Source organism: Methylobacterium sp. NFXW15, from assembly GCF_049887755.1.
In the GTDB taxonomy this organism is placed as follows: Bacteria; Pseudomonadota; Alphaproteobacteria; order Rhizobiales; family Beijerinckiaceae; genus Methylobacterium.
In genome coordinates this window covers 563,952-619,790 of record NZ_JAGEKG010000002.1, presented here as the reverse complement: position 1 = coordinate 619,790, position 55,839 = coordinate 563,952, and the positions used below count along the sequence as shown (strand labels likewise).

54 protein-coding genes (2 of these 54 running past the window's edge) are annotated in these 55,839 nt (G+C 66.6%); 27 read left to right on the top strand and 27 right to left on the bottom strand.

From position 1 onward, the window contains the following. The 3 genes from J4O73_RS07270 to J4O73_RS07260 form a co-directional block, all read right to left on the bottom strand. A protein-coding gene (locus J4O73_RS07270; RefSeq protein ID WP_426216011.1) for a multidrug effflux MFS transporter crosses the window boundary here: on the bottom strand, positions 1-987 show its 5' portion. Its footprint begins 168 nt before the window's first position; the window shows 987 of its 1,155 coding nt (coding positions 1-987); it begins with the start codon at positions 985-987; its stop codon lies off the left edge, out of view. A 183-nt stretch (positions 988-1,170) separates the two neighbouring features. Next, a complete protein-coding gene (locus J4O73_RS07265; RefSeq protein WP_426215952.1) occupies positions 1,171-2,460 on the bottom strand; it encodes an MFS transporter in 1,290 nt (429 codons plus the stop codon). 27 nt (positions 2,461-2,487) lie between these two features. Next, a complete protein-coding gene (locus J4O73_RS07260) occupies positions 2,488-2,910 on the bottom strand; it encodes a MarR family winged helix-turn-helix transcriptional regulator (RefSeq protein ID WP_426215950.1) in 423 nt (140 codons plus the stop codon). Between the two features lie 146 nt (positions 2,911-3,056). Between J4O73_RS07260 and J4O73_RS07255 the strand changes: the two genes are divergently transcribed. Together J4O73_RS07255 and J4O73_RS07250 are read left to right on the top strand one after the other, a co-directional pair. Beyond that, positions 3,057-7,901: an NAD-glutamate dehydrogenase gene (locus J4O73_RS07255; RefSeq protein ID WP_426215949.1), complete on the top strand. Its 4,845-nt coding sequence runs from the start codon at positions 3,057-3,059 to the stop codon at positions 7,899-7,901. A 256-nt stretch (positions 7,902-8,157) separates the two neighbouring features. Further along, positions 8,158-9,939, top strand: coding sequence for an outer membrane beta-barrel protein (locus J4O73_RS07250; protein WP_426215947.1), 1,782 nt, complete (start codon positions 8,158-8,160; stop codon positions 9,937-9,939). 11 nt (positions 9,940-9,950) lie between these two features. Here J4O73_RS07250 and J4O73_RS07245 read toward each other — a convergent pair whose 3' ends face one another. Then, positions 9,951-10,403: a nucleoside deaminase gene (locus J4O73_RS07245; RefSeq protein ID WP_426215945.1), complete on the bottom strand. Its 453-nt coding sequence runs from the start codon at positions 10,401-10,403 to the stop codon at positions 9,951-9,953. 122 nt (positions 10,404-10,525) lie between these two features. Here J4O73_RS07245 and J4O73_RS07240 point away from each other — a divergent pair, with 122 nt between their 5' ends. The 4 genes from J4O73_RS07240 to rsmD all read left to right on the top strand — a co-directional run bounded on the left by J4O73_RS07240 (position 10,526) and on the right by rsmD (position 13,682). Continuing rightward, positions 10,526-10,717 carry a CsbD family protein gene (locus J4O73_RS07240; protein WP_426215944.1) on the top strand — a complete coding sequence of 64 codons (192 nt, stop codon included), beginning with the start codon at positions 10,526-10,528 and terminating at the stop codon, positions 10,715-10,717. Between the two features lie 119 nt (positions 10,718-10,836). Next, positions 10,837-11,013 carry a DUF1328 domain-containing protein gene (locus J4O73_RS07235; RefSeq protein ID WP_238249729.1) on the top strand — a complete coding sequence of 59 codons (177 nt, stop codon included), beginning with the start codon at positions 10,837-10,839 and terminating at the stop codon, positions 11,011-11,013. A 101-nt stretch (positions 11,014-11,114) separates the two neighbouring features. Beyond that, positions 11,115-13,115 carry a pseudouridine synthase gene (locus tag J4O73_RS07230; protein WP_426215941.1) on the top strand — a complete coding sequence of 667 codons (2,001 nt, stop codon included), beginning with the start codon at positions 11,115-11,117 and terminating at the stop codon, positions 13,113-13,115. A gap of 9 nt (positions 13,116-13,124) precedes the next feature. Beyond that, positions 13,125-13,682, top strand: coding sequence for a 16S rRNA (guanine(966)-N(2))-methyltransferase RsmD (rsmD, locus tag J4O73_RS07225; RefSeq protein WP_426215940.1), 558 nt, complete (start codon positions 13,125-13,127; stop codon positions 13,680-13,682). A gap of 8 nt (positions 13,683-13,690) precedes the next feature. On the opposite strand, the gene J4O73_RS07220 is transcribed toward rsmD, so the two are convergent. From J4O73_RS07220 to J4O73_RS07190, 7 genes are all read right to left on the bottom strand, one after another. Then, entirely contained in the window at positions 13,691-14,125 is a 435-nt protein-coding gene (locus tag J4O73_RS07220; RefSeq protein WP_426215939.1) for a helix-turn-helix domain-containing protein, read from the bottom strand. A gap of 288 nt (positions 14,126-14,413) precedes the next feature. Next, positions 14,414-14,704 carry a hypothetical protein gene (locus J4O73_RS07215; RefSeq protein WP_426215937.1) on the bottom strand — a complete coding sequence of 97 codons (291 nt, stop codon included), beginning with the start codon at positions 14,702-14,704 and terminating at the stop codon, positions 14,414-14,416. Positions 14,705-14,963: 259 nt separating this feature from the next. Beyond that, complete coding sequence (gene gatB / locus J4O73_RS07210) at positions 14,964-16,436, bottom strand: Asp-tRNA(Asn)/Glu-tRNA(Gln) amidotransferase subunit GatB (RefSeq protein WP_426215935.1); 1,473 nt, start codon at positions 16,434-16,436, stop codon at positions 14,964-14,966. Between the two features lie 184 nt (positions 16,437-16,620). After that, positions 16,621-16,920 carry a hypothetical protein gene (locus J4O73_RS07205; RefSeq protein ID WP_426215934.1) on the bottom strand — a complete coding sequence of 100 codons (300 nt, stop codon included), beginning with the start codon at positions 16,918-16,920 and terminating at the stop codon, positions 16,621-16,623. Next, positions 16,917-18,398 carry an Asp-tRNA(Asn)/Glu-tRNA(Gln) amidotransferase subunit GatA gene (gene gatA / locus J4O73_RS07200; RefSeq protein ID WP_426215932.1) on the bottom strand — a complete coding sequence of 494 codons (1,482 nt, stop codon included), beginning with the start codon at positions 18,396-18,398 and terminating at the stop codon, positions 16,917-16,919. Before gatA ends, J4O73_RS07205 begins: the two co-directional genes overlap by 4 nt. A 61-nt stretch (positions 18,399-18,459) precedes the next feature. Then, positions 18,460-18,747 (bottom strand): Asp-tRNA(Asn)/Glu-tRNA(Gln) amidotransferase subunit GatC, encoded by a 288-nt coding sequence (gene gatC / locus J4O73_RS07195; protein WP_378975092.1) that lies wholly within the window; start codon positions 18,745-18,747, stop codon positions 18,460-18,462. Between the two features lie 85 nt (positions 18,748-18,832). Further along, positions 18,833-19,018, bottom strand: coding sequence for a hypothetical protein (locus tag J4O73_RS07190; RefSeq protein ID WP_426215930.1), 186 nt, complete (start codon positions 19,016-19,018; stop codon positions 18,833-18,835). A gap of 144 nt (positions 19,019-19,162) precedes the next feature. Here J4O73_RS07190 and ruvX point away from each other — a divergent pair, with 144 nt between their 5' ends. Next, complete coding sequence (gene ruvX / locus J4O73_RS07185) at positions 19,163-19,660, top strand: Holliday junction resolvase RuvX (protein WP_426215928.1); 498 nt, start codon at positions 19,163-19,165, stop codon at positions 19,658-19,660. 130 nt (positions 19,661-19,790) lie between these two features. Here the strand turns inward: ruvX and J4O73_RS07180 are convergent, their stop codons facing one another. Continuing rightward, complete coding sequence (locus tag J4O73_RS07180) at positions 19,791-20,540, bottom strand: SDR family oxidoreductase (protein ID WP_426215926.1); 750 nt, start codon at positions 20,538-20,540, stop codon at positions 19,791-19,793. 21 nt (positions 20,541-20,561) lie between these two features. Further along, positions 20,562-21,719, bottom strand: coding sequence for a CaiB/BaiF CoA transferase family protein (locus J4O73_RS07175; protein WP_426215924.1), 1,158 nt, complete (start codon positions 21,717-21,719; stop codon positions 20,562-20,564). A gap of 253 nt (positions 21,720-21,972) precedes the next feature. Between J4O73_RS07175 and J4O73_RS07170 the strand changes: the two genes are divergently transcribed. From J4O73_RS07170 to ureG, 7 genes are all read left to right on the top strand, one after another. Then, positions 21,973-22,449, top strand: a complete 477-nt coding sequence (locus J4O73_RS07170; RefSeq protein WP_426215922.1) for a MucR family transcriptional regulator — start codon at positions 21,973-21,975, stop codon at positions 22,447-22,449. 131 nt (positions 22,450-22,580) lie between these two features. Further along, on the top strand, positions 22,581-22,769 hold the full coding sequence (locus tag J4O73_RS07165; protein WP_426215920.1) for a hypothetical protein: 189 nt from the start codon (positions 22,581-22,583) through the stop codon (positions 22,767-22,769). A 172-nt stretch (positions 22,770-22,941) separates the two neighbouring features. Further along, positions 22,942-23,562: an urease subunit gamma gene (locus J4O73_RS07160; RefSeq protein WP_426215918.1), complete on the top strand. Its 621-nt coding sequence runs from the start codon at positions 22,942-22,944 to the stop codon at positions 23,560-23,562. A gap of 82 nt (positions 23,563-23,644) precedes the next feature. Then, positions 23,645-25,321 (top strand): urease subunit alpha, encoded by a 1,677-nt coding sequence (gene ureC / locus J4O73_RS07155; RefSeq protein ID WP_426216009.1) that lies wholly within the window; start codon positions 23,645-23,647, stop codon positions 25,319-25,321. Positions 25,322-25,327: 6 nt separating this feature from the next. Further along, positions 25,328-25,852 (top strand): urease accessory protein UreE, encoded by a 525-nt coding sequence (locus tag J4O73_RS07150; protein ID WP_426215916.1) that lies wholly within the window; start codon positions 25,328-25,330, stop codon positions 25,850-25,852. After that, positions 25,803-26,528 carry an urease accessory protein UreF gene (locus J4O73_RS07145; protein WP_426215914.1) on the top strand — a complete coding sequence of 242 codons (726 nt, stop codon included), beginning with the start codon at positions 25,803-25,805 and terminating at the stop codon, positions 26,526-26,528. The genes J4O73_RS07150 and J4O73_RS07145 overlap by 50 nt, the downstream gene beginning before the upstream one ends. 10 nt (positions 26,529-26,538) lie before the next feature. Beyond that, a complete protein-coding gene (gene ureG, locus J4O73_RS07140) occupies positions 26,539-27,159 on the top strand; it encodes an urease accessory protein UreG (protein WP_426215912.1) in 621 nt (206 codons plus the stop codon). Here the strand turns inward: ureG and J4O73_RS07135 are convergent, their stop codons facing one another. Further along, on the bottom strand, positions 27,160-27,381 hold the full coding sequence (locus tag J4O73_RS07135; RefSeq protein WP_426215910.1) for a hypothetical protein: 222 nt from the start codon (positions 27,379-27,381) through the stop codon (positions 27,160-27,162). 194 nt (positions 27,382-27,575) lie between these two features. On the opposite strand from J4O73_RS07135, the gene J4O73_RS07130 reads away from it, so the two are divergent. Both J4O73_RS07130 and J4O73_RS07125 read left to right on the top strand, forming a co-directional pair. After that, positions 27,576-27,779, top strand: coding sequence for a DUF3311 domain-containing protein (locus tag J4O73_RS07130; protein ID WP_426215908.1), 204 nt, complete (start codon positions 27,576-27,578; stop codon positions 27,777-27,779). Continuing rightward, positions 27,776-29,239 carry a sodium:solute symporter family protein gene (locus J4O73_RS07125; RefSeq protein ID WP_426215906.1) on the top strand — a complete coding sequence of 488 codons (1,464 nt, stop codon included), beginning with the start codon at positions 27,776-27,778 and terminating at the stop codon, positions 29,237-29,239. Before J4O73_RS07130 ends, J4O73_RS07125 begins: the two co-directional genes overlap by 4 nt. On the opposite strand, the gene J4O73_RS07120 is transcribed toward J4O73_RS07125, so the two are convergent. From J4O73_RS07120 to J4O73_RS07105, 4 genes are read right to left on the bottom strand one after another with little or no spacing between them, the layout of a single operon-like run. Next, positions 29,217-29,987 (bottom strand): ABC transporter permease, encoded by a 771-nt coding sequence (locus J4O73_RS07120; protein WP_426215904.1) that lies wholly within the window; start codon positions 29,985-29,987, stop codon positions 29,217-29,219. The two genes, J4O73_RS07125 and J4O73_RS07120, sit on opposite strands and share 23 nt — an antisense overlap. Then, positions 29,984-30,883, bottom strand: coding sequence for an ABC transporter permease (locus tag J4O73_RS07115; RefSeq protein ID WP_426215902.1), 900 nt, complete (start codon positions 30,881-30,883; stop codon positions 29,984-29,986). Before J4O73_RS07115 ends, J4O73_RS07120 begins: the two co-directional genes overlap by 4 nt. Before the next feature lie 8 nt (positions 30,884-30,891). Then, positions 30,892-31,932, bottom strand: coding sequence for an ABC transporter ATP-binding protein (locus tag J4O73_RS07110; RefSeq protein WP_426215900.1), 1,041 nt, complete (start codon positions 31,930-31,932; stop codon positions 30,892-30,894). A gap of 10 nt (positions 31,933-31,942) precedes the next feature. Next, positions 31,943-32,629 carry a Crp/Fnr family transcriptional regulator gene (locus J4O73_RS07105; RefSeq protein ID WP_426215898.1) on the bottom strand — a complete coding sequence of 229 codons (687 nt, stop codon included), beginning with the start codon at positions 32,627-32,629 and terminating at the stop codon, positions 31,943-31,945. A gap of 214 nt (positions 32,630-32,843) precedes the next feature. Here J4O73_RS07105 and J4O73_RS07100 point away from each other — a divergent pair, with 214 nt between their 5' ends. From J4O73_RS07100 to J4O73_RS07085, 4 genes are all read left to right on the top strand, one after another. After that, positions 32,844-33,749 (top strand): UDP-3-O-acyl-N-acetylglucosamine deacetylase, encoded by a 906-nt coding sequence (locus tag J4O73_RS07100; protein WP_426215896.1) that lies wholly within the window; start codon positions 32,844-32,846, stop codon positions 33,747-33,749. A gap of 58 nt (positions 33,750-33,807) precedes the next feature. Then, a complete protein-coding gene (locus tag J4O73_RS07095; protein WP_426215894.1) occupies positions 33,808-35,679 on the top strand; it encodes an ABC-F family ATP-binding cassette domain-containing protein in 1,872 nt (623 codons plus the stop codon). 58 nt (positions 35,680-35,737) lie between these two features. Continuing rightward, complete coding sequence (locus tag J4O73_RS07090; protein WP_426215892.1) at positions 35,738-36,835, top strand: WcbI family polysaccharide biosynthesis putative acetyltransferase; 1,098 nt, start codon at positions 35,738-35,740, stop codon at positions 36,833-36,835. A gap of 72 nt (positions 36,836-36,907) precedes the next feature. Further along, positions 36,908-37,918, top strand: coding sequence for an alpha/beta fold hydrolase (locus J4O73_RS07085; protein WP_426215890.1), 1,011 nt, complete (start codon positions 36,908-36,910; stop codon positions 37,916-37,918). A gap of 31 nt (positions 37,919-37,949) precedes the next feature. Here the strand turns inward: J4O73_RS07085 and J4O73_RS07080 are convergent, their stop codons facing one another. Continuing rightward, a complete protein-coding gene (locus tag J4O73_RS07080) occupies positions 37,950-38,717 on the bottom strand; it encodes an SDR family oxidoreductase (protein ID WP_426215889.1) in 768 nt (255 codons plus the stop codon). Between the two features lie 29 nt (positions 38,718-38,746). Beyond that, a complete protein-coding gene (locus J4O73_RS07075; protein WP_426215887.1) occupies positions 38,747-39,457 on the bottom strand; it encodes a GntR family transcriptional regulator in 711 nt (236 codons plus the stop codon). 119 nt (positions 39,458-39,576) lie between these two features. On the opposite strand from J4O73_RS07075, the gene J4O73_RS07070 reads away from it, so the two are divergent. From J4O73_RS07070 to J4O73_RS07050, 5 genes are read left to right on the top strand one after another with little or no spacing between them, the layout of a single operon-like run. Beyond that, the gene (locus tag J4O73_RS07070; protein ID WP_426215885.1) at positions 39,577-40,833 is read left to right on the top strand and encodes an ABC transporter substrate-binding protein; all 1,257 of its coding nucleotides are present in this window, start codon (positions 39,577-39,579) and stop codon (positions 40,831-40,833) included. 9 nt (positions 40,834-40,842) lie between these two features. Next, complete coding sequence (locus J4O73_RS07065) at positions 40,843-41,718, top strand: branched-chain amino acid ABC transporter permease (protein ID WP_426215883.1); 876 nt, start codon at positions 40,843-40,845, stop codon at positions 41,716-41,718. Positions 41,719-41,726: 8 nt separating this feature from the next. Next, entirely contained in the window at positions 41,727-44,285 is a 2,559-nt protein-coding gene (locus J4O73_RS07060) for an ATP-binding cassette domain-containing protein (protein WP_426215882.1), read from the top strand. Continuing rightward, positions 44,282-45,205 (top strand): 3-hydroxyacyl-CoA dehydrogenase, encoded by a 924-nt coding sequence (locus tag J4O73_RS07055; RefSeq protein ID WP_426215880.1) that lies wholly within the window; start codon positions 44,282-44,284, stop codon positions 45,203-45,205. Before J4O73_RS07060 ends, J4O73_RS07055 begins: the two co-directional genes overlap by 4 nt. Positions 45,206-45,207: 2 nt before the next feature. Next, a complete protein-coding gene (locus tag J4O73_RS07050; protein ID WP_426215879.1) occupies positions 45,208-46,137 on the top strand; it encodes a 3-keto-5-aminohexanoate cleavage protein in 930 nt (309 codons plus the stop codon). A gap of 21 nt (positions 46,138-46,158) precedes the next feature. On the opposite strand, the gene J4O73_RS07045 is transcribed toward J4O73_RS07050, so the two are convergent. Genes J4O73_RS07045 through J4O73_RS07025 form a run of 5 tightly spaced genes read right to left on the bottom strand, consistent with a single transcriptional unit; the run spans position 46,159 to position 51,712 of the window. Beyond that, a complete protein-coding gene (locus J4O73_RS07045; RefSeq protein ID WP_426215877.1) occupies positions 46,159-46,470 on the bottom strand; it encodes a DUF167 domain-containing protein in 312 nt (103 codons plus the stop codon). 4 nt (positions 46,471-46,474) lie between these two features. Continuing rightward, on the bottom strand, positions 46,475-47,845 hold the full coding sequence (locus J4O73_RS07040) for an FAD-binding oxidoreductase (RefSeq protein ID WP_426215875.1): 1,371 nt from the start codon (positions 47,843-47,845) through the stop codon (positions 46,475-46,477). A 33-nt stretch (positions 47,846-47,878) separates the two neighbouring features. Then, a complete protein-coding gene (locus J4O73_RS07035; RefSeq protein ID WP_426215873.1) occupies positions 47,879-49,072 on the bottom strand; it encodes a fumarylacetoacetate hydrolase family protein in 1,194 nt (397 codons plus the stop codon). A gap of 4 nt (positions 49,073-49,076) precedes the next feature. After that, entirely contained in the window at positions 49,077-50,696 is a 1,620-nt protein-coding gene (locus J4O73_RS07030; protein ID WP_426215871.1) for an acyl-CoA synthetase, read from the bottom strand. Then, positions 50,696-51,712: a TRAP transporter substrate-binding protein gene (locus J4O73_RS07025; RefSeq protein WP_426215869.1), complete on the bottom strand. Its 1,017-nt coding sequence runs from the start codon at positions 51,710-51,712 to the stop codon at positions 50,696-50,698. The genes J4O73_RS07030 and J4O73_RS07025 overlap by 1 nt, the downstream gene beginning before the upstream one ends. Positions 51,713-51,939: 227 nt before the next feature. On the opposite strand from J4O73_RS07025, the gene J4O73_RS07020 reads away from it, so the two are divergent. Together J4O73_RS07020 and J4O73_RS07015 are read left to right on the top strand one after the other, a co-directional pair. Beyond that, positions 51,940-53,574, top strand: coding sequence for a dihydroxyacetone kinase subunit DhaK (locus J4O73_RS07020; RefSeq protein ID WP_426215867.1), 1,635 nt, complete (start codon positions 51,940-51,942; stop codon positions 53,572-53,574). Between the two features lie 9 nt (positions 53,575-53,583). Next, positions 53,584-54,537 carry a D-2-hydroxyacid dehydrogenase family protein gene (locus tag J4O73_RS07015; protein ID WP_426215865.1) on the top strand — a complete coding sequence of 318 codons (954 nt, stop codon included), beginning with the start codon at positions 53,584-53,586 and terminating at the stop codon, positions 54,535-54,537. 6 nt (positions 54,538-54,543) lie between these two features. Here the strand turns inward: J4O73_RS07015 and J4O73_RS07010 are convergent, their stop codons facing one another. Together J4O73_RS07010 and J4O73_RS07005 are read right to left on the bottom strand one after the other, a co-directional pair. Next, on the bottom strand, positions 54,544-55,608 hold the full coding sequence (locus J4O73_RS07010) for an ABC transporter permease (RefSeq protein ID WP_426215863.1): 1,065 nt from the start codon (positions 55,606-55,608) through the stop codon (positions 54,544-54,546). Further along, positions 55,605-55,839 carry the 3' portion of an ABC transporter permease gene (locus J4O73_RS07005; protein ID WP_426215861.1) on the bottom strand. Its footprint extends 689 nt past the window's final position, so 235 of the gene's 924 nt are visible here — the last part of the coding sequence; its start codon lies off the right edge, out of view; the stop codon is at positions 55,605-55,607. Before J4O73_RS07005 ends, J4O73_RS07010 begins: the two co-directional genes overlap by 4 nt.

Below are 55,839 nucleotides of genomic sequence, written 5' to 3'. Positions count from 1 at the left end.
CGAGGCGGTGCCCGCAACCGACCCCAACGGTTCGAGGGCGAGCGCGTTGAAATTCGGCATGGCGAAGCTGATCAGGAACTGGTTCATCGCCAGCACGCCCAGAAACAGCGCCAGAGGCGGATGCCCGCCGAAGGCCAGACCGATCACCACCTGCAACACCCCGACCAGGGTGAAGGCCAACGTTCCCGCTTGCGACAGGCGGCGCATACCGAAGCGGCGAACCGCGCGGGAGTTGATGAGCGTCGCCGCGCCCATCGCCCCAGCCACAACCCCGAAGGCCAAGGGAAAGAGCGGCCCCAGCCGGTATAAGCCGGTATCGAACACCTGCTGCGCCGAGCCGACATAGCCCATGATGCAGCCGGTCAGCAGGCCGAGCGCCGTCGCATAGCCCACGGCGACGCGGGTCGAGAGGGTGAGCCGAACGGCCGAAGCCGTCGCCTTCAGGGACAGCGGGCGCCGGTATTCCGGATGTAGCGTCTCCGGCATCCGCCAGCTGAACCACACCGTCAGGATGAAGGCGAGGATCAGCATCGAGACGAAGACGTAGACCCACGAGCCAAAGGCCAGCATCGCCCCGCCGATGGCCGGGGCGACCATGGGAATGATGAGAAAGACCATCATGATGAGCGACATGACGCTCGCCATCTCGCGCCCGGCGAAACGGTCTCTCACGATGGCGGTCGAGAGCACGCGCCCGCCCGCGGCGCCCATTCCCTGGATCACCCGTGCCGCAAGCAGCCAGCCAAAGCTCGGCGCCAGCATCGCCAGGACACAGCCCGCCACGTAGACGCCGAGGCTCGCGAGCAGCACCGGCCGCCGCCCCAGCGCATCCGAGAGCGGTCCATACACGATCTGCGCCGGACCGAAGCCGAGCATGTAGACATAGACGAGGAGCTGCAGCCGGTTCGGATCGGCCACGGCGAACCGCGTTTCGATGGCCGGAAAGGCCGGAAGCAGGTTGTCGATGGAGATTGCCGTCACCGCCATCATCAACGCGACGATGGCGACGAATTCGGTGAAGCCGGGCCCGTGCCAGGCGCGGCTCGTATCGGCGGCCTTCACGGTCGGAAGGGCATCGGGCAAGACAATACTCGCGGAGCGTGGGGGCCGAGGGCGAACCGAGACGGCCGCCGACCTTGTAACCCCCAACTGCTCCGCGTGAGCCGCAGTTCAGGCTGGCAGCGGACGCATTGCGGCATCGGCCTCCGGGCGCTTTCCAACGAACATCGCCATCATCGCCGCCACGAGGCAGAGGATGCCCGCCGCCACGAAGGCTTCGTAGTAGGTGCCGCTGCCGGTGCGAGCGACGCCTGCGAGCCACGCCGCGGAGGCCGCGCCGATCTGATGCATGGCGGCGATCCAGCCGAACATCAGTGCCGCGTTCTCTTCACCGAATGCCTTGCCTGCAAGGTTCACCGTGGGCGGCACGGTCGCGATCCAGTCGAGCCCGTAGAAAACGGCGAACAGCGACAGGCCGTAGAAGCTCAGATCGAAGGAGTAGGGCAGGAAGATCAGCGAGAGTCCCCGCAGCGAGTAGTACCACGCCAAGAGCTTGCGTGAGTCGAACCGGTCCGTGAGCCAGCCGGAGGCCGTTGTGCCGATGAGATCGCACACACCCATCAGCGCCAGCAGACCGGCGGCAGTGACCTCCGGGATGCCGTGGTCGAAGCAGGCGGGGATCAGGTGAGTGCCGACCAGACCATTGGTCGAAGCGCCACAGATGAAGAACGTACCTCCCAGCAGCCAGAAATCCTTCGAGCGCAGGCCCATGCCCAGGCCGCGCAGGGCGCGCTTGGCCGGGTTCTCGGTCAGAACGGGCTTCGGCTGAATCTGCGTCTCGCCATAACGCGGCAGGCCGAGATCGGATGGGCGGTCCCGTAGGAGAAGGAAGACCAGAGGCAAGAGAACGAGTGTTGCCCCGGCCACCGTGAAGGACACCGTCCGCCAGCCGTAATCGGTCGAGAGTCGCGCGAGGAGCGGCAGAAACACGAGTTGGCCCGTCGCGCTGCTCGCCGTCAGCAAACCGATGACGAGGCCCCGGCGCTCGCCGAACCAGCGCCCGGCCACCGTCGCCCCGAGAACGTTGGCCACCATGCCGGACCCCGACCCGACCACGATCCCCCAGAGCAGCATCATCTGCCACGGCGTCTGCATCATGCTGGTGGCGCTGGTGCCGATGGCGAGGACGATGAGCGCCCCGCAGACAGAGGCGCGCAGGCCGAAGCGCTCGATGATCGCCACCGCGAAGGGGCCGATCATCCCGTAGAGGAAGATGTTGATGGCGATGGCGATGCCGATCGTCGCCGCGCTCCACCCGAACTCCTTCTCCCACGGCACGATCAGCACGCCCGGCGTCGCGCGCACGCCGGCTCCGACCAGCAGGACCACGAAGGTCACCGCTGCGATGACCCAGGCATAATGAAAACGCGGGGCGGGCCGCGTCTGAGCGGAAAGGGGCATCGCTTCGGGTCTCCAGAAACTCTGCGGTTACTCGGCGCTTAAGGCGCTGGCCAGCGCTCGCACCGAGTCGGGATCGACGCGCCGCGCAATCCTGTCTTGCGCGCTCCGCCAATGGGGGATGGCTTCGAGCAGAACCTCGCGCCCGGCATCGGTCAACTCGACCAGGCGGCTCCGCGCGTCCGCCTCGCCCGCGCCGACACGCACGAGGCCGCGCCGCTCCAGGGGATCGAGATTGCGCGCCATGGTGGTGCGCTCCAGCGAGGCCTCTGCGGCGAGGCGCGTCACGGGCAGCGCCCCGCACCGATCGAGAATCTTGAGAATGGCGAATTGCGTCACCCTCAGCCCCGTGGGCTTGAGAGCCTGATCGTACAGCGAGGTGATCGTGCGGGCCGCCCGCCGCAAGGCACCGCACGTGCAGACCTCTCGCTCACTGGCAAACGCTTCGCTCATGAATGCGTGTATATGCACCTATTTACGAACGGACAAGTGGGTGACGGATGCGTGCGTTCGACTCCCCGTCGTCCGGCCACCGTCATCGACTCACGCAAGGGCTCTGCTAACGCTTCGCGGCCAGCCACCCGGTACGGGAGATGCGCATGACCCTCGAGACCGCGACCGCCCTCTCCTCGCGCGAGGAGCGCAGCGCCCGCAGCGGGTTGATCGATGCGGCGGCGAACCTTGTGATGGGCCAGGGCGGTCCCGGCGGTTTCGTACGCGACCTATTCGGCCGTGTCCCGCCGGAGGATTTGACACCCTACTCGCCTGAGGCCTTGGCGGAGATCGCCGGCCGCGCACGAGACTTCCTCGCGACGCCCCGCAGTCCCGGAGATGCAGCGCGGCTGCGAATGTCCGACCTGTCGCTGAAGCGCGAGGGCCGGATGCGCGACCTGACGGTCATCGACATCGTCAACGACAACCGTCCCTTCCTGCTCGATTCGACCCTCGCGGCTCTGACCGCCCAAGGGCTGACCCCGTACCTCGTTGCCCATCCGATCCTCGGCGTCGAGCGCGATGGCGGCGGCGCACTGGTGCGCGTCGTCGGAGAGACCACCGCCGACGCACAGGGCGCACTGGCCCGCGAAAGCCTGTTGCACATTCATCTCGATCGGCTGGAAGGCGAGGCGCGCAAGTTCTTGGAAGCGAACCTCGTCGAGGTTCACCGCGACGTCGCCTATGCCGCCGCCGACCACGACGCGATGCGCGCCCGGCTCGCCGCCCTGGCCGAAAGCGTCGGACGCACGCCCTCCCCGCTCCCTGAGGCCGAGACAGCCGAAGCCCGCGCCTTCCTGAATTGGCTGGGCGACGGTCATTTCACTCTGCTCGGCATGCAGGAGCACGGCATCAAGGGTGAGCAGCACCCACTCGTACCCGGCTCCAGCCTCGGCGTATTGCGAGATCCCGGAACGGCGGTGCTTCGCCGGGGCGGCAGCCTCGTGGATTATACGCCGGAGATCCTGGCGTTCCTCGAAGAGCCGCAGGCGCTCATCATCACCAAGGCCAGCGCCCGGTCCCGCGTCCGCCGCTCGGACCATCTGGATTATGTCGGGGTGAAGCTGTTTTCGCCGGAGGGCCGCCTCTCCGGCGAAATCCGCATCGTCGGCCTGTTCACCGCCGCCGCTTATGCGAGCCCCGCCCGCGAGGTGCCGGTGATCCGCCGCAAGGTGGAAGCGGTCGTGGCCCGTGCGGGGCTCGACCCGACGAGCCATGCCGGCCGCTCCCTTCTCGCCGTTCTGGAGACCTACCCCCGAGACGACCTGTTCCAGATCGACATCGACCGGCTGACCCGCTTCGCGCTGGGCATCGTCGATCTTGCGGATAGGCCGCGCATCCGGGTGCTGTCACGGCCGGATCGGTTCGGGCGCTTCGTCTCGCTGCTCGTCTACGTGCCGAAGGACCGCTACGATTCTCGCATCCGGGCGCGGATCGGCGCCTATCTCGCTGACAGCTATGGCGGGCGGCTCTCCGTCGCGCAGCCGGATTTCCCGGAAGGGCCGCTCGCCCGCACCCACTACATCATCGGCCTGTCCGACGAGGCGTTGCAGGAACGAGACCCGGCGGTGCTCGAAGCCGGGATTGCGGGGATCGTCCGCACCTGGGCAGACGGACTTCGCGCGGCGCTGTCCGACGGCGTATCCGGAGCCCGGGCGCGCAACTTGGCCGCTCGCTACGCCGAAGCATTTTCGGCCGCCTACCGCGAGAACTTCCTACCGGAGACGGCGGTCGCCGATATCGCGATCCTCGAAGCCCTCGGAGAGGACAATCCCCGCGCCGTCTCAATCGGACGACGCGACACCGATCCGCCGGCGCAGATCCGCCTGAAGGTCTTCTCTCGCGGCACGGCCATCGCCCTGTCGGACCGGGTGCCGGGCCTGGAAAACCTCGGCTTCCGGGTGATCAATGAACGGACCTACCGCGTCCAGGTGCCGGGCACGGGTGAGACCGAGCGGGTCTGGCTCCACGACATGCTGATCGAGCGCGCCACGGGGGCTGCGATCGACGTCGCGGCGCTGGAAGTACCGCTGGAGGCGGCGATGCTCGCCATCGCCGACGACCGGGCGGAATCGGACGGCTACAACCGTCTTATCGTCGAGGCCGGTTTGCCCTGGCGAGAGGCGGCACTTCTCAGGGCGCTCGGCCGCTACCTTCGCCAACTGCGCATCCGTTACGGCCAGGATTACATCGCCAGCACCCTGGCCCGGCATGGCGGAATCGCCCGCGAACTGGTGGCCCTGTTCAAGGCCCGGTTCGACCCTGCCGTGACGGAGGATCGCGACGAGGCACAGGCCGAGGGCCGCGCCAGGATCGAGGCGGCTCTGGCCGAGGTCACGAGCCTCGATGACGACCGCATCCTGCGCCGCTTCGTGAACCTGATTGAGGCCGCGATTCGCACCAACTTCTTCCAGCAGGACGAGGCGGGCGCTCCGCGCGGCACGATCAGCTTCAAATTCGCCTGCGCCAAGGTGTCGGGCATGCCCCTGCCCCGGCCTCTTTTCGAGATCTTCGTCTATTCGCCCCGCGTGGAGGGCGTGCATCTGCGCTTCGGCTACGTGGCGCGCGGTGGCCTGCGCTGGTCGGACAGGCCGGAGGATTTTCGCACCGAGATCCTGGGTCTCGTGAAGGCGCAGCAGGTGAAGAACGCCGTCATCGTGCCCGTCGGCGCCAAGGGCGGCTTCTTCCCGAAGCGTCTGCCGCCGGCCTCCGACCGAGCGGCTTGGATGGCCGAGGGCACCGAGAGCTACCGCATCTTCATCCGCACGCTGCTCGAACTCACCGACAACATCGTCGATGGCGAGATCGTGCCGCCGCCCAACACCGTCCGGCAGGATCCCGACGACGCTTATCTCGTCGTCGCGGCCGACAAGGGCACAGCCACCTTCTCCGACATCGCCAACGCCATCTCCATCGAGAAGGGCCATTGGCTCGGCGATGCCTTCGCCTCCGGCGGAAGCCAGGGCTATGATCACAAGGGCATGGGCATCACCGCTCGCGGCGCCTGGGAGGCGGTGAAGCGCCACTTCCGCGAGATGGACATCGACACCCAGTCTGATCCCTTCACCGTCGTCGGTGTAGGCGACATGTCGGGCGACGTGTTCGGCAACGGCATGCTGCTCTCGCGCAGCATCCGCCTCGTCGCGGCCTTCGACCATCGCGACATCTTCCTCGATCCGAACCCGGATGCCGCCCGGAGCTTCCTAGAGAGGGAGCGCCTCTTCTCCCTCGGCCGCTCGTCCTGGGCCGATTACGATCGCTCGCTCATCTCGACCGGCGGCGGGGTGTTCTCGCGCAGCCTGAAGACCATCACGCTCTCGCCTGAGGCCCGTGCCGCCCTCGGCTTCGATCAGGCAGAGGCGACGCCCGCCGAGGTGATGCAGGCGATCCTGAAGGCGCCCGCAGACCTGCTGTGGTTCGGCGGCATCGGCACGTATGTCCGCGCCACCACCGAGACCGATGACGACGCTGGCGACCGGGCCAACGATGCCGTCCGCATCACCGGTTCGGACCTCCGCGCGAAGGTGATCGGCGAGGGCGCGAATCTCGGCCTCACGCAACGAGGGCGCATCGAGGCGGCTCGGGCGGGCGTACGGTTAAACACCGACGCCATCGACAATTCGGCGGGCGTGAACACCTCTGACGTGGAGGTGAACATCAAGATCGCGCTGATGGGCCCGGAACGCGACGGGCGCCTCGCCTACGACGCGCGCAACTCACTTCTCGCCGCCATGACGGAGGAGGTCGGGCATCTCGTTCTGCGCAATAACGAATTGCAGACACTGAGCCTATCGCTGGCCCAAAGGGGCGGGATCGGGGAAACCGGCTTTGCCATGCGGACCATGCAGGCTTTGGAAGCCGAGGGGCGCCTCGACCGTGCGGTCGAATACCTGCCCGACGACGCGACGCTGTCCGAGCGGATGCGACGCGGCGAGGGACTGACTCGCCCGGAATACGCGGTGCTCCTCGCCTACGCGAAGCTGTCGCTCCACGACGCGATCCTCTCGAGCGCCGTGCCGAACGATCCGTATTTCGATCGCGAATTGCAGCGGTACTTCCCGAAGGAACTGCGCGAGCGCTTCCCCGATTCGATCAAGGGCCATCGCCTGCGCCGCGAGATCATCGCGACGGCACTCGCCAACATCATCGTCAACCGCGGCGGCCCCTCGCTGGTGACGCGCCTCGTGGACGGGACCGGTGCCGATGCCGCGACCATCGCCAAGGCCTATGCGGCCACCCGCGATGCCTTTGGTCTGATGGAACTGAACCTCGCCATCGACGGGCTGAGCGGCCGGATCGGCGGGCAGGCTCAACTCGATCTCTATGCCGAAGTTCAGGAGCTTCTGGCTAACCGCATCGTGTGGTTCATCCGCAATGTCGATCTGTCCGGAAGTCTTGCGCCGATCGTCGCCCGCTACCGCGACGGCGTCGCGGCGGTCGAAGCAGCCCTGAAGCAAGTGCTGAGCGAGACGGCTCGGGCCGAGGTGGAGGCACGGGAGACCGAACTGACCGGTCGCGGCATGGCCCCGGCCCGTGCCCGGCGTCTCGCCAGCCTCTCGGCCCTGGTCTCTGCGCCCGATATCGTGCGCGTCGCGGAGGGGAGCGGGCGTCCGGTGGAAGACATCGCCGCCACGCATTTCGTGCTTGAGCGGGAATTCGGGCTGGACGCTCTCGCCAACGCGGCGCGGACGGCGCCGGTCTCCGACACGTTCGACCGCATCGCCCTGGAGCGCGCCGTCGCGGCCATCGCCTCCGCCCATCGTAAGCTCACCGCCGAGGTGGTCGCCGATATCGGCGCGGGGCCGGAGGCTGTCGCGGCCTGGGTGAAGGCGCGTGGGGCACCCTTGGCCCGGATCCGTGACGCAGTGGAGGGAATCGCTTCCTCGGACCTCACAGTTTCGAAGGCGACGGTTGCCGCCAGCCTGCTTGGCGATCTCGTCCGGGTGGAATGACGATGACGGCGCGTGACTGAAAAAGCGTCCCGCAAGCATCGCACGCGCCTCTGCCCGCTGAACTTTTCGTCTAGACCTGGTCTATCGGCGTCCAAGCCGTTGACCAGCCATTAACCGTAACCTGCTACCCCCAATTAACCTTGATGAAAGGCAGCTTTCAACGCTGCAGGCTTGTCCTACTGCCTATCTCAAGTTGCGTAATGCGGAACGGGGGCGGCAAGTGCGGGGCAAGGCGACCGACGACGATGCCGGAACCATGCGCGCCGTTTGCGGACAGGCTGCCGGTGCCGCCATCGTTCTTGTTCTTGCCGGACTCCCTCAGGTCGCACAGGCGCAGACCCCCCGCTTCGACGCGATCAGCCCTGTCACGGGCGCACCCGACAATCCGGGCTCCGGGCTTGAAGCAGGCCCCAACGGCCTGCCCCAATTGCGCAAGCGTCTCTCCGACGATCCCGCCAGCGACCAGCGTCCCGGCGCCGCACGAGGACTTGGCGGCGAGGCCGGTGGCGGAACGCGCTCGCCCAGCAACGCGAGCCAGACCAGCCTCGTGACCGGCCTTCCGCGCCTCGACGACCGCCTGACCATCTCAGGTCAGCGCACCAGCGGAACCTCGACGGCCGTATTCAACCGCGGGCTCTCGCCGACCCTTCGGTTCCGCGCCGCACCCGCGCGCCGCAACGGCTCGTCCGTGAAGCGGACCACGCAGGAGAGTGTGCAAGCCACCACGCAATCCCCCCAGCTGACGCCCGTGGTACAGGAAGCCGTCGTCGGCGTGCCTCTTCCCTACACGGCGAGCGGATCGCGCCTGCCGCTGCTGGCGACCAACCCTGCCCTCGGCCTGTTGACGCCCGGTTTCATCCTCGGCACCGACCTGTCCCGCCCGATCCCGACCGATCCCGCCTACGCGCCCCTCGGCATCAAGGTCGGCACGTTCACGGTGCTGCCGACCTTCGCGCAGACCATCGGCTACGACTCGAACCCGGATCAGACCACCAAGCAGCTCGCCAAGGGCTCCGTGGCGCTTCGCACCGAGGCGACGGTGGATTTCCGCAGCGATTGGTCGTCCAGTTCGCTCGACGGCTCTCTGCGTGGCGCCTATTTCGAGACACCGCAGAACGAGATGGCGAGCCGCCCGGCGGCGGACGGTGTGGTGAACCTCCGCATCGATGCCAACCGCGACCTGCAAATCAACGCGCAGGGCCGGTTCCTCGTGGACACTCAGCGGACCACGACGCCGAACCTGCAAGCGGCGTCCGCCGTGAGCCGTCCGCTCGTCGCCCTCTACGGCGCAACGCTCGGCGCGACGCAGAATTTCAACCGCCTGTCCGTGACCCTGAGTGGCCTCGTGGACCGCTCGGAGTTCGAGGACGTGCGCCTCACCAATGGCGGCACGATCCGTCAGAGCGATCGCAACCTGAATCAATACACCCTGCGCCTGCGGACGGCCTACGAGATCTCCCCCGATCTCAAGCCTTTCGTGGACGTGATCGGCGACACCCGCGTCTACGATCAGCGTTTCGATTCGTCCGGCGTCCAGCGCGATTCCACCGGTGTCGGCGTGCTGGTGGGGGCTCAGCTAGGGCTCGCCCGACGCGTGACGGGAGAGCTCTCGGCCGGTGTCCAGCATCGCAGCTACATGGATGCGACGCTGCGCGACATCGATGCGCCGCTCGTCAACGCCACCCTGGTGTGGGCAGCCTCGCCCCTCACCACCGTCCGTTTCAACGCCGCCACCGGCGTCACCGAAACGACGATCCCTGGTTCGAGCGGTGTGCTCACCGAAGTGGCGACACTTGAGGTCCAGCACGATCTGCTGCGCAACCTCTCGTTCGTGCTGGGCGGTTCGATCCTGCACAACGAGTACCGCAACAGCCCGATCCGCGATAACGGCTTCTCTCTGACGGCGCGCATGGATTACCGCCTGAACCGGTGGCTCACCCTGCGCGGAACCTACATCTACCAGCAGGTGGACAGCACTTCGTCCTTCGCGAGCTTCCGGGACAACACATTCCTTCTCGGAATGCGCGTGAACCCGTAGGCGTCCGCCGCTCACTCTCGCCGCGCCGCGAAGAAGTCCCGCAACAGATCCGCCGCCTCGGCTTCGCGGAAGCCGCCATAGACATCCGGCGCATGGTGGCAGGTCGGCTGGTTGAACACCCTCGGCCCCTGCTCGACCCCGCCCCCCTTCGGATCGCGTGCGCCGTAATAGACCCGGCGGATGCGGGCGAAGGAGATCGCCCCCGCGCACATCGGGCAGGGTTCCAGCGTCACGTAGAGATCACAGCCCGTCAGCCGCTCGTCATCCAGGGCCTGACACGCCGCGCGGATCGCCAGGATCTCGGCATGGGCTGTCGGATCACGCAGTGTCCGTGGGCGATTGTGCGCGACCGCTACGACGCGGCCCTCCTTCACGATGACGGCACCGACCGGCACCTCACCCTCCTGGGCCGCCCGGCGAGCAGCCTCGAAAGCGAGGTCGAAGGGCGTGGGATCCTCAGCCATCGGCGCGATACTTCACGCAAAAGTCGATCATAGGAGATGTTAACAACCGGAACATTCCTCGATCTTTGCCCGTTGCTAGCTCGACGCGGCTTTGCCGTAACAAGACAGATTGGAGTGACGCCATGAGCAGCACCACCGACAAGATCAAGGGCGCGGCGAACGAGCTGGTCGGCAAGGCCAAGCAGGGTATCGGCGACGCCACGAACAACGACAAGATGAAGGCTGATGGTGCCGCTCAGGAGCTCAAGGGCAAGACCCAGAGCACCGTCGGCGACGCCAAGGACACCGTGAAGTCGGCCACCGACAAGCTTTGATCGATCACCGTCCGAGGTGGCTGGTGTTCCGCTGGAAACGCCAGTCATCCGGGCGGGTTGTCTCAAGTGAAAGCGGCGCCGCTCCGGTGCCGCTTCGCCCCACGGCGTAGGAGTTTCCCATGATCGGTTGGGCCATCACCTTTCTCGTCGTCGCTCTCGTGGCGGCGCTACTGGGCTTCGGCGGAATCGCAGGCACGGCGGTCGAGGCGGCCAAGCTCGTGTTCTTCGTCGCCATTGCCTTGTTCCTGATCTCGGCCGTGTTCGGCGTGATGCGGGGCCGCTCGCCCCGTTTGTAGCCCCTGTTAGGCACTGATCCGGTTGGGCGAATGCGTATCCTCGCCCACCGGATGCCCCGGGCGGTCTCGCCTGAGATCATCGGCTCTGGTATGGGCGGCCGATGACCGACATTCCAAACGACGATAAGCCCGGTGCGGACCGGGACGGTGTGCCCTCGAAAGGGCACGAGCTGACTTGGCAGCCTGCCACCGATGCGGGCAGCGCGAAGGATCTGGCCGAACCCACGCCTGCCAAGGCCAGCCGTTCCAAGAGCCGTCCCGCCTCCTCTGGCGATGCCCCCATGAAGCGCCGTCCAGAGGCACCCGAGCCGAGCACGGTGCCCGAGCCTATTGAAGGCGAGGCTGAGGCTGAAGCAGAACCCGTTTACGCGGGCGAGCGGATCGCCAAAGCGATGGCGCGGGCCGGCGTCTCCTCGCGGCGCGACGCGGAAGCCATGATCCTCGCGGGTCGCGTGAGTGTGAACGGCGAGGTGATCGATTCGCCTGCGCTGAATGTCACCGACGACGACCAGATCCTCATTGATGGCGAGCCGCTTCCGGCCCGTGAGCGCACCCGGCTGTGGATCTTCCACAAGCCGCGCGGCCTCGTCACCACGGCTCGCGATCCGGAAGGTCGCCAGACCGTGTTCGAGGTGTTGCCCGAAGACATGCCCCGCGTGGTCGCCGTCGGCCGCCTCGACATCAACACTGAGGGTTTGCTTCTCCTCACCAACGATGGTGGCCTCGCGAAGGTCATCGCCCACCCCGACACGGGCTGGCTGCGCCGCTACCGCGTGCGCGCTCACGGCGACACCGATCAGGCGCAGCTCGACCGCCTGAAGAAGGGCGTGACCATCGACGGGATGGAATACGGCCCCGTGGAAGCGACCCTCGACCGAGTTCAGGGCGACAACCTCTGGCTGACGCTGGGTCTCCGCGAGGGCAAGAATCGCGAGGTCAAGCGGATCCTCGAGCATCTCGGACTTCAGGTGAACCGCCTGATCCGCATGTCCTTCGGACCGTTCCAGCTCGGCGAGCTTGAAGTCGGGCTCGTGGAAGAAGTGCGGACCCGCGTCCTCAAGGATCAGCTTGGCAAGACGCTGTCCGAGCAGGCCGGTGTCGATTTCGAGAGCCCGGTCCGCGAGCCGATCTCACCGTTCGGCGGTCCGGCTAAACCGGCCCGAACCGACTCCGATCAGGGCAAGCGGCAGGACAGGCGCGCCCCCGCCCGGCCCGCCCCGCAACGCGTGTCGACCGGTGGTACAGGGTCGAACCTCCGCCGCTCGGTGTGGCGTGAAGAGAGCCAGGAGCCTGCCCCTTACAAGCCCGGCCGTCCGCCCCGTCGCGGCGCCGATCCGCGGATCGATCAGGAGCGGGCCGCCGCCGAGCGTGGCCGCGAGCGCGTCGGCGCGATCAAGACCGGCGAACGACGTGTGTTGGTCGAACGCCTCAAGCCCACGGCGGCTGCGCCTCAGCCGGTGGCCGAGGAGCAGCCTCGCCGCCGCTATTCGAAGGCTCCGACGTCGAACGCCGAGGGCCGCCAGGAGGATCGTGGCTTGCAGCGGATGGAGCGCCCCGCCGCGCGTTCGCGCAACCGCGACGATGGCGAGGCCACGAGCTTCCGGGGTAACGGTCCGCGCCGCGAGGGCGGTGCCCCGCCGCGTGGGCGCTCGAACGAGCGCGGTGATTTCGGTGGGCATCGCGGGGGCGAGGGTCGCGGCCAGCGCCAGGAGGGCGGCTTTGGCGGAGGCCAGCGCGGACGCTCCGAGGGTGAAGGCTCGCGCGGTCGCTCGAGCGGTGCGCCGAACAAGTCCTTCGGCGAACGCAAGTTCTCCGGGGAGCGCAAGCCGTTCGGCGAGCAGAAGTCCTTCGGTGACCGGAAGCCGTCTGGTGATCGAAAGCCTTTTGGCGATCGGAAACCCGCCGGTGAGCGGCCCGCCGGCAAGTTCGGCGGCGGTGGCCGTCCCGCCGGGGGCAAGCCGGGCGCCCCGGCTGGTCGCGGCGGCAAGCCCAGCGGCGGTTTCAAGTCGGGCGGTTTCAAGCCAGGTGGTTCGCGCCCGGGGGGCGGTAAGCCCGGCGGGCCGAAGGGCGGCGGGAGCCGTCCGCCGCGCGGCAATCGCTGAGGGCGGCCCGTGCGTATTGTCGGCGGTGAGTGGCGTGGGCGGCGCTTGGCGACGCCCCGAACGGATGCGATCCGTCCGACTTCCGACCGGCTGCGGGAATCCCTCTTCAACGTCCTGACCCACGGCTACGACGATGCCGTGGACGGGGCACGGGTGCTCGATCTCTTCAGCGGCACGGGAGCACTCGGCTTCGAAGCCCTTTCGCGCGGCGCCTCCTATGCGCTCTTGGTCGATGAGGGGGCGGAGGCGCGGAGCGTCATTCGCGCCAACATCGAGGCCTTGGGTGCCGAGGGTATCACGAGGCTGTTCCGCCGCGATGCCACCAAGCTCGGTGAGGCCGGGGCGGCTGGCCGCTTCTCACTGCTGTTTTGTGATCCACCCTACGGACGAGACCTCGCTCCGCTGGCACTCGCGAGCGCGGCGGCGGGCGGCTGGCTGACCGAGGGGGCCCTGGCCGTGGTCGAGGAAGTCGCTTCTGCCGAGATGTCCCTGCCCCCGGGATTTTCCGAGCAGGAAAGGCGGATTTACGGGGAGACCGCCATCGTCATCGCCCGCTATGGGGCATGAAATTCCGGTCAGTGTCCGGGCGCGTTGTCGGTGTCCGGGCCTGGTTCTTCGCCGCTCGTTGCCTTCGAGACGCGGACCATCGCCTTCACCATGGTGAGAATGCTCTTTCGCACCTCTTCATCGGTGATCGACACGTAGGCTCTTAGCACATCGAGCGCACCGTCGCTCTGGAGGAGCATCTCCACCGCATCGTCGTGCGTGGGCTGGGGCGTTTCTTCGAAGAATGTCGAGACAGGCACGTTGAGGCGATCCGCGATGGCCTGAAGACGGCCCGCGCCGATGCGGTTCTTACCCGCCTCGTACTTTTGAACCTGCTGGAAGCTGATCCCAAGAGCTTCGGCCAGTTGCGACTGGCTCAAACCGTTGGCTGTTCGAAGGAGGGCGATACGGCTTCCGATTCCTTGGTCGACCTGTGTTGACTGCTTGGGCTTCGTTTTTCGCATTGATACCGCTCCGCCAGGGATCCGGAGTGCTCAACCCCTGGTCGAGATGCGATTTAAACCGAGACCGCTGGATAAGCTATGCCGCCGCGCCGGAAATGATGCCTGCGATAGTCAAAATTTTGCTCGAACAGGCTACAATGAATGCTGTGCAGGTATTTTTTCTGCATCTTCAGTGTTCGTCAGCGAAAACCCTCTATCAAAAATGCGTGGCAAGCTCTGGGTAGTGTGGGCAGTCGGACGAACATGCTCGAAAACCGAGCAAGTTCGCCCACCGATACGATCCGCCGATCAGTACTGAGTACCGGTAAACCGGCAGATCGTCTTGCAGCGTGGGCCGCCATTACCCTGGTACGATTTCATATGCCCAATCGAGCCCGTCATATCCTGCGTTGGATTTCCGCCGGGCCTCTTCACAACGATATTACATGGATCGCGCGGTGTCTGCTGGTAGCGCGGACATGCTGGGGTATCGCGGCCGGCTAGCAAATCCATCAATGTATCGGATCGCGCATCGGCTCGGGGCGGCATGGTCACGATCAGCGACGCTATTCCGGCAACAATCAGAGCGATCTTGAACATGGATGGTCTCCATCTGTGCAAAACTTGCTTCGTTTGCCGGCAGAATCATCCTTAGCAGCATAGTATTTGAGCAAATGTGCCCATTCGCACATCTTTATGAAATCATTTTAATCCCTGAAATATTAGTTTTTATATTGGGATTATTCCTGAACGCCGCGCGTATCTCTTCAGTATCTAAGCAGCGACACGAAAAAGGCCCTCCCCTTGCGGGGAGGGCCATGCGCTGACGACGAGGTCGAAAGAGGCGGGTATCGGGCGTCTAGTCGATCCCAAGCTTGCTTTTGAGCAGAGCGTTGACGGCGGCGGGGTTCGCCTTGCCGCCGGTCGCCTTCATGGTCTGGCCGACGAACCAGCCGAGCAGCGTCGGCTTTTCCTTGGCCTGCGCGACCTTGTCGGGGTTCTTGGCGATGATCTCGTCCACGGCGGCCTCAATGGCGCCCGTATCCGTGACCTGCTTCATGCCTCGGGCGTCCACAATGGCGCGCGGATCGCCACCCTCGGTCCACACGATCTCGAACAGGTCCTTCGCGATTTTGCCGGAGATGACGCCCTCTCCGATCAGGTCCACGATGACGCCGAGTTGGGCGGCCGAGACCGGAGTCTGTTCGATGCCAAGCCCCTCCTTGTTGAGGCGGCCGAACAGCTCGTTGATCACCCAGTTCGCGGCGGCCTTGCCGTCCCGGCCCTTGGCGACCGCCTCGTAGTAGTCGGCCGAGGCGCGCTCGGCCACCAACACGCCGGCATCGTAGGCCGAGAGCCCGAATTCCTTGACGAAGCGAGCCTTCTTGGCATCCGGCAGTTCCGGCAGGCCCTCTGCCAGGCGGTCCACGAAGGTTTGGTCGAATTCCAGCGGCAGCAGATCCGGGTCCGGGAAGTAGCGGTAATCGTGCGCCTCTTCCTTCGAACGCATCGAGCGCGTCTCGCCCTTGCCGGGATCGAACAGGCGCGTCTCTTGGTCGATCTTACCGCCATCCTCGAGGATCGCGATCTGACGGCGCGCTTCGGTCTCGACCGCCTGCCCGATGAAACGGATCGAGTTGACGTTCTTGATCTCGCAACGCGTGCCGAGCGGATCACCGGGGCGGCGCACCGACACGTTCACGTCGGCGCGGAGGTTGCCCTTGTCCATGTCGCCGTCGCAGGTCCCAAGGTAGCGCAGGATGGTCCGCAGCTTGGTGACGTAAGCCTTGGCTTCGTCGGCCGAACGCAGATCCGGCCTGGACACGATCTCCATCAGAGCCACGCCGGAGCGGTTCAGATCCACGAAGCTGCGTGTCGGGTCCTGATCGTGTAGCGACTTCCCCGCATCCTGTTCCAGATGCAGCCGCTCGATGCCGACGGTGAAGGACGTACCGTCGGGCATGTCCACCAACACCTCGCCCTCACCGACGATGGGGTCCTTGTACTGCGAGATCTGATAGCCCTGCGGCAAATCCGGGTAGAAATAGTTCTTCCGATCGAACACCGAACGCAGGTTGATCTTGGCCTTGAGGCCCAGGCCGGTGCGCACCGCCTGCGCAACACATTCCTGATTGATCACCGGCAGCATGCCCGGCATCGCCGCATCGACCAGCGAGACGTGATCGTTCGGCTCGCCGCCGAAGGCGGTCGAGGCGCCGGAGAACAGTTTCGCTTTACTGGTCACCTGGGCATGGATCTCCATGCCGATCACAACTTCCCAGTCGTGCAGGCCGCCCTTGATCAGCTTCTTGGGGTCAACGGGTGCGTTCATGGTCGGTCCGAATGTGGCTTGCGTTCAAACCCGCACCGTCATCGCGAGCGGAGCGAAGCGATCCAGGGCAGCAGGACCTCTTCGAACGGTGCGTATCCCTGGATTGCGTCGCTCCGCTCGCAAGGACGGCGGTGCGTGAGAGTCCACCGAGCGGATCTTTTCTAGGTGCGCGCCGCGCCAAGAATCAAGCGCGGCGGCCTGCGACCTGGCGGGCGCCGTAGCCGATCATGGCGTAGAGCAGGGCCGCCACGGCGCGGACGCTGAAGAAGGTCGGTCCGTCATGGGTGATCGGCGCGGGCCACGGAATACCCGCCGCCGACACCATCCACGAGAACAGCACGGCAACCGCGAAGGCGACGATCGCCGCGATGAAGCACTTGCCGAACTGATCGGCCTTCCAGCCGAGATAGAGAGCCACTACGATCAGGGCAGGATCGAATGCGGCCCAGATCCAGACCGTCCAGGGATAATAAGGGACGGTCATGCCCACCACGCGGCGGGAAGCTGCGTCCGTCCTGCCGAATCCTCGATCACCTGGGCGGCTGCAAACAGGGTTTCCTCATCGAAGGGGCGGCCGATCAGCTGGAGGCCGAGCGGCAGGCCCTGCGAGTCGAGCCCGGCGGGCACCGCGATGCCCGGCAGTCCCGCCATGTTCACCGTCACGGTGAACACGTCGTTGAGGTACATCTCGACCGGATCGGCATTGGCCTTCTCGCCGATGCCAAAGGCGGCCGAGGGCGTCGCCGGGGTGAGGATGGCATCCACGCCGTCCGCATAGGCGGCCTCGAAGTCGCGCTTGATTAGGGTACGGATCTTTTGGGCGCGAACGTAATAGGCGTCGTAATAGCCCGCCGAAAGCACGTAGGTGCCGATCATGATCCGGCGCTTCACCTCGCGGCCGAAACCGGCGGCGCGGGTGTTCTCGTACATCGAGGCGATGTCCTTGCCCGGCACGCGCAGGCCGTAGCGAACACCATCATAGCGGGCGAGGTTCGAGGACGCCTCGGCAGGGGCAACGATGTAATAGGCCGGCAGCGCGTAGGAGGTGTGCGGCAGTGAGATCTCCTTGATCGTCGCGCCAGCCGCCTTCAGCCACGCCGCGCCCTCGTCCCACAAGCGCTGGATCTCGGCCGGCATGCCATCGACCCGGTACTCCTTCGGGATACCGATGGTCAGGCCCTTCACGCCGCGGCCCACGGAAGCCTCGAAATCCGGCACCGCGAGGTCGGCGCAGGTCGTGTCCCGCGCATCCGCGCCGCTCATGGAGGCAAGCAGGATCGCACAATCCTTCACCGTGCGAGCGATGGGCCCGGCCTGATCGAGAGAGGACGCGAAGGCCACCGTGCCCCATCGCGAGCAGCGGCCATAGGTCGGCTTGATGCCGACCGTGCCGGTGAAGGCTGCGGGCTGGCGGATCGACCCGCCGGTATCGGTCGCCGTGGCGCCGAGGCAGAGACGCGCGGCCACCGCCGCCGCCGAGCCGCCGGAGGAGCCGCCGGGGACGATCTGCGCGTCAGAGTCCTTGCGGCGCCAGGGCGAGATCACGTTGCCGAAGGCGCTGGTCTCGTTGGACGAGCCCATGGCGAATTCATCGAGGTTCAGCTTGCCCAGCATCACCGCGCCGTCGCGCCAGAGATTGGCCGACACGGCGGATTCGTAATGCGGCTCGAACCCTTTGAGGATCTTGGAGCCCGCCGTCGTCTCCACGCCGTGGGTGCAGAACAGGTCCTTGATGCCGAGCGGGATGCCTTCCAGCGGGCGAGCCTCGCCCGCGGCAATCTTGGCATCCGACAAGTCGGCCATGGCGAGCGCCCGGTCCGGCGTCTCGAGGAGGTAGGTGTTGAGCGAACGCGCCTTCGCCATGGCGTCGAGATGCGCCTGGGTCAGTTCGCGGGCCGAAAGGGTCTTCGCCTTCAGGGCGTCCCGCGCCTCGGCGAGGGTGAGTTCGTTGGGGCTGCTCACGCGTCTCAAGTCCCTGCGCGCCGCAAGGGCGCGTGCAAACGGATAACGTCCGGCCGGAGGGTTACTCGACCACCTTGGGAACGAGGAAGTAATGATCCTCCGTCTCGGGCGCGTTAGCGACCACGTCGACGGCGCGACCGCCTTCGGTCACGCCATCCTCGCGCTTCTTCATCGCCATGGGCAGCACCGAGGTCATAGGCTCCACGCCGGAGACATCGACCGTGCCGAGTTGCTCCACGAAGGCGAGGATGTTGTTCAATTCAGCGCCCAGCGGCCCGACTTCCTCGTCGGTGACCGCGATCCGCGCCAGATGTGCGATGCGCCGCACAGTCTTCTCGTCGACCGACATGCCGTCCCGTTCATCCCGGCCGGGGACTCGTTCCCTCGGCGGCCGGGCTATAGCATTGCGTTTCCAAGCCCCGCAACGCGGGGGCTCACGTCACGACGTGGTTTGGCTTCACCGTCTGCTCCACCGCGATGCCCGGCGGCCTGATCGGCTTCAGCACCGATTGCGCGGCGCCGAACACCAGAACCTCGAAGGCCAGAACCAGCATCCAGCCATGGCGGCGGCGACGCGCCCGGCGCGTCTTGTCGTCAGCGATCTTATTGGCACCCGGCACTGCCGTCTCCGCGCGGTCGGTTAACACTTCCTTAACCAACTTAAACGGCGCACGCTCCGCGTACATCCGGCGCGAGCACGGATATGGTTAAGACTGTGGACGGGATGGTGGCGCCGGGGCGCCGGGTCGCGTAGGCCGTGCGCCATGGACAAGCAGACGATCCGCGACTTCGCGGCGGCTTCGCGCGGGGGTACCCGCCTGATCGGCCTCGACCTCGGCACCAAGACGATCGGCCTTGCCCTGTCGGATCTCGGCCGTCAGATCGCCAGCCCGCTGGAGACGATCCGTCGTGTGAAGTTCACGCCCGACGCGATGCGCCTCAAGGCCGTATGCGATGAGCACCGGGTCGGCGGACTTGTGCTCGGCCTGCCGCTCAACATGGACGGCACAGAGGGACCGCGGGTGCAGTCGACCCGCGCCTTCGCACGCAACCTTGCGCCGATCCTGCCTCTGCCGGTGCTGTTCTTCGATGAGCGGCTTTCGACGGCGGTCGTCACCCGCGCGCTGATCGAGGCCGATGCCTCACGCCAGCGCCGGGGCGAACTCGTGGACAAGCTCGCCGCCGCCTACATCCTGCAGGGCTGCCTCGATGTGATGCGCCGCGTCGCCTACGAGGATGGCGACTCGCCCGAGGACGAGTGAGCCGCCGGGCGCTTAAAGCCGTCTTCGACCGAGTCGGGTCACCTGCCTTCGCCCTTGCTTCGCTGCGCTCGCAAGGACGGCCGGGAATCCATCGACGGGGGCATCTCGACTCGGTCGGATACGGATCCAGTCAGGCGGTGCGGCCGCCATCCACGGGCAGATCGATGCCGGTGATGAATTCGGCTTCGTCGGAAGCGAGATAGAGAGCCGCGTTCGCGATGTCCTGGGCTGTCGAGAGGCGCCCGAGGGGAATCGTCGCGATGAACTTCGTGCGGTTCTCCGGCGTGTCCTCCATGCCCATGAAGTCTTCGAGCAGACCGGTCGCGCCCATGACCGGGCACAGCGCGTTCACGCGAATCTTCCATGGCGCGAGTTCGAGGGCGAGCGAGCGAGTGGCGAGGCTCGCAGCACCTTTGGAGGCATTGTACCACGTCAGGCCGGGCCGCGGCCGTATCGCCGCCGTCGAGCTGACATTCAGGATCACGCCGCCACCATTGTCACGCATCACGGGCGCCGCCGAGCGTACGAAGTGGAAAATCGACTTCACGTTCACGCGGAAAACGCGATCGAAATCCTCCTCTGTCACTTCCATCAGCGGCTTATTGCGATGGGTGGTGCCCGCATTGTTCATGAGGATGTGCGGCGCACCGAAACGTTTGCTCGTTTCCTCGATGACGTCCGCCACATCGGCCGCCGAGCCGACATCGGCGGCGAACGCGATGGCCCGGTCCCCAAGGGAGTTCGCGAGCGCTTCGACCGCATCACGGCGGATATCGACCAGAACGACCCGCGCGCCTTCGGCCACAAAGCGTTCCGCGATGCCGGCGCCGAAACCACCCCCCGCGCCTGTCACGATGGCAATCTTGTTCTGAAGCCGCATGCTGTCCTCCCGAATTCGTCGTTAGGAGTTTGCCCGGAACTCGGCGCGGATCCGCTCGCTGTGTTCGCCCACGGCCGGGACCGGACCTAGGGCTCGCACCTCACCATCGATGAGAACGGGCGGAGCCACGATCCGCGCCGTTCCGCCGGGCGTCTCTACCTCGACGCGGGTCAGCGCCGGGTGGGTGGCGAGGTCGGCGAGCGTGTTGACGAAGCCATAGGCCGTGCCGGTACCCTTCAGGCGGGCGGCAGCCTCGTCACGCGTAAGGCGGCCCAGGACTTCGCTAATCCGCGCATCCACGGCGTCCCGGTTGGCGACACGGGCATTGTTCGACTCGTAGCCATCGGCGCGGGCCAGATCCGGCTCTCCGAGCACGCCTACGCAGAAGGCTGCCCATTCACGCTCGTTCTGAATCGAGATCAGGACGAGGCTGCCATCGGCCGTCGCATAGGCGCCGTAGGGGCTGATCGACGGGTGCGCGAGGCCGAGCCGCTGCGGAACGCGGCCGGTGCCCTCGAAATACAGCAGCGGTACGTTCATCCAGTCGGCCGCGCCGCTGAACAAGCTGACCTCGAGGGATGCGCCCTCCCCCGTGATGCCGCGAGCGATCAGCGCCTCCAGCACGGCGGCATGGGCGTCCATCCCGCAAGCCACATCGCAGACCGAAACGCCGACCCGTCCCGGCCCTGCGGGGTGGCCGGTGATCCCGGCGAGCCCGCTCTCGGCCTGAACCAGCAGGTCGTAAGCCTTCATATTCGAATAGGAATGGCCCATCCCGTAGCCGGTGATGTCCACCGTGATCAGTCTCGGATGGCGCGCGCGCAACGCTGCCGACCCGAACCCGGCCCTGGCCGCAGCCCCCGGCGCGAGGTTCTGCACGAAGACATCCGCGCGTTCGAGGATCCGGTGCATCAGGGCGGCATCGGCCGGATCCTTGATGTCGGCGACGAGGCTCTCCTTGCCTCGGTTGAGCCAGACGAAATAGCTCGCGAGGCCGTTCACCGAGGCGTCATAGCCCCGCGCGAAATCACCCTCCGGCCGCTCGATCTTGATGACCCGGGCCCCGGCATCGGCAAGACGCGACGTGCAGTAAGGGGCCGCGACGGCCTGCTCCAGCGCGAGGACGGTTAGCCCTTTCAACGGCAAGGCGCCGGTTCGGCCCGGCCTGTCCGGTCGCATCGCTTCCTCCCTCGAAACGCCTCTGACATGGCGCGGTGCCGGGCCCCTGTCCAACCGGAAGGGCTTGGATGTTTCGGCGGAGATGCCGCTGGGATTCGTGCACAGAGTGAGGTCGATAGATTGTCCCAAACCACGGGTTTAGTTTTTCGGTCGCGTAATGGTGATAGGCAACAAAAACTACACATGCATCTTGAAAACAGCTCGAGCTTGATGGCAAACCTTCCCCAGGAATCAATTAAAGGGGATCGACAACATGTCCGTGGACGCTACGCAACCTGCAGGTGATGAAGTAGTGCAGCAACTCGCTCTTTACGCGAGTGATGTGATCTCCGCCTACGTAGCGAACAATCCTCTTCCGCAATCCGAGCTTCCGGGTCTGATCAGCAGCGTCCACGCTGCGTTGAAGCGGCTGACCGAGACGGACATGGCCGAAAGCGGCGCGAAGGAATCCGAGAAGGTTCACCGGCCGTCCAATGCCGAGATCCGCAAGTCCATCGGACGCGACGGCTTGGTGAGCTTCATCGACGGCAAGGTCTACAAGACCCTCAAGCGTCACCTGTCGAGCCACGGTCTCGATCCGGAGAGCTACCGCGAGCGCTTCGGCCTGCCGAGCGACTATCCGATGGTGGCCCCGAGCTACGCAGCCCGCCGCTCCGCTCTCGCCAAGGAGATCGGGCTCGGCCGTCCGGGTGCCCTGGCTGCGCGGCAGGCCAAGCGCAGCGCTGCGTGAAGCCTGGCGGCGGCGTCACGAGACATCGATTCGATTTCGTCCCTTCACTGTCATCTATGCCTATTATTCGGGCTGGACCGCGTTCCTGCGGATCACTACCGAATGGCGGAATAGACTTAGGGAGGTGCGACATGGACGCTGTCGTCTTTGCGATGACGCGCGAGTCGGCTTCGAATGACTCGTCTCCTCAGCAACGGAAGCTCGCGGATCAAGCGCTGCATTTGGCGCTGCGCGCCGAGCGTCGGTCGCGCGATGAACGGACGGCTCGCCTCCGAGCCATGCTGCTCGCCATCGGCGAGCAGGCCAGCACCGAAGACTGAGACGTAACATCGTGCCCGCCCCCTCTTGCGGGGCGGGCACTCGCTGCTCATCCGCGCGACTTACGAAACGAGAGGGTGGGATAGCGGCGCGAGCGCCCTGTGGCGGCCTTGACGCAGTGCCGAGCATGATCCTTGCTCCGCCAGCTTTGACTGGCGACGAAACGAGGCGACGGTGCTGCTCACTCCCCGCGAGAAGGACAAGCTGCTGATCGCGATGGCGGCCCAGGTGGCACGCAATCGCCTCGCCCGTGGCGTGAAGCTGAACCATCCCGAGGCTGTGGCCCTCATCACCGATTTCGTGGTCGAGGGCGCACGCGATGGGCGCACGGTGGCCGAATTGATGGCAGCGGGCGGCAATGTCCTGACTGCCGATCAGGTCATGCCCGGCATTCCGGAGATGATCCACGACATCCAGGTAGAGGCGACTTTCCCGGATGGCACCAAGCTGGTCACGGTCCATCACCCGATTCGGGGCGCCCCCTCGCAGGACGTGCCCGGCACGGTGACGGCGCTGCCCGGTGAGATCGTGTTCAACGAGGGTGCGGAACGCACCGTCATAGAGGTCGCCAATGTCGGCGACCGGCCGATTCAGGTCGGCTCCCACTATCACTTCTTCGAGGCCAACCCGGGTCTCGTCTTCGACCGTGCGGAGGCGCGGGGCAAGCGCCTCGACATTGCCCCCGGCACCGCCGTGCGTTTCGAACCCGGCTCGACGCGACAGGTGGCGCTGGTGCCGCTTTCGGGCGACCGGATCGTCCACGGCTTCCGAGGCGACGTGATGGGCAAGCTGTGATGGGTGCGTGCGAAAAGCGGAGGCCGAGACCGTGAGCAACACCCTCAAGCCCGCGAGCCTCCCGCGCTCGGCCTATGCCGACATGTTCGGCCCGACGACCGGTGACCGCATCCGGCTCGCCGACACCTCCATCGAGATCACCGTCGAGCGCGATTTCACCACCTATGGGGAGGAAGTGAAGTTCGGCGGCGGCAAGGTCATCCGCGACGGTATGGGTCAATCGCAGGCGCCGAATGCGGCGGGCGCGGTCGATACAGTCATCACCAATGCTGTCGTCCTCGACCATTGGGGCATCGTGAAATGCGATGTCGGCATCGTGCGCGGGCGGATCTTCAAGCTCGGCAAGGCCGGCAACCCGGATGTGCAGCCCGGTGTCGACATCGTCGTCGGACCCGGGACTGAGGTGATCGCGGGCGAAGGCAAGATCCTTACGGCGGGCGGGTTCGACAGCCACATCCACTTCATTTGCCCGCAGCAGATCGAGGAGGCCCTGTGCTCGGGCGTCACCACGATGCTCGGCGGCGGCACGGGCCCCGCGCACGGCACCTTCGCGACCACCTGCACGCCAGGACCCTGGCACATCGCCCGAATGATCGAGGCGGCGGACGCGTTCCCGATGAACCTCGCCTTCGCGGGCAAGGGAAACGCCTCCCAACCGGATAGCTTGGTGGAGATGGTGCGCGGCGGCGCTTGCGCCCTGAAACTTCACGAGGATTGGGGCACCACCCCCAAGGCCATCGACACCTGCTTGAGCGTCGCGGATCTCCACGACATCCAAGTGATGATCCATACCGATACGCTCAACGAGTCGGGATTCGTCGAGGACACGATCGCGGCCTTCAAGGGCCGCACCATCCATGCCTTCCATACAGAGGGCGCGGGCGGCGGCCATGCGCCGGACATCATCAAGGTCGCGGGGCTGGCCAACGTTCTCCCGTCGTCCACGAACCCGACACGCCCCTACACCCGCAATACCATCGATGAGCATCTCGACATGCTGATGGTGTGCCACCACCTCGACCCGTCGATCCCCGAAGATCTCGCCTTCGCCGAAAGCCGCATCCGCAAGGAGACGATCGCCGCCGAAGACATTCTGCACGATATCGGCGCGCTCTCGATGATGTCGTCGGATTCGCAGGCTATGGGCCGGGTCGGCGAAGTCATCATCCGCACGTGGCAGACGGCCGACAAGATGAAGCGTCAGCGCGGTGCGTTGGCTGGCGACACGTCCGGAACGGACAATCTGCGCGCCCGCCGCTATGTCGCGAAGTACACCATCAATCCGGCCATCGCCCATGGCGTCTCCCGGCATATCGGCTCCATCGAGCCGGGGAAACTCGCCGACCTCGTGCTCTGGACGCCCGCCTTCTTCGGCGTGAAGCCGGACCTCGTGCTTAAGGGTGGCGCCATCGCCGCCGCGCCGATGGGTGATCCGAACGCCTCGATTCCGACGCCGCAGCCGGTGCACTACCGGCCGATGTTCGGGGCCTATGGCCGCGTGCCCTATTCCACCGCCCTCACTTTCGTTTCGAAGGCGGCCCTGGAGGACGGTCTTCGCGAGCGGCTCGGCGTGCAGAAGGAGATGGTTGCCGTCGAGAACGTCCGCGGCGGCATCTCGAAAAAGAGCATGGTGCTCAACGATGCCACCCCGGTGATCGAGGTCGATCCCGAGACCTACGACGTGCGTGCGGACGGCGAATTGCTGGTCTGCGAGCCCGCCGAAGTGCTGCCCATGGCGCAGCGGTATTTTCTGTTCTGAGGTCGCGTGACGCTTTCAACCGGTGGTTCCCCGAGGGGATTTCTGCGTGCGACCCGGATCCTGCGGGCGGGCGCGTTGTCGGGTGGCGAGATCATCGATCGCGTGGTGCTCGACCATGGCGACCGGCATCGCCGCCGCACCACCATGCGTGGACTCGGTGGAACGGCGTTCCTGCTCGATCTGGCCGAGCCCGCCATGCTTGATGACGGAGACGCCCTTGTGCTGGAAGATGGGCGCCTCGTTTGGGTGGAGGCGGCGCCGGAGCGACTGCTCGAGATCCAGGCGCCCAACGAGCATGCCCTGCGTCGCCTGATTTGGCACATGGGCAACCGGCACATCCCGGCCGAGATCGGTCCCGATGCGGTGTGGATCGGTTACGATCACGTCCTCGCGGAGATGGTGCGGGGCCTCGGCGGTACGGCCGAGGAGGTAGAGCGTCCGTTCCGCCCCGAGGGTGGCGCCTATTCTGGCGGACACAATCATGGCCACGGAAGTGGGCATGCGCACGGTCATGCCCATTCCCATGACTGAGGCCGTCGAGGCGCTTCGGCTCTTCGCGTGGTTGTCGCCAGGCTACCCCGTGGGAGCCTATGCCTATTCGCACGGGCTCGAAGCCGCCGTGGAGGCGGGCGACGTCAGCGGCGAGGAAAGCCTGACCGCATGGCTCGGCGATGTCTGCGAACGAGGCTCGCTCCGTAACGACCTGATCCTGGTCGCCCGCGCCCATGACGCGGCGTCGGCGGCAAGCGCGACGGACCTGACTGCGCTCAACGATCTCGCCCTGGCCCTGGCGCCCTCGCGCGAATTGCATCTCGAGACCAGTCAGCAGGGACGCAGCTTCCTCGATGCGACCCTCGGGGCGTGGCCCTGCCCCGCGCTCGCGGCGCTCGCGCCGTCGCTATGCGAGGCGGTGGCCTATCCCGTGGCGGTCGGTGCCGCCGCCGGTGCCCATGCCATGCAATTGTCGCCTTTGCTCGGGGCCTATGCCCTCGCCTTCGTGCAGAACCTCGTTTCGGCCGCGCTCAGGTCGGCCCCGGTGGGGCAGGCAGCGGGTACTCGTGTCGTCGCCGCCCTCTCGGCGCGGCTCGTGCCGCTGGCGAGAGCGGCGGAGACCGCGAGCCTCGACGATCTCGGCTCGGCCTGCCTTCGCCTCGATCTCGGGTCGTTCCGGCACGAGACGCAGTATTCCCGCATCTTCCGGTCATGAGGCTTCAGCGATGAGCGTTTCCGCGAACGGTCCCCTGCGCGTCGGCATTGGCGGCCCGGTTGGCTCGGGCAAGACGGCGCTGATGGAACAGCTCTGCAAGCGGTTTCGCGACCGTTACGAGATCTGCGCCATCACCAACGACATCTACACGAAGGAGGATGCGCGCATTCTCACCGTCGCGGGCGCCCTGCCCGAGGAGCGGATCCTCGGCGTCGAAACCGGCGGCTGCCCGCATACCGCGATCCGGGAGGACGCCTCGATCAATCTGGCCGCCGTCGCCCAGATGCGGCAACGCTTTCCGAAACTCGATCTGGTGCTGATCGAGTCCGGCGGAGACAACCTCGCGGCGACGTTCTCGCCGGAACTCGCGGATATCACCCTCTACGTCATCGACGTCGCGGGTGGGGAGAAGATCCCCCGCAAGGGCGGGCCGGGCATCACCCGTTCGGACCTGCTGATCGTCAACAAGACCGATCTCGCACCGCTCGTCGGGGCCGACCTCTCGGTCATGGAGAGCGATACGAAACGGATGCGCGGCACGCGGCCCTACGTTTTCGCCTCGCTTCGCGCGGGCGACGGGGCGGACATTGTCGCCAAGTTCATCGAGGAGGCTGGCGGACTCGGGCGCTGATCAGTGCTCGGCCGAGGCTGAACGGGTCCGGGCACTGGGACTCGTGCCCATCAGCGCGTCGAGGCGGCTCATCCGGGCGGTAAAGCCTTCCATGGCCGCCCGCCTCGCTTTCGCGGGGGCGTTGGCCTCGGCCTTCGCGTGATGCAACGGCCGGGCTTCGGCGGCGACGGGCACGAGGGCCAGAACGGCGCCCAGAGCGAGGAAGCTGGGAAGTACCTTCATGGGGCGAATCTCGGTTCACCCATTGCACGGGGCAGCGGGCAATCGAGACGTAATCCCAGACGAAAGCTGAGCCGGTGCGCTGGCGCACGGCTCCGCTTCGCACACCATTCGTCGGCTACGATGAACCCTCCGGCGTGAAGACCGTTCATCCCTCGCCGGGCCATGCGCGGCCCTTCGATGGTGGGAGCCGGTCGATGCGGCATGTCCGATGGCTCGCGGTGTTGCCGTTTCTCGGCATGCTCGTCGGCCCGTACTTCATGAACAGGGTCGAGCCCTTTATTCTGGGCCTCCCGTTCCTGCTGGCGTGGCTCGTCTTCTGCGTGCTCGCGACAAGCGCGATCATGGGGATCATCTACTTCACTGATCCACAGAATCGCGCCCCGGAGGATGGCCGATGAGCGCCGCCCTCATCATCGTCGCGGCAGCCTTCGTCGTCGCCCTCGGACTCGGCCTGCGCGCCCGATCCGGTCGGGAGATGGGCCTGGAGCAATGGACGGTGGGCGGGCGCGGCTTCGGCACCGCCTTCGTGTTCCTGCTGATGGCGGGTGAGATCTACACGACCTTCACCTTCCTCGGTGGCTCCGGCATCGCCTACGGCAAAGGCGCGCCCGCCTACTACATCCTCTGCTACATTACCCTCGGCTACGTCACATCCTATTGGCTGCTGCCGCCGGTCTGGCGTTATGCGAAGGAAAGGCGCCTGTTCACGCAGCCGGACTTCTTCGCCGCGAAGTACGAGAGTCCGGCGCTCGGAATGTTGGTCGCCCTGGTCGGACTGGTGGCGCTCGTCCCTTACATGGTGCTGCAGTTCAAGGGGCTCGGCATCATCGTGTCGACTGCCTCCTACGGTGCCATCTCGCCGACGGTCGCCGTCTGGATCGGCGCCGTCGCTGTTACGGCCTATGTGGTGGTGTCGGGAGTGCACGGTTCGGCCTGGAATGCCGTGCTGAAGGATATCAGCATCCTCTGCGTGGTGGTGTTCCTCGGCATCTATCTGCCGCTTCACTATTACGGCGGCTACGAGGCCATGTTTCAGGCGATCGAGGCGCAGAAGCCGGGCTTCCTCGCGCTGCCGTCCCTGGGCCAAAGCCCGACATGGTTCGCAACCACGACGCTGCTGACGGCGCTCGGCGCGTTCATGTGGCCACACACCTTCGGCTCGCTCTATACCGCTCGCGAGCCGCGATCCTTCCGGCGCAACGCGGCAATTCTGCCGCTCTACCAGTTGATCAACCTCTTCGTCTTCGTGGTCGGCTTCGCAGCCGTGTTGCAGGTGCCGGGCCTGACCGGGCCGGAGGTCGACCTCGCGCTGTTCAAGCTCTCACTCCAGAGTTTCCCGCCGTGGTTCGTGGGGATCATCGGAGCGACCGGCGTTCTGACCGCGCTGGTGCCTGGTTCGATGATCTTGATCGCCGGGGCGACCTTACTGGCGAACAACATCGTACGGCCCCTGCGCCCCGGGATGGATGACGCGGTGATTGCCCGCTTGGCGAAAGCGTTCGTGCCGGTGATGTCGCTGGTCTGCGTCGGCTTCACCCTCTCGGGCGGCGATACGATCGTGCAGCTGCTGCTGATGGGCTACAACTTCGTGACGCAGCTTTTTCCGTGCTTCCTAACCAGCTTGATGCGGCGTAATCCGCTGGACAAGCGAGCGGCCGCGGCGGGGATCATCGCGGGTGTCGCGACGGTAGCAGCGACCACCCTCAGTGGTTTCAGCCTCACGCATTACCCGCAGCTCGGCCCCCTGCGCGATGTCAATCTCGGGGTGCTGGCGCTGGTGGTGAACCTCGTGGTGACGGCCCTCGTTGCGAAACTGGTTCAACCGTCCGAGCGCGTCAGGCGGCTCGGCGAGCGGTGAGCCAGGAGGCGATCAACACCACAAGGCTGACGAGGACGACCAGCAGCGTGGAGGCCGCGTTGATCTCCGGGTTCACCCCCAATCTCACTTGGCTGTAGAGACGCATCGGCAGGGTCGTCGCGCCGGGGCCGGACACGAAGCTCGCGATCACGAGATCATCCAGTGACAGTGTGAAGGCGAGGAGCGCGCCTGCCGCGATCGCGGGGGCGAGAAGCGGGAGGGTCACCGTCGTCAGCACGCGAAACGGGCTCGCGCCAAGATCGGCGGCCGCCTCTTCCAGCGAACGGTCGAGCCCGCGCAGACGCGCGGCGACGACCACCGCCACGAAGCCTGTACAGAAGGTCGCGTGGGCGATGACGATGGTCACGAGACCCCGGTCGAGACCGATGCCGATGAACAGCAGCAGCAGCGAGAGGCCTATCATCACCTCTGGCATGACCATCGGTCCGTAGACGAGCCCAGTGAAGAGCGAGCGCCCCCGAAAGCGCCCATGGCGCTCCAGCGCCAAAGCAGCGAGGGTGCCGAGCAGGGTGGCGGTCAGGCTCGCGAAGACGGCGACCTGCAGCGAGACCCAGGCGGCGGCGATGAGGGGCCCATCCGAAAACAGGGCCGAGTACCAGCGGGTAGAGAACCCGCCCCAGACCGTCACGAGGTTGGAGGCATTGAACGAGTATGCCACCAGCACGAGGATCGGCGCGTAGAGAAAGCCGAGCCCGAGCCACAGGGCGGCGCGCGTCACGCCGCTCATGCGCCCTCCCCGCCCGCGCGCAAGCTATCGCGGAACAGCACGACGGGCGCGACGACGATCACGAGCAGCACCACGGCCACCGCTGCTGCCAGGGGCCAGTCGCGGTTCGAGAAGAATTCGCTCCAGAGCACGCGGCCGAGCATCAGCGTTTCCGAGCCGCCGAGCAGATCGGGGATGACGAACTCGCCGACCATCGGGATGAAGCACAGCCCCGCGCCGGCCATGATGCCCGGCAGGCTGAGCGGCAGGGTCACTGTCCAGAACACCCGCGCAGGGCTGGCGCCGAGATCGGCGGCGGCCTCTCGCAGGCTCGGATCGAGCCGGTTCATCACCGCATAGAGCGGTAGCACCATGAAGGGCAGATAGGCGTAGACGAGCCCGATGATCACCGCGACGTCGGTATTTAGAATCACCAAGGGCTGGGAAATCAGCCCGAGCTTCATGAGAACGAGGTTCAGAAGCCCTTCCTGCTTCAGGATGGCGATCCACGCATAGATGCGGATGAGAAAGCTCGTCCAGAACGGCACCACCACCAGGGCGACGAGCAACGGTTGCCAGCGCAGCGGGGCGCGAGCCAGGGCGTAGGCGATAGGAGTGCCGATGACGACCAGAATCGCCGTCGCGGTCCCGGCATAGAAGAGGGAGCCGAGGGTCGCCGCCTGATACAGGTCGTCCTGAGCGAGAGTGATGTAGTTCGTGAAGTTCAAGGCTTCGAGGAAGCTCGACCACCCGTCGAGTCCACCCTGCCAATCGAGCAGCGGCAGATAGGGCGGAATGGCAGTGGCTGGCTCCGACAGGCTGATCTTCAGCGTGACGAGGAAGGGCAGCAGGAAGAACGCGCCGAGCCACAGGAACGGCGGCAGTCTCAGCAGACGAGCGAAGATCCGGCTGGCCATGGGGCGGCTCACGCGGGCAGGATGACGGCATCCGCCGGGGCGAAGCCGACATGTGTCGCCGCTCCGCGATCAGGCCCGACGCCCGGCGAGCCGCTCGCCCGGAGCACGGTGTTATCGGCCAGCCGCAGCAGGCGGCGGACACGGTCGCCCAGAAATGTTTCGTCCGCGACGGTGGCGGGAAGGCCGGTCTCGCCGAAGGTCAAGTTCTCGGGGCGCACCGCGATCACGACCTCCGCGCCTTCTTCGAGATCGACGGCGCCTTCCTGCGCCCTGAGCACGCCGTTGGCGCTCGCGACGTCGCGAATGCCGCCGACGCCCTTCGCGCCGAGTCGGCCGGGGATGAGATTTACATCGCCGAGCAGGCCCGCCACGTAGCGGCTCACCGGGCGGCGATAGAGGTCGGTTGGGGCCCCGATCTGCGCGAGGCGCCCGCGCTCCATCACGCCGATCCGATCAGCGAGCATCATCGCCTCCTCGGGATCGTGGGTGACGACGATGAAGCTGGTTCCGAGCCGCTTCTGCAAAGCGCGCAACTCTCCCTGCGTCTCCTCGCGCAGGCCCCGGTCGAGGGCGCCGAGCGGTTCATCGAGCAGCAGCAGGCCCGGCTCGCGGGCGATGGCGCGGGCCAGTGCCACGCGCTGGCGCTGACCACCGGACAAAGTGTCGGGCCGCCGAGCCCCGAAGCCTTCGAGGCGGGCGAGGCGAAGAAGCTCATCCACGCGCGCCTTCGCGTCCGGCCGCCCTTTCAACCCATAGGCGATGTTGGCCGCCACACTCATATGCGGAAACAGCGCGTAGGACTGGAACATCATGTTCACCGGCCGACGATGCGGCGGGAGTCCCGTGACGTCGGTGCCGTTGACCGAGATGCTGCCTTCGCTCGGGCTCTCGAACCCCGCGATCATGCGCAACAGGGTGCTTTTCCCGCAGCCCGATGGACCGAGGAGACAGAAGAACTCCCCCGGCGCCAGTTCGAGATCCACCCCATCCACGGCGACATGCGTGCCGAACCGCTTGACGAGCCGCTCGATCGAGAGACTGGGCGCCATCGCCAAGGCGTCAGGAATCCTCGCGCAGGGCCTCGGCGACCCGCGCCTCCAAGAGATCCGGCCGACGCAACACAAGGGCGCCGCGCGTACGGTCCACCAGGCCCTCCGCCGCCATGGCGGTGAACTCCCGCGTCACCTGCTCGCGGCGGCAGCCGATCCGCGCCGCCAGCACATGGTGATACGGCGGTGGTGTCACCACGCGCTCACCCCCGGCGCCGGAGCGGGGCACGGAAAGGCGCAGCAATTCGGCATAAAGACGGTGCCGCAGATCGAGCAGGGCATGCTCCATGAGGCGCGTGTTCAACTCGCGCACGCGCTTGGCGAGCAGGCGCATCAGCCGGTCGGCGATCGCCTCCGAGGCGAAGACGATCTGCTTGAACACGCTCGCCGGCACGACGCAGACCTCACCACGGGTCAGTGCGGTCACGTTGGCCGAGCGCCCGATGCCGTCGATGGCCGCGAGTTCGCCGAAGAAGGCGCCGCCCCGCATCTCACCGAGAATAACCTCCTTGCCGGACTGCGTCCGGTTCAGGATCCGCACTTCACCGGAGGCGATGAAATAGACGTCGGTGGAAATGTCGTCGAAGTCGACGAGCGTCTCATTCTCATCGAACCGGCGCCAATGGCAGCGATTCTCGAAGGTCGCGAGCTCGATGCCCGCATCCTTGAAGAACGGAATAGTCCCCAGGCGCGCCATTAACGAAGTACCTCGCCGTCCCCCAAGCCCCTACGGCTTCCGGCCGGCGACCCCCGGGATAGAAACCGCCCGAACGCTCGCAATGCGAGAGCCGCCGGGTGCGCCGGGATGGTGGCCGGGGCGTCGCGCAGGGTCAAGCCACCACGACACTGTGATTCCCCCTTTGGCGTGGATCGCGGCATATGGATTCACTTGCCTATCCTTCTAAACCTCCATGCCGTCCCTCTCCCAACTCATCGCGCCGACGCGACACGCGACGGCGTATCGGCACCAAGCCACGCTGACGCATGCCTTCGAGCGATCGGGACGAGGGCTGCATACAGGCCGTAGGGGGCGTGTGCGGATTTCGCCTGCCCTGCCCGGACACGGCATCGTCTTCCGCCGTTGGATGCCGGATGGTCGCTTCAACGACATCCCGGCCCGGTGGGATCTGCAGGTGAAGCAGCCCGCCTGCACGGCGTTAGGGAAGGATGGCGTTCTCATCCGCACCGTAGAGCATCTGCTGGCCGCGCTCTCGGCCCTGCGGATCGACAACGCGCTCATCGAGACCGATGCCGAGGAACTGCCGATCTTCGATGGGAGCGCCGTTCCCTGGTGCCAGGGGATCGCCGGGGTGGGCCGTATCGAGCAGGGCGAACCGGTGCGCTGCCTGCGCGTACTGCGACGGGTCAGCGTGGCGGACCGCCATCGCAGCTTGTCGATCGAGCCGGCCGAGAATTTCGCGGTCTCGGCGCATATCGAGTTGTGCCATCTCGGCGCCTTCGACTGGGCTGGACCGATCCTGCCCGAGACGTTTCCCGGGGACATCGCTCCCGCCCGCTCGTTCGGCCGATTCATCCGGGTGATGGCGGGGCGGTGCTACGGTTTCGTCACTCGTAAGCCCTTGCTTCAGGGCTGTGGCCCCCGTTCAGCCGCCCTGCTGTTCCGGAACCGGGTCATCGGCGGCCTGCGCATGCCGGACGAGACGGTTCGCCACCGGGTACTCGACATCGTCGGAGACTTTGCGCTGATCGGACATCCGATCGAGGGGCGCATCGTCGCCACGCACACCTGCCACGACCTGAATCACGCTCTCATCGCAGCGCTGATGCATGATCGAACCGCGTGGGAGCTGGTCTGACGTAGCAGGGCGACGGAGCACCCTTGCCTCGCGGGCTATCCGCGATCAAAACGCCGCGATGCTTCGCGTCAACGACCTGACCTACCGCATCGGCGACCGCCTGATTCTCGACGGCGCGAGCTTCACCATTCCCGAAGGTGCTCATGTTGGGCTCGTCGGACGCAACGGCGCGGGCAAAACGACCCTGTTCCGGGCGATCCTGGGCGACCTTCCGGTCGATGCGAAGGCGATCTCCCTTCCCAAGGGCATGAGGGTGGGCGCGGTGGCGCAGGAAGCTCCGGCTGGGCCTGAAACGCTTCATGCGGTCGTGCTTGCCGCCGACACCGAGCGCGCGAAGCTGATGGCGGAAGCCGAAGACGCCGACGGCATTCGGCGGGCGGAGATCGAGACGCGGCTCGTCGATATCGGCGCACATTCGGCGCCTGCGCGGGCGGCCGCGATCCTGCATGGTCTCGGCTTCGACGCGGCGGCCCAGGCGCGGCCTTGCTCGGACTTCTCCGGCGGCTGGCGGATGCGCGTCGCGCTGGCGGCGGTTCTGTTCTCCGAGCCCGACCTGCTGCTTCTGGACGAGCCGACCAACTACCTCGACATCGAGGGGACGCTCTGGCTCTACGATTATCTCGAGCGCTACCCCCGCACGGCGATCATCATCAGCCACGACCGGGATCTGCTCGACACGAGCGTTGATCACATCCTGCATCTCGACCGGGGCAAGCTCTCGATCTACCGGGGCGGCTACACGAGTTTCGCCCGTCAGCTTTCCGAGAAGCGCGTGCTTCAGGCCAAGGCGAAGGCCAAGCAGGATGTCGAGCGGGCGCATCTCCAGAGCTTCATCGACCGGTTCAAGGCCAAGGCGACGAAGGCGCGGCAAGCCCAATCGCGCATGAAGCGGCTGGCCAAGATGGAGCCCATCGCAGCGCTGCTCGAAGACGACGTGCCGGTGATCCATCTGCCGAGCCCGGAGAAGCCGCTCTCCCCGCCAATCGTCGCGATGGACCGGGTGAAGGCGGGCTATGGCGATCGGGTGGTGCTGAACGGTCTCAACCTCAGCCTCGCGCCCGATGATCGGGTCGCGCTGCTCGGTGCCAACGGCAACGGCAAGTCGACCTTTTGCAAGCTGATCGGCGGTCGCCTCCCACCACTCGCCGGGGAGATGAAGCGCTCGTCCAAGATGGATGTCGCCTACTTCGCCCAGCACCAGCTCGATGAGTTGCGCCCCGCCGAGAGCGCCTATGCCCATGTCCGCACGATGATGCCTGACGTGCCGGAGGCCAAGGTGCGATCGGCGACCGCGCGCCTCGGCTTCGGCGCAGCCAAGGCCGACACGCCGGTCGAGAAGCTCTCCGGCGGCGAGAAAGCGCGCTTGCTCATGGGGCTTGCAGCGTTTCACGGGCCGCACCTGCTCATTCTCGACGAGCCGACCAACCACCTCGACATCGAAAGCCGTCAGGCGCTCGTTGAGGCGATCAACGATTACGAGGGCGCCGTCATCCTCGTGAGCCACGACCGTTTCCTGATCGAAGCCTGTGCCGACAGGCTCTGGCTCGTCTCGGATGGGACGGTGAAGACCTTCGACGGCGACATGGACGATTACCGCCGCCTCGTCCTGGCCGGGCCGGAGCGCGAGGGTGAACGCCCGACCGAGGCTGCAGGGGGCCAGAAGGCGGAGGCCCGCCGGGCCGGGGTCGAGCGTCGCGCGGCCCTCGCACCCCTCCGCAAGAAGCTCGAGGGGGTCGAGGCGCGCATGGCCAAGCTCTCGGCGGCGATCCAGAAGATCGATGCCGCGCTGGAAGACGGCACTGCCTTCCGCGAAAATGCTGCCAAGGCAGGTGAGATCGCCAAGATGCGAGCCGATGCAGCGAGCGCGCTCGCCGCGGCCGAGGAGGAATGGCTCGAACTGTCCGGCGAGATCGAGATGGCGCTCGCCTGAAACAGGCAGTCACCGGGTCGCGTTTGCCCACTCTATAGACCCGTGGCACAGAAGCGTGATGTCCGGCCTCGATCTTATTCGGCGCGCTCAATACTGGATTTCGCAGGTTGGCCAGCCGCGCGGGGCGGGCTCTCCGCGCCTACTCGTAATTGGCGTCTGCCAAGCGGGCAGCGTGGCGAAGGCGATACGCTACTTGCTGCCCGAGGCGCAGGTCGATTTCCTGTCGGTCTTCACCCTCGGGCGACGTTATCGCCGCCTTGCGGACCTGATCGCGAAGGCCGAGGGCTACGATGCGGTCTTCACCAGCATCTACCTTCCACCCTTCGTGGATTCCGGCACGATCCTCGACTTCCGGGCGCGGCCGAACGTGCACGTGATCCCCACCGTCGCCTTCGCGGCTTATCATCCCGACGTAGTGTCCATCGGCACCCAGGACCATGCGACCCTGCGCGGCCTCGTCTCCGGCCCAATGGGGCACTCCCATTCGGCGGTGACGCTCTACGCCTATCTCGCCGGCTTTTCCGAGGCCCAGGCTCTGCGCCTCTTCAGCGAGTCGGTCTTCGAACGGCTCGGCTATTACGAGTTCTGGAACGAGTCGGTCGCGAGCCTTTGCAGGATCGGAGCGGAGGCTGGATTCGATCTCGCTCCCTCCATCAACCGGTGGTCGCGACGGGGGTGCTTCATGCATTCCACCAACCACCCGAAGCTTTTCGTGATGAGCGACATCGCCAAGGGTTTGCTCGACACGGCGGGACTATCCTTCGAACCGTGTGATCTCGACGCCTTCTTACCCGACGACCTCGGCGGCATGGGGAGTTGGCCGGTCTACCCGGAGATCGCCGCGCATTACGGCGTGCCGGGCAGCGCCCTGTTCTTCAAGGCCGAGACGCCTCGCTCCGGCCCGGCGCGGACCATGAGCCGTTCCGCCTATGTCGCGGCGGCATACGCCTATTATCGCAGGCGGTCGCGGGACAGTCTCGTCAGCACACGTGTCGAGGCGTGGCGCGCCGATCCGGCGACGGTCAGCTTCCTTCGCGCAGCAGCCGGTCAGGCCGCGAATGCCCTTCCCATGACCGCGCACCGGCCGAGCGTCCTGAACAGTCTCAGCGTCGCAATCGGCCGCATGCGCCTTGGTCGGCCCGGCTTACGAATGTAAGTTGCGGCAAACAGGCACCACCGGCCCACGTCCGCGTTGACGAGCCGCTGCATTCAACCCTCAACCGCTCCTATGCATTCGATCGCTCGCCCGACCGGGCGCACCGCCCTCGCTCTAGCCGCTACGATCGGCGCCCTCGGCCTCGCCCGTAAATTCGCGCGCGATGCCCACGTGCCCCTGGCCGCCGCCCTGCCCGGCACGCGCGAGACCGTCGCGACAGCGCAGACCGGGACGGTTTCGTATTATGCGTCTCCCGAGGGGAGCGGGCGCCCCTTGCTGCTGATCCACTCGATCAACGCGGCCGGGAGCGCCTACGAGACACGACCGCTCTACCTGCATTATCGCGAGAGCCGTCCGGTCTACGCCCTCGACCTTCCCGGCTTCGGTTTTTCCGAGCGCAGCCGCCGCCGTTACACGCCACGCCTGATGGCGGACGCGATTCACGCCGTCGTGGCATCGATCCGCGCCCGGCACGGCGGTGAAGCGGTCGATGCCATGGCGATCTCGCTGTCGTGTTCGTATCTTGCGCGGGCCTGCCTCGCGCGACCGGCGGATTATGCCACGCTCGGCCTCATCAGCCCCACAGGCTTCGACGCGCGTCTGTCCGGCGAGGGACCGGTCGACGGGCATCGTGGACGCGATCTGGTCCGCTCGCTTCTCGATCGGCGGCTCCTCGGCCCTGCCCTGTTCGGCGCGCTCGCGAGCCGGGTCAGCATCCGGTTCTTTCTGGAGAAGACCTTCGGCGCCACGAAGATCGATGAGGGTCTGCTCGATTACGCCTATGCCACGGCGCACCAGCCGGGCGCCGAGCACGCGCCCTATTGCTTCATCGCCGGGCACCTGTTCCCGACCGATTCCACGCTGCTCTACGACCGCCTGCGACTGCCGGTGTGGATGATCCACGGCCAGCGCGGTGACTTCGTGGACTACCGCCTCGCTCCGCGCTTCGCGGATCGTCGCAACTGGCGCATCGACACGGTGCCGACCGGCGCACTGCCGCAATTCGAGCGGCTGCGAGCCGTGACGGATTTCTACGACGGCTTCCTCGCCGCGATCCGGCCTGCAGCCGCTGACCGACGGTGAGGCGCTCGCGCAGCCGCACCATCTCGTCAGGTCAGGAGAGCATCCGCGTATCCCCGTCGATGGAGATGGCTTGCCCCGAGATCGTACGTCCGCGATTCGAGGACAGGAACAGGATCTGGTCCGCTAGCTGACCGGCGGTGACGTACTCCTTCATCGACACGAAGGAAAAGGCTCGCGCCTCCATATCGGCGAAGCTGGTGCCCTGCTGCTGTGCTTTCGCCTCCAACACCCGTCGCTGCCTGTCCCCCGCCACGAGACCGGGAAGGATTGCGTTGACGCGGATCCCGGCCTCGCCCAACTCGATGGCCAGCGACTTCGTGAAGCCGATCACCCCCCATTTCGCCGCCGCATAGGGGCTGCGTAGGGCGAAGCCGAACTTCCCCGCTGCCGAGGACAGGTTGACGATCGAGGCGTTGTCGCTGGCCCGAAGGTAGGGCACGGCCAGCCGCGCGCAGTTGAACTGGCTCGTCAGACACACGGTCAGACAACGGTCCCATTCCTCGGGCGCGATGTCTTCGACGCGCCCGGTCGGCCCGGCGATCCCGGCATTGTTGACCAGCACGTCGAGCCCCCCGAGATCGGCTACCGCTGCCTCCATCATCGCTGCGACCTGATCACGCTCGCCGACATCGGTAAGGCTGCGCCCGACCCCCGGCGGCAGGCTTTCGAGGGATGCCCCATCGACGTCGCAGGTGAAGACCCGCGCCCCCTCTCCGAGGAAGGCATCGACGATGGCCCGCCCAATGCCGTTGGCACCCGCCGTGACCAGCACGCGCAATCCGTTGATGCCGAGATCCATGGCCATCCTCCCGTTGTCGATGATTGGAATCAGGACGCGAGCCTGACGACGAGGCCACCGCGTGACAGGATGAACTCGGCTGCATCGCCGATATCCGCCGCGATGGCCACCGACGCGGCCGTTCCATCCCGGGCCTCGATGGCAGCCACGGCCTCAGCATGGCGGCGCACGGCGAAGCCTTGCTGCAACCGCTCCGGATGGGCCCGGAGATCGAGATTCAACACCGGCCCGGCTTTCAGCCAGAGTCTTGCGATGATCTCCCGGAGCGGTTCGAGGCCGCACGCGGCATAGATCGCGAAATGCAGGTCGCGGTTGAGTGCCACCGCCCGGGCGCCATCCGGTTGCGGGCTGCTGGCGAGTGAGCGGAACGCGGCCTCAGCCCGGCATATCGCTGCCAAATCCGCCTGACTGCGCCGCTCGGCGGCCCTCGCCGCGGCAAGACCCTCAACCGCCATCCGCGTCTCGGCCAATGCGCGAAAGGCTTCGGCGCCCAGCACAGGGACGCGAAGGGCACGATTCGGGGCGACTTCGAGAGCCCCATCCGAGGCGAGGCGGCTCACTGCTTCCCGCACCGGCATGACCGACACGCCGAGCGCCGCCGCCGTCTGGCGGAGGGACAGGCGGTCCCCCGGTGCAAGACGGCCCGACGCGAGCAGATCGGACAGGGCGTCATAGGCGGTATCCGCCAGGGTCCGACGCTCGATCTGCGGAAGCTCTGCAAGGGCGGGGGATGAACTCATATGCCGACACTAGACGAAAGCTGCACTATCGCGCTAGTGATGTGTGATCACAGTTCGGGCAGGCCGCAGAGCCTCACAAACGACCCGGCTGGAGGAAACGTCTGGGGAGGCCGCGCGCCATGAGCCAGTCCATCGATACGATCTCGCGCCGTACGTTGCTCCGGGCCGGCGGTGCCGCCCTGCTGACACCGGCACTCGCTGCGCCCGCCCTTTCGCAAGGGCAGGCGGATGTGATCCGCATTGGCCATTTGACGCCGCGCACCGGATTCCTCGGGCCGCTCGGCGAATATGCCGTGCAAGCGGCTCAACTGGCCGTGGAAGAAATCAACGCGGCGGGCGGCATCAACGGCCGCAAAGTCGAGCTTCTGACCGAGGACAGCGTGAACCCTCAGACGGCCTCAGCCAAGGCCGAGCGCATGGTGCAGAGGGACAAGGTCGCCTGCCTGATCGGCGAGATCAATTCGGCTTCGGCGCTTGCGATCTCACAGGTCGCGCAGCGGGAGAAGACGCTGTTCATCAACACTGGCGCCAACTCGGATGCCCTGCGCGGCTCCGATTGCAAGCGCTTCATGTTCCACGTCGAATCGCAGAACACGATGATGGTGCGTGCCGCGGGCCGCGCTCTCCTCGACAAGGGTCTCATCAAGGACAAGAAGATCTACACCCTGACGGCGGATTACGCCTTCGGCCACGATCTTCTGAAGCAGGCCAAGAAGTTCTTCGCCGCCAATGGTGGGACCATCACCGGCGAGGATCTGATTCCGACCGAACTCACCGATTTCTCCCCCTTCCTGCTCAAGATCCGCCAAGCTCGTCCCGATGCGGTGATCTGCAACCTCGCAGGCGCGCAAATCACCAACTTCCTGAAGCAATACAGCGAGTTCGGCCTGCCCTTCCCCGTCGCCGGATTCGGATTCGATCTGGCTCTCGCCTGGGGTGCGGGACAGGGCAACTTCCTCGGCACATGGCCGGTGGTGTGGCACCATATGGTGGATTCGCCCTCGGCACAGAAGTTCGTCGCAGCTTTCAAGGCGAAGTATAAGCGCCCGCCCGAGAACCAGGGCTGGAGCGACTACACTTCGACCAAGATCGTCGCTCAGGCGATGAACGCGACGAAATCGATCGATTCCATGAAGATCGTGGAATATCTGGAGAGCGGCGCGAAGTTCGACATCCACAAGACCCGGGAAGGCTACTTCCGGCCGTGGGACCACGAACTGATGCAGGAGATGTACGCCATCACCGCCCTGCCGCCGGAGAAGGTCAAGAACCAGTACGACATCTTCACATCCACCGGCCCGCTGCCGGGGCCGGGGGAAAGTTTGGAGGTCCTTGCGACCAACAAGGAGGAGAATGCCTGCACCTTCCCGGCGTGAGGTGAGCCGATGACGCTCGTCTTCATCCTGGAGCAGGTGCTGAACGGCCTGCTGATCGGCGTGCAGTATCTGCTGATCGCCCTCGGTCTGTCGCTGATCTTCAGCCTCGGCGGCATCGTGAACCTCGCTCACGGCGCCTTCTATGCCATCGGCGCGTATCTGACGGTCGCGCTCGCGCCCGAAATCGGCTTCGGCGGGGCGCTGATCGTCTCGCCATTGGCGGTGGGGCTCTTGGGCCTCGTCATAGAACGATTTCTTCTGCGCCGGTTCTACCGGGGCGATCCGGCGCTCGGCCTGTTGCTGACTTTCGGCCTCGCCATGGTTGCAGAGCAGGCCTTGCGCATGGCCTTCGGCGCGGCTCCCCTGCCCTTCGGCATCCCGCCCTGGCTGCGCGGACAGGTGTTCATCGGTGATCTGATCTATTCGCGCTATCGCCTCGCGATCCTCGCGGTGGCCATGGTTTGCGTGCTCGGCCTCTGGCTCCTGCTGACCAAGACGAGCTTCGGCCGGGTGGTGCGCGCGGGCGTGCAGAACCCAGACATGGTGGCGGCGCTCGGCATTTCGCTGCGGCCCTACATGACCGCCGTTGTCGTCATCGCCACCGGCCTCGCCGCACTCGCTGGCACCATGATGGCGCCCGTCACCGGGGTACAGCCTGCCATGGGCGCGGAAATCCTCACCTTCGCCTTCGTGGTGGTGGTGATCGGTGGCCTCGGCTCGTTCTGGGGCGTCGTTCTGGCGGCCCTCATCGTCGGCGTGGTGCGCGGTCTCACCGCCTACGCCTATCCGCCCGCCACCGAGGCGGCGGTCTACGGTCTGATGGTGCTGGTGCTGCTGCTGAGGCCGCGCGGTCTGTTCGGCGAGCACATCGCCCGGTTCGAGTGAGGATGGCCATGTCCGGAACCGCCGAGGCCCTTCCCCTCGCCCCTCCGCAGCGTGGCGGTATCGTCCGTGAGAGCCGCCAGCTTTGGGCGGCGTTAGCCGCGCTCGTGGTCCTGCCCTTTGCCCTAGACGGCATCGGCCTCACCATGATCACCGCCACCGACGTCGTGATCTTCGCCCTCGCCGTGCTCGGCCTCAACATCCTCGTCGGCTGGACCGGCCTCGTCTCCTTCGGGCACGGGGCGTGGTTCGGCATCGGCGCCTATGCCGTGGCGATCCTTCAAACGCGGCTCATGCCGCACGACATGGCGCTGCCGCTCTTCGGTGCGGTCGCGATCACCGCAGGCTGCTCGCTGGTGGCCGGAGCGCTGATCCTTCGTCGACGCGGCGTCTACTTCTCGCTGCTCACCCTGGCCCTCACCGCGATGCTCTACGCCATCGCTTTTCGCTGGACCGACCTGACCGGCGGTGAGAACGGCATCGGCGGCGTGCAGCGCTGGGCGATCCTCGACACACCCGCCGCCCTCTACACCGCCACAGCCTGCATCGCGGCCCTGGTCCTGTTCGGCCTGTGGCGCTTCCGGCGGTCTCCCATGGGGACGGTTCTGGTGGCGATCCGCGAGAACGAGCAGCGCGCCGGATTTCTCGGCTACCCGACCAATCGCTACAAGCTCGCGGCCTTCGTCCTGTCCGCGACCATCACGGGGCTCGCCGGGGCGCTGTCGGCCTACAATCACCGCTTCGCTTCCGCCGACCCGATCTCCATCGCCTTCTCCGGCGAATTGCTCGCGATGGTTGTGATCGGCGGAATGCGCTCGTTCCTTGGGCCCGCAATCGGCGCGCTGTTCTTCATCCTCTTCCGTGAGTTCCTGTCGATCTACACGGGCGACTGGCTCCTCTACTTCGGCCTGCTCTTCGTCGCCTTCATCGTGCTCTCGCCGGACGGGCTCGTGGGCATCGGCACGCGACTGCTGAAGCCGTTCCGAAAGGTGCCGACCGAAGGCGCCGCCATGGCTGCGCGCCGGGCCGGGGCGAGCGGGCGGGTGCCGCCACGCTTCATCGCCGAGGGCAAGGGGAACGGGCCGGTCCTCGTCGCGGACGGCATTGCCAAGAGCTTTGGTGCCGTCGCAGCTGTCCGGGGCGTCTCCTTCGCTGTGGCGGACCGGACGCTCCATGCGCTGATCGGTCCGAACGGCGCGGGCAAGACCTCCGCGTTCAACCTGCTCTCTGGTCTCTACCGCCCGGATGCAGGGCGCATCACCCTCGATGGGCGCGATGTGGGCGGGTTGGAGCCTTACGCCATCACGAGGGCGGGTATCGGCCGCTCCTTCCAGATCACCAACCTGTTTCCGGGATTGTCGGTGCAGGAGAACGTGCGCCTCGCCGTACAGGCGCGCCACCCGGCGCATTTCAGCCCTTGGCGTGATGCGCTCCGCATCCGTGAGGTGGCCGACGATACCGAGGAGTTGCTGCGCTGGACCGGCCTCGCCGGCATCGAGCGGGCCGAGGCGGGAAGCCTGTCCTACGGCGGTCAGCGCCTGCTCGACATGGGCCTCGCCCTGGCGACCCGGCCCCGCGTCCTGCTCCTCGATGAACCGCTGGCGGGCCTTGCCGCTGCCGAGCGGGAGCGGGTGGGCGATCTGATCAAGGCTCTCTCCGCCGACATCCCCGTGCTCCTCGTGGAGCACGACATCGACCGGGTATTCCGCCTCGCCGATCGCGTGACGGTGATGGCGGACGGGGCAGTGCTGGTGGACGGCACCGTGGCAGATGCCCGCGACGACGAGAAGGTGCAGGCGGTCTATCTCGGCTCCGGCACGGCGGCCATTGCGGCCAAGCCCCGCGCCAGCGCGGCCGCGAAGGACGATCTGCTGGTTATGGAGGGCGTGAATACCTTCTACGGTAAGTCGCACATTCTCAACGGCGTGAACCTCACTGTCCGCCGTGGCGAGGTCGTGGCCCTGCTCGGACGCAACGGCGCCGGAAAGTCGACTCTGCTCAAGACGTTGATCGGCATCGCGCCTCCCGCCTCGGGCCGGATCGTCCTGGGCGGGAAAGAGATTGCCGGTCTTTCACCGGATCGGATCTCCCGGGCGGGCATCGGCTACGTGCCCCAGGGGCGCGCGCTATTCGCGGGCATGAGCGTCGCCGAGAATCTGGGGCTCGGCCGCCTGAAACGTCTTACAGGTGCGGGTATCCACTGGGATGAGGAACGGGTGCTCGAATTTTTCCCGCGACTCAAGCAGCGCTGGAATGTCGATGCGGCCCGCCTCTCCGGCGGCGAGCAGCAGATGGTGGCCGTGGCCCGCGCCCTCTCCGGCGACACGCGCCTGCTGCTTCTGGATGAGCCGTTCGAGGGCCTGTCGCCCGCCGTCACCGAGGAATTGTTCGAGGCGTTCGACCGGCTGCGGCGAGAACTCTCGATCATCATTGTCGATCATCACCTCGATCTCGCGCTGGCCCTGTCGGACCGCACCGTCGCCCTGGAGCGCGGCGCCGTGCAGTGGAGCGGCGAGTCGCGGTCGCTGCGCGAGGATCAGGATCTGAGGCGGAAGGTGTTGTGGCTGTGAACGAGACCGTCGCCATCGTCGGATCAGGCCTGATCGGCCGGGCCTGGGCCATGATCTTCGCCCGTGCGGGCTGGGACGTGCGCCTGTTCGACACGGCCGAGGGCGTCGCCGCAGCCGCAGTGCCGCTCTGCGCGGACGGCTTGCGAACACTCGCCGCCCACGGCCTCTGCGCCGACCCGGACGGGGCGGCCGCCCGCATCCATGCCGTGGGAAGCCTCGCGGACGCTTTGCGAGGCTGCACCTTCGTGCAGGAGAACGGGCCGGAACTCGCGGAGGTGAAGCGTACTCTCTTCGCGGAAATGGATGCCCTGGCGCCCCCGGAGACGGTGATCGCCTCGTCATCCTCCGCGATCCGCTGCTCGCTCTTTACGGACGATCTGCCCGGTCGCGGTCGCTGCCTCATCGGTCATCCGGTCAATCCTCCGCACCTGATCCCGCTGGTGGAGATTTCCGGTGCGCCCTGGACCGACCCGGCAGCCCTGACCCGTGCGCGGGAGGTCTACGAGGCGATCGGGCAGGTGCCGATCATCGTGCTGAAAGAAATCGAGGGGTTCATCCTCAACCGCTTGCAGGGCGCGCTTCTCGCAGAGGCGTTCCGGCTCACCTCCGAAGGCTATGTCACGCCGCAGGATCTCGACCGTACGGTGGCGGACGGGCTCGGCCTGCGGTGGAGCTTCATGGGGCCGTTCGAGACCATCGAACTCAATGCGCCGGGCGGCATCGCCGATTATTGCGCGCGCTATACCGGCTTCTACAAGCGGCTCGCCGCCGAGCCGCCACCGCCCGCTGTCTACGAGGACGCGGCGGTGCAGACGATCCTGTCCCAGTGGACGGCGCCGGGCGATCTGCCGGCCCGCATGAGGCGGCGTGACGAGCGGCTGGCCGCCCTTCGCGCCCACAAGACCCAACAGAAGGATTGAGCATGGCGACTCAACGCAAGGTCATCATCACCTGTGCGGTGACGGGGGCGATCCATACGCCGAGCATGTCGCCCCACCTGCCGGTATCGCCGGAGGAGATCGCCGACGCGGCCATCGGCGCGGCGGAAGCGGGTGCGGCCATCGTCCACCTGCATGCCCGCGACCCTCAGGACGGCCGCCCGGACCAGAGCCCGGAGGCTTTCGCCAAGTTCCTGCCGGTCATCAAGCAGCGTTCGAACTGCGTCGTGAACCTCACGACCGGCGGCGCGCCGACCATGTCGATCGAAGAGCGCGTCCGCCCTGCTGCGACGTTCAAGCCAGAGGTGGCTTCGCTCAATCTCGGCTCGATGAATTTCGGCCTGTTCGGCATGCTCGATCGCTTCAAGGATCTGAAGCATCAGTGGGAGAAGGATTACCTCGGCAACAAGGACATCATCTTCCGCAACACGTTCGGGCAGATCGAGCACATCCTCACCACCTGCGGCCCGAATGGAACGCGCTTCGAGTTCGAGTGCTACGACACCGCGCATCTTTACAATCTCAAATACTTTTTCGATCGCGGTCTCGTTCAGGCCCCCCTGTTCATTCAGACGGTCTTCGGCCTTCAGGGTGGCATCGGCGCCCATCCAGATGACGTGATGCATATGAAGCGCACGGCAGACCGGCTATTCGGCGACAACTATCGCTGGTCGGTTCTGGGCGCCGGACGCAATCAGATGAACATTGCCGCGATGGCGGCGGCGATGGGCGGCAACGTCCGCGTCGGCCTGGAAGACAGCCTCTGGGACGGGCCGGGCAAGCTCGCAGAGACCAATGCCGCCCAGGTTCGCCGGGTGCGCAGCATCATCGAAGGGCTCGGGCTCTCCATCGCCACCCCCGACGAGGCACGGGAGATCCTCTCGCTCAAGGGCGGGGACAAGGTGGGCTTCTGAGCAAAGTTGCGGGGCGCTCCGTCAGCCGGGCGCCCCGAACACGCGCGCCAGATCCGCCTCGTCCGCTCCGGCTATCTCCAAACGCTTCACCCGCGCCTGGTGCCCGGCCACGATCGTCACGGCGCTCCCTGGGACTTTGAGCGTAGCGGCGATGAGCTTTTCCAGCGCCCCGTTCGCCGCCCCCTCGACGGGCGGCGCGGAGACGCGGACCTTCAGGCAAGGGGCCCCGTCCGAGTCGCGAATCCAGCCGTCGATCGCGTCCTTCCCACCGCGCGGGGTCAGCCGAACGGTCAGACGCGCGGGCTTGCGCGCCTCAACGGGTGGACGGGCCATGGAATCAGAACACCTTGCCGGGGTTCAGCCGGTTGTCGGGGTCGAGGGCGCGCTTCACCAGCCGCATCGTGGCGATTTCCTCGGGTGAACGCGAAAGCTTGAGCTTGCTCCGCTTCATCAGTCCGATCCCGTGTTCCGCCGAGACCGACCCGTTCAAGTCCGCCAAGGGCGCATAGATCGCCGCGTCGATGGCCTCGTTGCCGGCGGCGTCCAGGTCGGTCGTGTTCCAGTGCAGATTGTTGTCGCCGATATGACCGTAGACGACCGCGCGACAGCCGGGGATCGCCGCCATTCGCGCGAGCGCCTCGCGTACATAGCTATCCATCCGGTCGAGGGGCACGCTGACATCGAAGGCGCGTTCGATGCCGTCCGCATTCATGTTTTCGACCCGGTCGCGGATGCGCCACATTGCCTGCCGCTGTTCCTCGGACGAGGCGAGCGCGGCGTCGAGCACCGTGCCCTCCCCCATCAAGCGGTCGAGCAGGTCCACGAAGCGATCCGTCTCCTCCGGTACGCATTCAACTTCGATGATCGCGTAGAACGGGTAGTCGGGTCCGAGTGGCGGGGTTGCCCGACCGGGCTTGGTCATCAGCCGGTAGAAGTCGGGCCACAGCCCCTCGAAAGACGAGACACGGCCCTGGAAGGCCGATTGCGCGGCGCGCAGCAGCCGGGCACCGTCATCGACGCCGGGGCAGGCCACAAGAGCGGTCACGTAGCCGGCGGGCTCTGGCCGAAGGCGCAGCACGGCACGGGTCACGATGCCGAGCGTACCCTCGGTGCCGAGGAAGAGCTGCTTCAGGTCGAGACCGGTGTTGTTCTTGATGAGCGGGCGCATGGACGAGACGACCGTCCCGTCCGCCAGAACGGCTTCGAGGCCCAGCACCATCTCCCGCATCATGCCGTAGCGCAGGACGCGGAGGCCGCCCGCGTTGGTCGAGATCGTCCCACCCACGGTGGCCGAGCCCCGCGCACCGAGATCGAGGGGGAAGAACAGGCCCGCCGCACGGGCGGCGTCCTGGACCGCCTCCACCGTGGCACCGCTGCCCGCCACCACCGTCATCGAAAGAGGATCGACCGGTGCGATGCCCGTCATCCGTTCCGTGGACAGGGTGATCTGGTCATTCGTGCAGAGGATGCCGTCCACGAGACCCGTGGCGCCGCCGCGCGGGACGATGCTCACGCCGGCCTCGGCACAGGCCTTCACGACCTGGGCCGTCTCCTCGGTGTCGCGGGGGCGGACCAGAGCCAGCGCCGCGCAGGGCTCGGAGGGCCGTGTCCAGGCGGCGGGGCGGCTGCGGAGTTCGTCACCCATCACGAGGCCGCTCGGCCCGACGATGGCGGCGAGATGGTCGAGAATCGCGGGCGTCTGCATCATGAATCCGGCGATATCATCTGAAGCGCGGGCCTGTCACAGCAGCCCACGCTGGGCGAGGTTGCGCATCAGCGCGCCGGTGCCGAAGGTCCATGGCTCGCAGGCGTCGCAGGGGCGCATGCGGTTGACCAGCTTACCGAGTTCGGGGCTCGCGATGGTCACGCGGTCGCCATCGACATGGGTGAAGCCGAGGCCCGGCCCGAGCCGGTCCTTAACAGGCGCGAACATGGTGCCGAGCAGCAGGACGGCCCCATCCGGGTAGCGGTGGAACCGGCCCATCATCGCCTCGGCCAAATCGGCCGGATCGCGGCTGATCTCCGACAGCGGCGAAGTCCCTTCCAGCGTGAATCCTTCCGGCCCCGCCACTTCGAGACTCACGGTGGTCCGACGCACGGTGTCGAGGGAGAAGGTTGCATCGAACAGGCGCAGAAACGGCCCGAGGGTGCAGGACGCGTTGTTGTCCTTGGCCTTGCCCAGGAGCAGTGCCGAACGCCCCTCGAAATCGCGCAGGTTCACGTCGTTGGCGAGGCTCGCACCGACGATGGCTTGGCGGGACGAGACCGCGAGGGCGATTTCCGGTTCGGGGTTGTTCCACTCCGAGTCGGGGTGCAGCCCGGCATCCGCGCCGCAGCCTACTGCCGAGAGCGGCTGCGCCTTGGTGAAGATCTCCGCATCCGGCCCGATCCCGACCTCCAGATATTGGCTCCATGCGCCTTGCGCGACCAGCACGGCCTTCAGCGCAGCGGCTTCCGGCGAGCCGGGCCGGAGTTGGCGCAGGTCGTCACCGACGAGACGCTTGACCTCCGCGCGGATCGCGGTGGCGGCCAACATGTCGCCGCGCGCGCGCTCCTCGATCACCCGTTCAAGCATGGAGGTGGCGAACGTGACGCCTGCCGCCTTGATCGCCTGAAGATCGAACGGCGCGAGGAGCCACGGGCGCGCTGAGTCGCGTCCTTCCAGCGGCGTGTTGGCGAGAATGGCATCCAGCGATCCGCAATCCTCGCCCTCCGAACCCTGGAGTGCGGAAGCGGGATCCTCGCGCTCGCACAGCTCGGCGACCGTGCCATGCGTGGCGGTGATGTCGATAGCGTGCGCGGCGCCGTCCGCACCCTGCCGGATCGCGACGACGCTTGGGCCGGAGACGTCGGGCCGCCAGATCCGGCCGACCAAAGCCCCCTTGCATCCGTCTTCGGGCAAGATGTCGGCGGCGCGGAGCGTAAGCCTGTCCATGGCCTCAGCGTCCTTGTTCGAGGGGCAGGCAACCCCGCGCTTCCAATCCTTCGCGGATGGCGCGCTTGGTGATCTTGCCGTAGCCGGATTTCGGCAACTCGTCCCAGAAGAAGACGCGCTTCGGCAGCTTGTAGCGGGCGACTTCGCCCGAGAGCCACGCGAGGAGCGCCGCTTCCTCCACCGTTTCGCCCGGCCGCACCACGCAGACAGCCACGCCGACCTCCCCCCAGGTCGGGTCGGGCACGCCGAGGATCGCGACCTCAGCGATGGCCGGGTGTTTCAGGAGCTTTTCCTCAGTCTCGCGCGGATACACGTTCGATCCACCCGAGATGTACATGTCGGAAGCACGGCCGGTGATGAAGAGGAAGCCTTGCGGGTCGAGGTGCCCGAGATCGCCGGTGCGGAACCAGCCATTGCGGAAGGAATCCTCATTGGCTTTCGGGTTGTCGTAATAGCCCGCGAAGACCGCCGGGCCGCAGACACAGATCTCGCCGGTTTCCCCCGCCGGGAGTGAGCGGCCGTCAGTGGCTTGGATGTCGACCTGCATGCCCGTGCGTTCGAAGCCGCAGGTGCCGACCTTCACCTCAGGCCCGTCCTCGGCCGCATGGAGGCGTGGGGGCAGGACCGTGATGTTGCCCGTCACCTCGCCGAGCCCGAAATACTGAACAAGCACCGGGCCCAGCGCCTTCAGCGCCCGCTTCTGATCCTCCCGGTACATCGGAGCGCCGGCATAGATGACGTGGCGCAGGCTCGAATGATCGTGGCGGTCGACGGCAGGATGTTCGATCAGCAGTCTCACGATGGTCGGCACGGTGAACATGTTGGCGATGTGCCACTCCGCCACCAGCGACCACACTTCCTCCGGATCGAGCCTGTCGCCCGCCGTCAACACCGTCGTCGCCCCGGCCGCGACCTGCGCCAATTGGTGGATGCCCGCGCCGTGGGAGAGCGGCGCCACGACGAGGGAGGTGTCGCCTTCCTTCGTCCCCGGCATCAGGTCACAGAGGTGGTTGGTAATGACGAAGCCCATCTGGCCATGCGTCAGCACCGCAGCCTTCGGGCGCCCCGTCGTGCCGGAGGTGAAGAAGAACCAGCACGGATCGTCATGCTCGACATCGGCGACGGGCGCCGCCTGCCCGGCATACTCAGCGACGAGGCGATCGTAATCCTCGCCGAAGCTCTCCCCGCCGATCTCGACCACGATGTCGATGACCGGGCATTCCGCGCGGATCGCGGCGGCGTGCTCGGGAAAGACGTTGCCGCAGATCAGGGCGCGTGCGCCGCTCGCCTTGGCGAGATAGGCGACTTCGGCAGGCGTCTGGCGGTAGTTCGTCGGCACCCACACCGCCCCGAGGCGGAAGCAGACGAACATCGATTCGAAGAGCTGGTTGCCATTGCGGGACTGCACCAGCACCCGGTCGCCCTTGACCACGCCGCGCTGTGCGAGCGCGGCGGCCATGGCATCGACGCGGGCATCGAGGTCTGCCCACGTCCAGCGCCGCCCCGCTTGCACGAGGCCGAGGCCGTCGCGAAGGCGGCGGCCGTTCTTTCGCAAGGTATGGGCGAGGTTCATCACCCGCCGCGTGCAGGGGGCGACCCCTCCGCGCGGCGCGGCGGCCTCCATCAGGCCAGCTTCCCGGTGTACTTCTCGAGGATCGACCAAGCCTCGTCGCCGTAGCGGCCCTTCCACTCGTTGTAGAAGCCGGCCTTGCGGAGCTTGTCGCGGAAGGGCTCCGGATCGGGCTTGTTGAAGACGAGACCGTTTTTGGTCAGGTCGGCTTGAAGGTTCGCGTTGAGCTTGGCGACGTCCTCGCGCTCCTTCATGCCAGCCGCGTTGATATGCTTGGCCACCATCTCCCGCAGGTCCTGCGGCAGACGCTCGAAGGCGCGGCGGTTCGCCAGGAACCAGTACCCGTCCCACATATGGTTCGTGAGCGAGCAGTACTTCTGCACCTCGTAGAACTTGGTGGTCGAGATGACGGCGAGCGGGTTCTCCTGGCCTTCGACGATCTTGGTCTGAAGCGCGGAGTAGGTCTCGTTCAGGTTGATCGAGGTCGGCGCCGCGTCGAACGCCTTGAACATCGACGTCCAGAGCGGGGAGACCGGCACGCGGATCTTGAAGGACTTGAAGTCATCCGGGGTCGAGATCGGCCGCGTCGACGAGGTGGTCTGGCGATAGCCGTTATCCCAGATCTTCTCCATGGCGATGATGTTCGCCTTGGCGATCTGGCCGCGCACCCAGGCGCCGAGATCACCATCCATCGCGGCCCAGACCTTGTCGTAATCCGGGAAGGCGTAGCCGATGCCGTTGATCGAGGCGTTCGGCACTAGCGTCGAAAGGATGAGCGGCGACATCGTGAAGAACTCGACGCCCCCGTTGCGGAGCTGGCTCAGCGTGTCGGTATCCGAACCGAGTTGGCTGGTCGGGAAGATCTTCAGGTCGAATCGCCCGCCGCTCTCCGTGCGCAGAGCCTCGGCCATCTCCCGGGCGCGCACGTTCATCGGATGCGTGTCGGGCAGGTTGTTTGCGTATTTGTAGGTGAACTCGGCCTTCTGGGCGCGAGCGACATGAGGCGCGGCGACTCCGGCGAGCACCGCGGTGGAACCGGCCGACAGAATGCGGCGGCGGGTGAAGAGCATGGCGAACGCCTTCCCGATCAGGGCTTCCTGAGCCCGGCATTTCCTCGTGGCCCGCGAACTTTGCCCGCGGATTTTGTATGCGATGTCATCGATAGCGGCGGCCAAGGTGGTGTCAACGGAGAAGCGGCGCCACACGCCGAGCCCGGCCGACGTTGTCAGCGGCTTCGGATCGGGCCACGCTGAATCCGGCCTGCAAAGGGAATCGCGGCCTATTCGGAGAATGCGTCATGGCTCGCACGCTCGGGCACTTCATTGAGGCGCGGGACAGCCTCGTCACGGACGCCATCGACGGCCTCCTGGCCTCGGGCGGCGGCACGCTCGCGCGGCTCGATGGCTATCCCGATATCCGCGTGGTGCTCCGGGCCGAGCGGGACGCGGGCAAGGTCGCGGTCATTTCCGGCGGCGGCTCAGGTCACGAGCCCGCGCATGCCGGACTCGTCGGAGCCGGTTTGCTCGATGCGGCGGTCTGCGGCGATGTTTTCGCCTCGCCCTCGGCGGATGCCGTTCTGGCCGGTATCCTGGCGGTGAGCGGTCCGGCGGGATGCCTCGTCGTCGTGAAGAACTACGCGGGCGACCGGCTGAATTTCGGCCTCGCCGCAGAGCGGGCGCGCGGCATGGGAATCGCCGTCGAGACCGTGCTCGTTGCGGACGACATCGCCCTGCCCGGCGCCACGCAGCCGCGCGGGGTCGCCGGGACGCTGTTCGTCCACAAGGTGGCAGGCCATGCCGCTGCCTCTGGCTTACCGCTGTCTGAGGTCGCGGCGCGGGCCCGGCGAGCGGCATCGGCGGCGCGCTCCTTGGGCATCGCGGTCTCCACGGCGACGATCCCAGGCTCGCGCCGGGCCGAGCGCATGGAAGAAGGACAGGCCGAGCTCGGCCTCGGCATCCATGGCGAGCCGGGCGCCGAACGCTTGGCTCTGCCCCCAGCGTCCGACCTCGCGCGGATCATGACGGAGCGGCTAAGCGCGACCCTGCCGGGCGAGGTGCCGCTGGCGCTTCTGGTGAACAACCTCGGCGCGACGACATCCCTTGAAATGCAGGTTCTGACGCGCGCGGTCCTCGCCACCGATCTCGGCAAACGCGTGCGCCTGCTGCTAGGCCCGGCGCCTGCCATGACGGCGCTCGACATGCACGGTGCGTCGCTGTCTTTCCTCGCTCTCGACGGCGAGTTGGAAGAAGCCCTTGTGTCGCCCGTTCCGGTGCCGCATTGGCCCATGGCCGTGAGGATCGCCGCGCCCCACGTCAAGCCGCTGCCACGCGGTCTCGAAGGTGAGCGTTTCACGCCCTCGCAGGATGAGACCGCGGCCGCGCGGATCGAGGCGGTGGCGAAGGCTCTCGTCGCGGCCGAAGCGGAGTTGAACGCTCTGGACGCCACGGTCGGCGATGGCGATACCGGCACGACCTTCGCGGGCGCCGCCCGTGCCGTCCTGGCCGATCTCGACAAGCTGCCCCAGGCCGATTCGCCCGCCCTCGCCCGTGCCCTGGCCGAACGGATCGGCCGGGCAGCTGGCGGATCGAGCGGTGTGCTCGGCTCGATCTTCTTCGCGGCGGCGGGGGCCTCCCTTGCCTCGGGCGCGGCTTGGCCGGAGGCGCTCCACGAGGGTGTGGCGCGGGTGCGCGCGTATGGCGGCGCGGGACCAGGTGACCGCACGATGCTCGACGCTTTGATCCCGGCGCTCGATGCCCTCAAGACCGGCGATTTCGCCTCGGCCGCCCACGCGGCCAGGGAAGGCGCCCGCGCCACCGCCGCGATGACCCGCGCCGCGACAGGCCGGTCGAGCTATCTCGCTTCCGGCGATCTCCAGGGCACGGAAGATCCCGGCGCGGCGGCCATCGCCATCGCCTTTGCCGCACTCACCTGAAAGCACGCCATGCAGACCTGCCTGATCCTCGACGACTACCAGAATGCCGCTCTGAGTTTCGCGGATTGGGCACGGCTCGCGCCCGCCGTGCAGGTCTCAACCGTGAACGCGTATATCTCCGACCGTGAGGCTTTGGTGGCGCGGATCGAACAGGCGGAGATCCTGGTGATCATGCGCGAGCGCACGCCCTTCCCGGCGGATCTGCTCGCGCGATTGCCCAAGCTGAAGCTGCTCATTACCAGCGGCATGCGCAATGCCTCCATCGACCTTTCGGCGGCACGGGAACGGGGCATCACCGTCTGCGGCACCGATTCGAGCCCGACACCGCCCACGGAATTGACTTGGGCGCTGATCCTCGGCCTCGCTCGACACCTCCCGCAGGAGGTCGCCAATGTCCGTAGTGGCGCGTGGCAGAACACTATCGGCACGGACCTGTCGGGCGCGACACTCGGCATCCTCGGCCTCGGTAAGATCGGAGCGCGCGTGGCCGCTATCGGACGGGCCTTCGGAATGCACGTGCAAGCCTGGAGCCCGAACCTCACCGAGGAGCGGGCGCAAGAGGCTGGCGCGACTTTGGCGCGTTCCAAGGAAGCCCTGTGCGAGGCGTCCGATTTTGTGACCTTGCATCTCGTGTTGAGTGACCGGAGCCGGAACATCGTCGGCGAACCCGAGCTACGGCGGATGAAGGACAGCGCCTTCCTCATCAACACATCCCGTGCCGGGCTCGTCGATCAGGCGGCGCTGGTGCGTGCCCTCGAAAAGGGTTGGATTGCGGGCGCAGGGCTCGACGTCTTCGACACCGAGCCCCTTCCTGCCGACAGCCCGTTTCGCCACCTGCCGAACGTGCTGCCCCTGCCCCATCTCGGCTACGTCTCGCGGGACAATTACACGCGCTTCTTCACTCAGGCTGTGGAGGACATCGAGGCGTGGCGTGCGGGGACCCCGGTGCGGCAGCTCGGCTGATTGCCTTCAGCGCGTCCGGGGATCGACCGCATCCGCGAGCCCATCGCCCAGCAGGTTCAGCGACACCAGGGTGGCGATGAGGAAAGCCGCAGGCGCCGCGAGCATGTGCGGCGCCGCTTCGATGGAGCGAGCGCCCTCCGCGATCAGCACGCCCCAACTCGTCTGTGGCTCCTGAACCCCGAGGCCCAGGAACGAGAGAAAACTCTCCAGCAGGATCACGCGCGGCACCAGCAATGTCGCCGCCACGGCGACCGGGCCCAGCGTGTTCGGCACGATGTGACGGAGCACGATAGCGCCCGGTGTCAGGCCGAGGGCCCGCGCAGCGCGGACGAAATCACGCTCGCGCAGCGAGAGTGTCTGCGCCCGGACGATGCGAGCCATGTCAAGCCATTCGACCGCTGCAATGGCCAGCAGCATCAGCACGAGGCTCGCCCGGAAGAACACCAGTAGCAGGATGACGAAGAACACGAAGGGCAGCGCGTAGAGCGCATCGACCACGCGCATCATCGCGGCATCCACGGCCCCGCCGGCGTACCCCGCCACCGCGCCGTAGCCGACACCGATGACCAGGGCGACGAAGGTCGCCGTCAGGCCCACCGCGAGCGAGACACGCCCCGCGACGAGGCTGCGCGTGAAGAGATCGCGTCCATGAATGTCGGTGCCCAGCAGAAAGTGAATGCGCCGCACCGGCATGTCGAGGACGAGACGCCGCCCGCTCTGCTCCTCAGCTACGATGACGGGCGCGCCGAACAGGTCGGAGCGTGGCAGATAGACGAGGCTGCGCCGGTCGATGGGCGTGTCGGCCGTGAGAGTCAGGCGCAGCCGGTCGCCCTCGCGCCGGGCGTCGGCCACGCTCGCCCTCATGCGGAACGCGATGCGATCCAGGGCTGGGCGAAGATGGTCCTCGTCGGGCTGAGCCGTCAGCCCGGCGGGGAGCTGGCGCAGGTCTGGATAGAACCGGTCTGGCTCGTGGCCGGTGAGCGCGGGTCCGATGAGACACGCGAGCGCGATGAGCAGCAGCACGCAGAGTGCCGCCACGGCGCCGCGTTCGCGAATAAGCCTCTTCATCATGTCCCAGCCCGCAAGCGCGGATCGAGCCATGCACAGGCGATGTCGGCGGCGAGGTTCAGTACGATGACGAGTGCGGCGACGAGGAGCACCACGCCCATGACGAGCGTGTAGTCGCGGTTGATCGCCCCTTCGACGAAGTAGCGGCCGATGCCCGGTAGGCCGAAGATGGTCTCCACCACCACCGAGCCGGTGAGCAGGGCGGCGGCCAGCGGCCCGAGATAGGCCACGACC

Coding starts and splice junctions, on each gene's coding strand:
- J4O73_RS07090 (WP_426215892.1), top strand. CDS start 35,738: ATGTCCGGCCTCGATCTTATTCGGCGCGCTCAATACTGGATTTCGCAG.
- J4O73_RS07130 (WP_426215908.1), top strand. CDS start 27,576: ATGCGGCATGTCCGATGGCTCGCGGTGTTGCCGTTTCTCGGCATGCTC.
- gatB (WP_426215935.1), bottom strand. CDS start 16,436: ATGAACGCACCCGTTGACCCCAAGAAGCTGATCAAGGGCGGCCTGCAC.
- J4O73_RS07050 (WP_426215879.1), top strand. CDS start 45,208: ATGGCGACTCAACGCAAGGTCATCATCACCTGTGCGGTGACGGGGGCG.
- J4O73_RS07110 (WP_426215900.1), bottom strand. CDS start 31,932: ATGGCGCCCAGTCTCTCGATCGAGCGGCTCGTCAAGCGGTTCGGCACG.
- J4O73_RS07240 (WP_426215944.1), top strand. CDS start 10,526: ATGAGCAGCACCACCGACAAGATCAAGGGCGCGGCGAACGAGCTGGTC.
- J4O73_RS07235 (WP_238249729.1), top strand. CDS start 10,837: ATGATCGGTTGGGCCATCACCTTTCTCGTCGTCGCTCTCGTGGCGGCG.
- J4O73_RS07180 (WP_426215926.1), bottom strand. CDS start 20,540: ATGCGGCTTCAGAACAAGATTGCCATCGTGACAGGCGCGGGGGGTGGT.
- J4O73_RS07260 (WP_426215950.1), bottom strand. CDS start 2,910: ATGAGCGAAGCGTTTGCCAGTGAGCGAGAGGTCTGCACGTGCGGTGCC.
- J4O73_RS07020 (WP_426215867.1), top strand. CDS start 51,940: ATGGCTCGCACGCTCGGGCACTTCATTGAGGCGCGGGACAGCCTCGTC.
- J4O73_RS07065 (WP_426215883.1), top strand. CDS start 40,843: ATGACGCTCGTCTTCATCCTGGAGCAGGTGCTGAACGGCCTGCTGATC.
- J4O73_RS07030 (WP_426215871.1), bottom strand. CDS start 50,696: ATGGAGGCCGCCGCGCCGCGCGGAGGGGTCGCCCCCTGCACGCGGCGG.
- J4O73_RS07105 (WP_426215898.1), bottom strand. CDS start 32,629: ATGGCGCGCCTGGGGACTATTCCGTTCTTCAAGGATGCGGGCATCGAG.
- J4O73_RS07120 (WP_426215904.1), bottom strand. CDS start 29,987: ATGAGCGGCGTGACGCGCGCCGCCCTGTGGCTCGGGCTCGGCTTTCTC.
- J4O73_RS07125 (WP_426215906.1), top strand. CDS start 27,776: ATGAGCGCCGCCCTCATCATCGTCGCGGCAGCCTTCGTCGTCGCCCTC.
- J4O73_RS07245 (WP_426215945.1), bottom strand. CDS start 10,403: ATGGCTGAGGATCCCACGCCCTTCGACCTCGCTTTCGAGGCTGCTCGC.
- J4O73_RS07100 (WP_426215896.1), top strand. CDS start 32,844: ATGCCGTCCCTCTCCCAACTCATCGCGCCGACGCGACACGCGACGGCG.
- J4O73_RS07025 (WP_426215869.1), bottom strand. CDS start 51,712: ATGCTCTTCACCCGCCGCCGCATTCTGTCGGCCGGTTCCACCGCGGTG.
- gatC (WP_378975092.1), bottom strand. CDS start 18,747: ATGTCGGTCGACGAGAAGACTGTGCGGCGCATCGCACATCTGGCGCGG.
- J4O73_RS07250 (WP_426215947.1), top strand. CDS start 8,158: ATGCGCGCCGTTTGCGGACAGGCTGCCGGTGCCGCCATCGTTCTTGTT.
- J4O73_RS07035 (WP_426215873.1), bottom strand. CDS start 49,072: ATGGACAGGCTTACGCTCCGCGCCGCCGACATCTTGCCCGAAGACGGA.
- J4O73_RS07045 (WP_426215877.1), bottom strand. CDS start 46,470: ATGGCCCGTCCACCCGTTGAGGCGCGCAAGCCCGCGCGTCTGACCGTT.
- J4O73_RS07165 (WP_426215920.1), top strand. CDS start 22,581: ATGGACGCTGTCGTCTTTGCGATGACGCGCGAGTCGGCTTCGAATGAC.
- J4O73_RS07070 (WP_426215885.1), top strand. CDS start 39,577: ATGAGCCAGTCCATCGATACGATCTCGCGCCGTACGTTGCTCCGGGCC.
- J4O73_RS07255 (WP_426215949.1), top strand. CDS start 3,057: ATGACCCTCGAGACCGCGACCGCCCTCTCCTCGCGCGAGGAGCGCAGC.
- J4O73_RS07265 (WP_426215952.1), bottom strand. CDS start 2,460: ATGCCCCTTTCCGCTCAGACGCGGCCCGCCCCGCGTTTTCATTATGCC.
- ureC (WP_426216009.1), top strand. CDS start 23,645: ATGTTCGGCCCGACGACCGGTGACCGCATCCGGCTCGCCGACACCTCC.
- J4O73_RS07230 (WP_426215941.1), top strand. CDS start 11,115: ATGACCGACATTCCAAACGACGATAAGCCCGGTGCGGACCGGGACGGT.
- J4O73_RS07040 (WP_426215875.1), bottom strand. CDS start 47,845: ATGATGCAGACGCCCGCGATTCTCGACCATCTCGCCGCCATCGTCGGG.
- ureG (WP_426215912.1), top strand. CDS start 26,539: ATGAGCGTTTCCGCGAACGGTCCCCTGCGCGTCGGCATTGGCGGCCCG.
- J4O73_RS07015 (WP_426215865.1), top strand. CDS start 53,584: ATGCAGACCTGCCTGATCCTCGACGACTACCAGAATGCCGCTCTGAGT.
- J4O73_RS07175 (WP_426215924.1), bottom strand. CDS start 21,719: ATGCGACCGGACAGGCCGGGCCGAACCGGCGCCTTGCCGTTGAAAGGG.
- J4O73_RS07170 (WP_426215922.1), top strand. CDS start 21,973: ATGTCCGTGGACGCTACGCAACCTGCAGGTGATGAAGTAGTGCAGCAA.
- J4O73_RS07220 (WP_426215939.1), bottom strand. CDS start 14,125: ATGCGAAAAACGAAGCCCAAGCAGTCAACACAGGTCGACCAAGGAATC.
- ruvX (WP_426215928.1), top strand. CDS start 19,163: ATGGACAAGCAGACGATCCGCGACTTCGCGGCGGCTTCGCGCGGGGGT.
- J4O73_RS07080 (WP_426215889.1), bottom strand. CDS start 38,717: ATGGATCTCGGCATCAACGGATTGCGCGTGCTGGTCACGGCGGGTGCC.
- J4O73_RS07075 (WP_426215887.1), bottom strand. CDS start 39,457: ATGAGTTCATCCCCCGCCCTTGCAGAGCTTCCGCAGATCGAGCGTCGG.
- J4O73_RS07095 (WP_426215894.1), top strand. CDS start 33,808: ATGCTTCGCGTCAACGACCTGACCTACCGCATCGGCGACCGCCTGATT.
- J4O73_RS07205 (WP_426215934.1), bottom strand. CDS start 16,920: ATGACCGTCCCTTATTATCCCTGGACGGTCTGGATCTGGGCCGCATTC.
- J4O73_RS07085 (WP_426215890.1), top strand. CDS start 36,908: ATGCATTCGATCGCTCGCCCGACCGGGCGCACCGCCCTCGCTCTAGCC.
- J4O73_RS07060 (WP_426215882.1), top strand. CDS start 41,727: ATGTCCGGAACCGCCGAGGCCCTTCCCCTCGCCCCTCCGCAGCGTGGC.
- J4O73_RS07145 (WP_426215914.1), top strand. CDS start 25,803: ATGGCCACGGAAGTGGGCATGCGCACGGTCATGCCCATTCCCATGACT.
- J4O73_RS07115 (WP_426215902.1), bottom strand. CDS start 30,883: ATGGCCAGCCGGATCTTCGCTCGTCTGCTGAGACTGCCGCCGTTCCTG.
- J4O73_RS07135 (WP_426215910.1), bottom strand. CDS start 27,381: ATGAAGGTACTTCCCAGCTTCCTCGCTCTGGGCGCCGTTCTGGCCCTC.
- J4O73_RS07215 (WP_426215937.1), bottom strand. CDS start 14,704: ATGTTCAAGATCGCTCTGATTGTTGCCGGAATAGCGTCGCTGATCGTG.
- J4O73_RS07010 (WP_426215863.1), bottom strand. CDS start 55,608: ATGATGAAGAGGCTTATTCGCGAACGCGGCGCCGTGGCGGCACTCTGC.